The organism is Paraprevotella sp. (assembly GCF_986071375.1).
In genome coordinates this window covers 57672-113961 of sequence record NZ_CFQRNQ010000013.1, presented here as the reverse complement: position 1 = coordinate 113961, position 56290 = coordinate 57672, and the positions used below count along the sequence as shown (strand labels likewise).

Sequence of the window (56290 nt, the reverse complement as noted above, 5' to 3'; positions counted from 1 at the left end):
GTGGAACGGCGGCATACGGAAAAGGGTAACCGTTACAGGATCGTGCCGTTGGAGACTTCCGATTTCCAAGACCTGTATCTCTACAAAAAGAGTTAAATGAAGTCCCAAACACCAAAGAAAAGGAAAGAAGCCCTCCGGCATTTGACCTTGCCAACAGTACCAAAGAAATACCTCTTTGGAATTGCTTCATATAGCAAAAAAGATTACCTTTGCATCGTCACACCGACCCTTTAGCACGGAATACAACCATGGGAAAGAAGATATTCAATGAAGACCGTTACGTGAACCCTTACACCGACTTCGGGTTCAAGAAACTGTTCGGCACAGAAATGAACAAAGACTTGTTGCTCAGTTTCATCAACAGTTTACTGCATGGCAAAGAAAAAATAAAGTCCCTCACCTACCTCAACACCGAACATCTCGGAATCAGTGAGGCAGACCGGCGGGCCGTATTCGACGTGTACTGCGAAAACGAAAGGGAAGAAAAAATCTTAGTGGAAATGCAACGTGGAGAACAACAGTTCTTCAAGGACAGAAGCCTCTACTATTCCACGTTCCCCATACAGGAACAAGGAAAGAAAGGGAGTTGGGACTACCAACTCAAGGCCGTCTATGTCATTGGCATACTCAATTTCACCTTCGACCACAAGCATGACACATACTACCACCACGAGGTACAACTGACGGACAGGAAGACTCAGGAAGTGTTCTACGACAAGTTGACTTTCATCTATCTCGAAATGCCGAAATTCAACAAACAGGAAAATGAGCTAAGCAACATGTTCGACAAATGGCTCTTCGTGTTACGCAACCTGACGCGCCTCATGGAGAAGCCTGCGGCACTTCAAGAACGCGTCTTCACCAAACTGTTCAAAGCTGCCGAAATCGCCAAATTCACCAAAGAAGAATATGACCGCTACGAGGAAAGCCTGAAAGTGTATCGGGACTGGCAAAACACTATTGCCACAGCCGAGCACAAAGCCTTGGAACGAGGTCTGAGACGCGGATTGGAACAAGGACTGGAACAAGGACTAAAACAAGGTTTGGAACAAGGTTTGGAACAAGGATTTGAGCAAGGAGAACAGCACAAAGCCAAAGTGATAGCCCTCCAAATGAAATCCAACGGTATTCCCACAAATATCATTGTACAATGCACAGGATTGAATGCCAACGAAATAGAAAAGTTATAATTAGAGAATATCTACCGACAGACAAAGAAGCCGTCATGAATCTAATCAAGTTGAACACGCCCGATTATTTCGCAGAAAAGGAAGCGGATGATTTAAACAAATATTTGGACAAAGAAATAGAACGGTATTACGTCCTACTCGTCAATGGAACTGTCATCGGAAGTGGTGGAATAAATTTTGCAGAAAACAAAACGGTCGGGAAAATAAGTTGGGACATGATACATCCGAAATTTCAAGGCAAGTCATTAGGGACAAAGTTATTAAACCATAGACTTGAAATCCTGAAAACCATTCCCGGTATTCAAAGAATAACGGTGAGAACCTCACAAGCAGCTTATAAATTTTACGAAAAACAAGGATTTGTCCTACATGAAATCAAAAAGGACTATTGGGCCGATGGCTTTGACATGTACAGTATGGTATATGGAAAAAGCTTCTAAATATCAACCAATTAAACGGTTTCAATATTTGTTGTAAGAATGATGCCTGTCAAAGGCCGTAAAATACCAACTACTGAAAAGGTGATGGCTGCAACTGCAATAACGCTGTTTACGATTGCTAACCTAAAACTCCACCGTCACCCCTAACGTGGGCAACAGTGTCCCGCTTATTTGTTCTATACGCCGCATCACATAACGCTGCTCCTTCAAAGGCACTTCGGGATTCGACACAACGCCGGTACTCATAAACACATCCGGCTGACGTAGTTTGCTAACGGTCACATTCTGTAAGTCAAGATACAATCCCAGGCGCCAACGTTTGAAAAAGAATTCTTTGTCCACCCGCACATCCAGTTGGGCATAACCTGGTAGCCGCTCTGCATTGTAACGGCTGTAATCGTAGGCTGACTTCCCATTCGCATCCCAATACGTCACGTAGGACGAGGCTATCTCATCGTACGGCGTATAAGGAGAGCCGCCGATGCAACTCAACCGTAATCCTACGCTCCAACGGTGTGGGAAATCATACGTACCGCTCATGTTCAGAATCACTCGATTGTCCCAAGCCGAAGGGACATAAGCGGCATGACGGTCGGCACGGTATTCGCTACGGTACCAAGTAAAAGAACCGGTCAGGTTCAGACGGTCGGGCAAAGTCCAACGCATCAAGGCTTCCACTCCGTAGGCACGGCCTTGCGCCGTAGACACCAATGCCTCGTTGCCTACCACACCATAATCCGTACCCTTGCAAGTCAACGGAACCCCGTCGGCCAACGAAAGCGGCACACGGTGATAAGACTTATAGAACCCTTCTACCGATACAGCCCAACGGTCATTGGCTTTCCATTCGCCGCCCCAAGCTGCCTGCGCCACATTCATATAACGTAAATCCCGGTTGACCAACCGGTCTGTCGCGTCTTTATAGCCCAACGCCGTGTAAGGCGGCAATTGGTGATACCAACCTGCCGAAGCTGCCGTCGACCAATGGGGTGAGAAAACATAACGGAAAGAAGCGCGCGGAGATAGCTGTTCCCACGGACGGGACATGCGCGACGAATAATTATTGCCGTCTGCCCGCACCCCGACCGACGCACTCCATCGTTCTTCCGGAGCCGTATAAGCCGCAGAGAACGAGGCACCATAGGCGACAAGCCCCAAATGGGTACGGTAGACAGACCAGTCCCCGACCGACAAAAGACGGCGTTCACGGTCGGTATAATCCATGTAGTTCAATTCCGCACCCTCTTTCAACGTCCAGCCACCCGGCAACGTCATCATATTCTCTGCACGGAACGTGGTCTTTTGCTCTGTAGAACGCAATCGAAGCGTGAGATTCTCCTCAGTACCCTCGTCATTATTCCGGTATTTCAGATTCTTGTCGTTCAGGTAATTGTGGCTCAATACGTACGTCTGCACATGCCTTCCGGCATAATGTCGGTAAGAAGCCCCTACCGTAAAAGTCTCTTGCTCTATCTTGGGCAGATAGCTCAAAATATAATCCGAACCTTCGTCTTCTCCCGCCAAATCCGTATTCAGTTCCATCCGGTCTACTCCGGCCAATGCCATCACCGTCAGTTCGTCGTACGGCGTCAAACGGGTCTTTACCTTAAACTGCCCGTCGATATAGTTCGGAAGGAAAGGCAAACCTATCATTTTAAAAAGTAATTGCAAATAAGACTGGCGCAAGGAGAACAGGTAAGTCGTCTTTTCCCCGATATGGCCGCTCCCGCTCAAGGCGGCCTCGGAAGCTCCCAAAGTAGCCTTGAACGTCTGACGCTCCGAAGAGCCTTCGCGCAAACGGAAATCGAGCATGGAACTCAAGGCTCCTGCACGGTCGGCCGGAAACGAACCCGTATAAAACTTAATCTCACGCACCAAATCGGCATTGACGATGCTCACCGGGCCTCCCGTAGCTCCCTGCGTGGCAAAATGGTTGATGTTCGGAATCTCTATGCCGTCCATATAAAAACGGTTCTCCGACGGACCGCCGCCCCGCACTATCAAATCGTTACGGTATCCCACCGGAGAGAAGGCCACACCCGGATAACCGCGCACGATACGCGAAATGTCCCGGTTGGCTCCAGGGCTTTTCTCTATCTCGCGAAGCCCTATGACCTGCACGCTCACCGGAGCCTCAGCTGTCTTGCCATACGACTTAGGACGTACAGTCAAAGTATGCAACGACTTGACATCTTCCTCCAATTCAACGTTCACTTCGGGCGTGACAGCCGAAACGATATAATCCGGTGTATCCTGCGGCACATATCCGGCCGCCGTCACCCGGAATGAAAAAATACCGGGCGGCACGTGAGGTAATACGAACACACCGGCCGTATCAGTCACCGCACGCAAGGTGTCCATCGAAGTAGGAAACACAAAAGCCCCTACCACCGGTTGGCGGCTCGTCCGGTCTATCACTTTGCCCGTCACACGAAAAGAAGACTGTGCAACTGCCTGCACCACCAAGAGACTACATAAGAGCCATCCGCAGAAAAATTTCTTCATCCCAATTTGTTTTCATACAAAAAAAAATGCAAAACGCATTTCAACACTCAAATACGCTTTTGAACAATGATTCTGCTATCACATTGGCCAACCTCACAGGTACGGCATTACCTATCTGTCGCATCGCTTCCGTCCAAGAACCAGATATGGAATAATCATCAGGAAATGTCTGTATCCGTTTCGCTTCAAGCACGGTATAATAACGTACTTTCCCATCAGGATACTTTATCATATTCTCCCCTCCCGGTACCCCATGCCCTCCAGCCTTTATGGTTTTGGACGGCTGATCAATATCACTGCCGGTATGCCCGGCATATTCTTTTGCACCGGTTCTTAACAGATGTTCATCGTACGATTCACTTGCTTCAAGCGGAACAGGCAAGCCCTGCAAAGCATCACGTACAGTCTGCCAAGGAGCCTTTACCGGTGGAAACATTCCATATTGAGACAATAAACGTTCCTTTTGCAAGGCCTGTTGTCTTTGTTCCCCAAAAGGAGGGATGAGATTATGCCTCTCCCAATAACTTCCAGTTACATACTTATCCCAAAGTAATGCTTCCTGCGAATGCGTTCCTTCTGGAAAATTCCAAGCCACATTTAAATCATTCCGGATGCCGACAATAACCACACGTTCACGCCTTTGTGGGACACCGTAGTCTGCCGCATTTAGCAACCTAAATATTACATTATACTTTAATTCTTTATAAGAACCTTCTGTATGAATACGTTCAAGCAATGAAAGATTTCTCTCCCAGTCCAAGTTTTTCAACTCCACATGAGGATAAGTAAGTTGCAGGATGATGTAACTAAAATATCGAGCAAATGACTGCCTCAGCAAGCCCTTTACATTCTCAAAAATAAAAACTTTAGGCGTTAACTGTCGAATAGCGGAAATTGCATATGGAAACATGTCCCTATCATCCTTGTATCCCAAAGCCTTTCCACCCAAAGAAAAAGGTTGGCATGGAGGACCTCCCGCAATAACATCTATATTACTGAACTGAGAAAATTGAAAATCCCGTATATCTGTTTCAAAAACAATATCAGGTGAGTAATTCCATCTTAAAGTTTTACAAGCATCTCCATTCCACTCAACAAAAGCCTGATGACGAGCACCCGCCATTTCAATACCCTTTGCTAAACCTCCAGCACCTGAAAATATTTCCAAACTATTAATCATATTACTCTCCCGATAAATACTTACAGACTTTCCTTTCTACATCAACCAAAGGCAAAGCCTTACCTTGGCACTTATAAGCCCAACTCCGTCCTGGATGCAATACGTCCCAATCTGATTTGGACTGATTATATCGTCCTTTTCCGGGATCATGATTGCCAAACCCATCTATCGAGCTATTCCATACCGGAGTATAACAACGGATTAATGCCGCTTCAATAGTTCCTATCATATCACAAGCGGCATTTTCCAATATCATGAAACGACAATGGAAATCTTTCAAATCCAAATTATGCACCTGGTTGATACTATTTGCGTGCTCACATAACCTTCTGTAAAGTTCATGCGAACTTTGAGATTTCCCAACTATCCTTGCCTGCCTCCAACCTTGCGGCACGGCCTTACCTACATAAATCGGTTGCTTAAACTCCAACCTGTTTAAATCATAAAGTATCTTATAATAAGGATTCTTCCCTATATAATATAGAGCATACACCCCTGTACCTATGAAATTTTCCGGAGGTGGCAATTCATGAACAGGCGTACCATTGAAAAAACGTATGGTATCTTTTATTATTTCTTCAAAAGCATTCGATTTATACACATGCTTAGACCTGTCAAAAACATCATTCATTCTATACTTTTTAAGGAAGGTATATTATAAAATCTTCTTAGCTTATAATTATCGGCAAATATACTTATAGTTGCAAAATTACACTTTTTACTGGTAAAAATGAGAGCCAAAGACGGAAAAGTTGAGGATTTTATAAAAATCTGACGAATAAGCCTATTTTTTCACTACCTTTGTCCATCATACTTCGGATGGGATGCGAATGAAAAATACTTTCTACCTGTTACTGTTTTGGTTAGGACTTTCCCTGAAAGTTCCGGCACAAGCCATCTGGTCAATGGACTTTCCGTTCGCCGGAGAGCTGCCATCCAACGAAATGACGGAACTCTATCAGGACGAAGACGGCTTTGTCTGGATAGGCACAACGAACGGCTTGTCGCGCTACGACGGTTACCGCCTGCAAACGTTCCAAACAGACTACCGACATCCGGGCCGGCTTACCCACAACCACATCACCTGCATTGCGGAAGACAGTGCATACCTTTGGGTTGGAACGAGAAAAGGACTGAACCTCGTCGACAAACGGACTTACCGGATTACCACACCGGGAGAAGCCCCATTACAGACCGCCTACATCCGCTCTCTTTGTTCCGACGGGAAAAGTCGTATATGGATAGCCTTGAACGACCGGCTATTGGAGTCCCGTTTCCCATACCATGAATATACCTCCATCAACCTGCCTTCCCCAAACGGCAAACCGTCTTACATCAACTCTTTCTTTTATGAGAAAGGAAAAGAACGCCTGTGGATATGCACGTCGAATGGGATTTTCGTCTATACGGACAGTACACAACACCTGCGCCACCTGCCGCCGGTGGGACAGACCAACTCTCCTTTCACGCTTTTCCAAGACAGGGACGGGCGGTACTGGCTCACCACCTGGGGAGAAGGACTGTGGCAACTCCTGACCGATGAAACCTTGAGACATGTGGAATATATCCATCAGGACATACAGTCACCACGAGGGAAAGTGGCAGACAGCAAATTCTTCAGTACAAGCCAAGACGACACGTTCGGTTACATTTGGGCCTTGTCCTATAACAACCTGTACGCATTCCAGTATGACGACCGTACCGGCAAGTTGATCCCCGTGGCTTTACCCAAATACATAGACACGGGCAAAATGTACACCAAAATCCTGAAAGACCACGATGGCAACCTGTGGCTCAGTTCTTACGACCGGGGCACGTTGCTCACGTTTCATACGGAAACCATACGGAGCTACCCGTTGGACGACCTGCGCAAGACCTTGGACTGGATGCCCAATCTGCTCACTTTGAACCGCGACACCCAGGGGCGCTTCTGGTTCATCCAAGACCGCTTCGGTCTCTGCCTCCATGGGCCGCAACACGGAAAAACCGTTTTCGCTACCCCCGAAATCCAGAACCTGACGGTAGATGCCCGCGTCACGGCATCCAGTCCTGTCAGCGGCGGCTTATGGGTAGCAGCTCCCCACCGCAACCAAGTGTACCTGTTGACATACGAACAAGGAACATTTAAGGTAAACCGCCGCATCCGGTTGTCCGACGCTTCCGGTGATTATGTTCCCGCCAACCAGATGGAAGAAACATCGGACGGCAAACTTTGGTTGCGCAGCGGAGGGCGTATGCTTTGCCAACCTGCCGACGGCACGTCCTTGCTCTCCACGCCCGATAGCCTGCACTTTACCGCCTTTGCCCATAGAGACGCTGTGTCCGTCTGGGCCGCCACTTCCCGACGTCTATATATAATAACGGTGGAAGGGAAACGCATGGCATGTATTCCGCAAACACTTGCCTTCCAGAACCACGAGGACGAGGAGGCGCGCTTTCTCTGTCCCGATGACTCGGGCGGCTTTTGGGTAGCCACCAATCTGGGGCGCATCCTGTACGGCCAACCGGAGGATTCGGTTTTCCAAGATTTCAGCGACCGTTTCGACACGCAAGGCATGACAATATTGAATCTGTTGTGGCGAAACCACCACCTTTGGATCATCTCCCACAACCGTTTCATCCACTACGACACACGGAGCCACAACCTGCAACAATACACTTCCTCGGACGGCAATATGTCTTCCCCCATCTTCCGCGACCAAGCTGCATTCCTTTCGGCCAACGGTACACTCTACGCCGGAGGACGTGGCGGTTTCGTATCAGTCACTCCCCCATCTTCATCCGGCTCTAAAGCCCCTTCACGTACGGTGATGTTGACCGACTTCAAAAGCGGTACGCGCAGTATGCTGTTCAATCCCTCCGGGCGGTACGCGTCCGGACAGCCCGACCGGCACACGCTTACCTTGCAACCTGAAGCAGCCAACCTTTCCCTCTGTTTTTCCACATTAGATTATGCACGAAGCGGAAAAGTACGTTACGCTTATCGGTTGGAAGGCCTCGATACCGATTGGAACTACCTGCAAGAAGGAGAAAACACGGCTTATTACCAGAAACTGCCCAAGGGATACTACCGGTTGGTCGTAAAAGCCACAGACCGTAACGGGCAATGGCAGGCTCCCGCCACGCTGCTCAGCCTCACGCAACTTCCGGCTTGGTACGAAACCATTTGGGCTTACGCGGCCTACGTAACCGTTGCCCTGTTTCTCATCTACGTACTCCTGAGGCTGTACTTGCAACGATTGCGCAGCCGCAACCGATTACAACTCCAAGAAGCCCTGACACAAGCCAAACTGGATTATTTCACCAACATCTCCCACGACTTGCTTACGCCGCTCAGCGTGATATCCTGCGTAGGTGACTACTGGGAACGGAAGTATCCGACCGAAAAACGCCAGACCACGGTGTTGCGCCACAACATCTACCGGCTGAAACGCCTGCTGCAACAAGTCCTGGATTTCCGTAAGACCGAGAACGGCAACATGGTACTTCGCCCCGAAGAAGGCGACATCTTCGCTTTCGCCCGTCAACTGTGTACCCACCATTTCTGGCCTTTGGCTGAACAGAAAGGCGTACGGCTGAACCTCCGAATTCCGGAAGGCGAATGCCGGGGCACACTGGATTTTGACAAAACAGACAAGATACTCTACAACTTGCTTTCCAATGCCGTCAAATACACGCCAAGTGGAAAAAATGTCGATTTCATCGTGGAAATACGGCAAAACGGAACAGAAAAAGACGTGATATTCACCGTACAAGACGAGGGTGTCGGCATACCGGCCAAAGAACAACAAAGGATATTCGACCGCTTCTACACCGGAAGCAACGGGCGTAGCGGACAATCGAACGGCATAGGGTTGGCATTGGCACGGGAATTGACCACCTTGCACCATGGCAGATTAACACTGAAAAGCGAACCGGGAAAGGGAAGCTGTTTCACCGTGGCCCTTCCCCTGGACCTTCCGCCCACCGTCTCCGCAAAAGAAAACCTCGAAATACAGCTGACAGATGCTGAAGCACCCACACAAGACTTCACTTCACCAAAAGCTTTCTCCCCTATGCCGCAAGAGCCGTCTCCTGAAGCCGGAGAACCCGGAAACGACCGTCCCTCCATCCTCCTTGTGGACGACAACACGCAACTGTTGGAAATGATGGAGAAGATATTGGCCACGAAGTACCGGGTGCTCACGGCAGAAAACGGATTGGAGGCTCTGAAACAACTCAAGGCAAGCGCCGTAGACCTCATCGTATCGGATGTCATGATGCCGGGCATGGACGGATTCGCCTTGTGCAGGAAACTTAAATCACAACTCGAAACCAGCCACATTCCCGTTATCATGCTGACAGCCAAACAGAGCGCGGATGACCGGGTAGATTGTTATGAAGCCGGAGCGGACGGTTATTTGGCCAAACCTTTCGAGTTGAAAGTGCTAGCCGCCCGGATAGACAACCTGCTCCATACCTACCGGAACCGCCAACAGGCTTTCAGGATGGAAGACCACGTCTGTCTGGCCGAACTGGAATATTCTTCCAACGACACCCAGTTCCTTCAGGACATGGCAGACTGTATCCACACCCATTTGGCCGAAGAAGGATTCGATTTGGAACAACTGTCCGGCCATTTGAATGTGTCCAAATCCACCCTCCACCGCAAAGTGAAGGCCATGACCGGGCTTACACCTTTGGAATTTATCCGGAACATCAGGCTGAAGTATGCCTGCGAGATGCTTTCACGCCGCGACCGGAACATCAGTGAAATCGCTTATGCCACGGGCTTCTCTTCGCCCAAATATTTCACCAAGTGCTTTAAAGAAGAGTTCGGACTGACACCCCGCGAATACCAAGAGAAAGAAAAATAAAACCGTAACAGGCAAAAAACAGTCGGGAAGGGGGTAAAAAACTGCCAGAATAGGATTTTACCCCCTTTCTGGCAGTTTTTTACTCCTCTGTAACCTTCCTTTTCATATAGTTTTGCAAACAAATCAATCAAAACACATAAAAAAAATACAGATTCAAATGAAAACGAACTTACGTACACACCGGAGTAGCCGGCTGAAGTGGGTGGCCGCCCTCTTTTTCGCATTCGGAATCGGAAACGCCCTCCCGGTTTCTGCCAACTTCTCCCGTGCAGACGAGCTTGCCATTCCGAACGCTACACGTTCAAACCGGGAAGTAAACTTTAACAGGAATTGGAAATTCTTTTTAGGCGATACCGCTGCAGCCTCGCATCCGGACTTCGACGACAACCATTGGCGCACGTTGGACCTGCCCCATGACTGGAGCATCGAAGGCCGTCCTGAAGCAGACAATCCGGCCGGTAACGATGGAGGGTATTACCCCACTGGCATCGGTTGGTACCGCAAGACATTCAACTTTACTCCGGATAGCCGACATCCCGAAACCACCCTCTATTTCGAAGGGGTTTACATGAACGCGGAAGTATTCGTCAACGGACATAATCTCGGCATACGCCCCTACGGTTATTCATCTTTCTACCACGACATCACGCCTTACCTCAAAGCAGGCAAGAATGTCATTGCCGTGCGTGTGGACAACTCGGGACAGAAGAACTGCCGTTGGTACACCGGTTCCGGCATTTACCGCAACGTGAAACTTATCCGTACCCCTAAAGCACACTTTGAACCGTGGGGCATAGGTATCACCACCGAAAAAGTGGACCAAAAGACGCAGGTGGAAGTGGAAACCACGCTCGCCAACCGCAATAACGCCCTCCCGGCCACACTGCTTTGCACGGTCACAGACTTGGACGGCCACACCGTTCTCACACAAAAAGAAAGCGTCACCCTTGAAGCGAACCGGACAAGCAAAATCAAACTGCAATTTCCTTTTGAAAACGCCAAGCTCTGGAGTCCTGAAACACCGAACCTCTACCGGATGGTATGTTGCCTCGTACCGGCCAACGGAGAACCGGCCGACACGGTCACCACTACGTTCGGGGTACGCCACGTGGAATACAATGCCGAAAAAGGATTAGTTCTGAACGGTAAGGCCATAGAAATGAACGGCGGATGCCTCCATCATGACAACGGTCCGCTCGGTGCCGCCTCCTACCGCGATGCAGAATGGCGTAAGGCACGGCTGATGAAAGAGGCAGGATTCAACGCCGTGCGCACCTCGCACAACCCTCCATCAGAAGCCTTTCTCGATGCTTGCGACCACTTGGGACTGTTGGTCATCGACGAATCGTTCGACGGATGGCGGTCGGCCAAAACGCCTAAAGACTACTCCATCCTGTTCGACCAATGGTGGACGAAAGACATCGAATCCATGGTACTGCGCGACCGCAACCACCCGTCCATCTTCTGTTGGAGCATCGGGAACGAAATCATCGAGCGCAAAACGCCCGAAGCCGTCCTTACGGCATACGCCTTGGCAGGCCATGTACGCCGCCTCGACCCGAGCCGTCCGGTGACATCTGCCCTTGCGGCATGGGACAGCGACTGGGAAATCTACGACCCGTTGGCTGCCGCACATGACATCGTGGGTTACAACTACATGATGCACAAAGGACCGTCGGACCACGAACGCGTCCCTTCGCGCATCATGATGCAGACGGAATCTTACCCACGCGACGCATTCGCCAACTGGGCACGGGTCAACGACCATTCCTATATCATCGGAGATTTCGTGTGGACGGCTATCGACTACCTCGGCGAATCGGGTATCGGACGCTTCTATTACAAAGGAGAATCGGAGGGTGAGCATTACCACCGCAACCAGTTCCCGTGGCACGGTGCCTATTGCGGTGACATCGACCTTACCGGATGTCGTAAACCCATATCCTACTACCGCGAGATGCTCTTCTTCCCCGAACGCAACAAACTGTTCCTCTCCGTAAAGGAACCTTCCGGATACTACGGAGAAATCAAGGAAACCCAATGGTCCGTTTGGCCCACATGGGAGAATTGGAACTGGCCCGGACATGAGGGAAAGAATATCGACGTGGAGATTTACTCCCGTTACCCATCCGTACGTTTGTACTTGAACGACAAACTCATCGGTGAAAAGGCTACGACCCGGGAAGAAGAATTCAAAGCCATCTTCACCTTGCCTTACGCCCCGGGTATCCTTCGCGTCGCAGGCGTAGAAAACGGGCAGGAGAAAGAATCACGTACTTTGGAAACAGCCGGAAAACCGACACGCATCCGGTTGACGGCCGACCGCACGGAAATCTCGGCCGATGGCGAGTCTTTGGTTTATGTCGTGGCTGAAATCACGGACAAACAAGGACGGGTGGTGCCTAATGCCGACAACCTGTTGGCATTCGAGCTACAAGGTTCCGGCACACTGTTGGCTACATGCAGCGCCGATTTGAAAGACAGCACGGCTTACACCGTTCCGGAACGCAAGGCTTGGAAAGGCCGTGCCATGGCCGTCGTGAAGAGCGGACGGGAAAAAGGCCACCTCACCTTGACTGTTAAAGGCAAGGGAGTGAAAAAGGCTTCCGTCAGCCTCGACGTAAAATAGCCTAGAAAGAAACAAAACCATATTATTAACCTGAATTCATTTTTTGAGACCATGAAACGTCTGTCAAAACTCTCTAAATTCGTTTGCACTGTCCTGCTTCTGGCAGGACAGGCAAACTTGTTCACCGGTTGCAACGATGACATGCCGGCAGAAAGCTATTACACCTTCACGGGAGAAATGATGAGTGATTTTCTCATCGAACATGAGAACTTCTGTCTTTTCAAACGCATTGCGGAACGAGCCGGGAAAATGGACTTTTTAGGAAGCCGTGGCTCACGCACCTTCTTTCCCGCGACCAATGCGGGCGTGGAAGCTTTCCTGAAAGAGAAAGGATATGCATCTGTGGAAGACATTCCCGCTTCATTCTGCGATACGCTGTTGAGGGCGTGCATCATAGAAAGAATCATGTACACTTACGACTTGCCCGAAACGCAACAGGAAAACAACGAACTGGACTTACCACTCATCTTCGAAAGCAAGGGAGATACGTTGGATGCCAACCAAATGGCCTTGACCATCGTCAACCGCCGGGCCGCCATCATCAACGAATTGAAAAACGACTCCGTGGAAAACGGCGTGGTACATCCGGTTGACCGTGTCCTGGTACCCAGCACCAGTTTAGGTTCCACTCTGTTGGACGAACATCACGAGGATTTCCAGATTTATTACGAAGCCCTCCGGCGGACGGGACTGATAGATTCCTTATACCGTTACCGGGACGAAGAATACGAACAGGAAAAAGGGAAGTATGCCCCTTTTACCCAAAGCATGCGCATCGGAAATGAAGACTACGTGGCCAAACTTCCGGACCACCGGTACAGCGGCTTCACCCTTCTCATCGTGCCGGACAAAGACCTGTACGGGAAATACCCCGACCGCTTCAACGAAAGCATGACCATGGACGAAAAGATCGATGCCCTATACGAATTGGCTGCGGAGAAATACAGCGGGGCAGATGCGGAAGCCATCTTCGGCCTGAACCAGACCGTTCCGGGTTCTGACAAGACATATAAGGAACTGTACTGGAACAAAGGTTCATTGACCCACAAGTACAACCCTCTGAACATGTTCCTCTCCTACCACATCATCGACCGCCTGTTCAGCAGTACGGCCAAACTGGTAAACACCATCGGCATCCACACCGCATACGCCGACCCGACGGACTGGGTCAGCACGCTGCTCGACTTCTCCACCATCAAATTGGAAAAGGTGTACCGTCCGGTAGACCCGGCTGTCGAATATCCCTCCGAATTTTATGTCAATCATTGCCATGCTTCCCAATACAACAATTACGAACGGATCCGGGGTGCCCATCTGACCGTTCCGGAACAAGAGAACTACTCTTTGAACGTGGCTTACTATTACATCGACGACGTGGTAGCTTACGACCCTGTCATGCGCAACACCGTCATGAATACCCGGATGCGCATAGATTTTGAACTCTTATGGCCGGAACTGACGAACAACAACATGCGGTTGTGCGGCAATCCTCTTAAGGAGTACAACAGCGGTGACAACAGCGAAGACGGGACGGAAGGTGGAGGCTTCAACTATTACCTTCCTCCCGGCTACTTGAAAAACATGTCATTCAGCGAGAACACCATGTTCATCGTAAAACGGCCAATCATCTATTGGTCCAATTACCAAGGAGACGACATCGCCGTATTGGGCACGAGCTATGACGTGACGTTCAGACTGCCATGCGTACCGCCCGGAGAATACGAACTTCGTCTCGGATACTGCGCGTTGGGAAGCCGTGGCATCGGACAGGTTTATGTAGACGGAGTACCACAGGGGCTCCCGATAGACATGCGCGATAAAGCTGATGCACCTAATATTGGGGGACTTTACAACGGATGGAACGGTGTAAGAAGCGAAAAAGACGGTGCTGCAGGAATTTATACGGAAGAAGAACTGCAGGAAAATGCCCGGACAATGAAAAACAATGGTTATTATAGTGCACCCAAGGGAGTATACTACTACTTCGGGGGAAGCGGCACTACCACAACTCCGGCTTATGACCCGTCCAAATGCGTCATCTTTTACAATCAGAATGATTTGTTGCGGCGGAAAATCTGCCAAGTGCAGGTACAACCCAACCGGCACCATACGATACGCTTACGTTCCGTGCTGTCCAGTGCCACCAGCGGAGGCTTCTCTTTAGACTATATGGAACTCGTCCCCATAAGTATCTGCGGTCCAGGCGGTATCGGGGAAGACATCTATTAAACAAAATACCTTTAGCCAATACCACGCCTGATTAGCGTGGTATTGACATATAAAAAATAAAGGAACATATTTTCATCAAAAATGCGTCCCATCCCATTTCTTTTCGTAACTTTGTACAAATTAATCCTACATGAAAAGCCGCGATTTCATATTCCTCACGCTCCTGTGGTCCGGATTGTTCCTTTCGTTCTTTACCCTGCACGCACGGGATTACTCGGCCACGCCCCTTCCGTTTGCCTCTTCGCTTCCCTCAAGAGAAACCACTTCCCTTCATCAAGACCGCGAAGGCATGATATGGATTGGCACAACCCATGGTGTAGCACGTTATGACGGATACGAAACCATAGTGTTCAAATCTGATCCCTTACATCCCGACCTACTGACGGACAACTCCATTACGTTGATTACCGACACGGAACACCGCGTATTCATCGGTACACAAAACGGACTGAACCTGTTCGATAAACAAACATGGAAATGGATGCCTGTCCTGAATGGAGCGTTCTGTCATACGGAAATCAAATATGTGTACACTGACAAAAAACAGCAGTTATGGATTGCCACGGCACAAGCCTTGTACCGATGCGACGAACAATTGCATATCCTTCGACGATATGACCTGAAAGCCGCCGTCACCTCCATCTATGAAGACCACGCCCAACACTTATGGATATTGACCTGGGGCAAAGGTTTGTTCCGATGGGATGCTGAAAAAGACCATTTCACCGGCTATCCGGCCATAGGAAACGCCAACATACCTTTTGTCTTGTTTCAAGATCGCGACGAACATTATTGGTTAGGCACATGGGGCGACGGGCTTTTCCGTTTTTATCCCGAACGGAACGGCGCGGACATGTACGAACACCAGGACGTGGCAGACGACATTTTCTTCGATATAGAACAAGACGGGCACAACGGACAACTCTGGATGCTTTCCTATAATGCTTTGCACATATTCAACCGTCCCACAGACGGCATATTGCATTTCTCGTCCGCATCTGTCCCTTTCGACCGCAACCGGATGTTTTCCACTCTATTGAGAGACCGGGAAGGAGACCTTTGGTTAGGAGCATTCGACGCAGGCTACCATATATCTTTCTGCCCGGAAGAGCTATCGGGGCACAGTTTGCCTTTCATCAAGGAAACATTAGGATTTGATACCAACATCAACTGCATGTACGAAGATGAGGGCGGTGTACTATGGTTCAATCAAGAACGCAACGGCATCGGGCTGTACGCCCCGGATAGCGGGACCTACAACCTCCATCCCTATTCCCAAAAGAGGAATGTGGAAGTCAATCTCATCGCCCGTTCCCGGTTTCCCAACACGGTATGGATCGCCTCGGCTTTTGTCCCGACCGTGTTCCGGGCACAACGTCAGGGTATGGACATTCGCTTCACCGATACGCTGCTTTTAGCCCACGACGGGGCAGAAACCGGCCATGTCACCGGAATACTTGAAGACCCGGCAGGCCGTTTATGGGTCATGACAGAAAGGAAACTGTTCGTATTCAAACCGGACGGCCATCCTCTCGCCGCAGTCACAAACCTCCCCGGAAACGTCAATGCCCTTTGCGAAGACCAACAAGGCCGGCTATGGATAAGCGATGCTACCGGCAGGCTCTCTTGCATGCATACCTATCCCACAGGAATCCGCCCCACAACCCGCTATAAACTACCCTTGTCCCCGCACGACCGCATCCGGCACCTTTGCTGCGACAGCACCGGACACATCTGGATGGCTACGGAACTGGGCTGCCTCTACAGTTTCTATCCAAAGGCTTCCAAATGGTCGGACCATACCTTGTCCGGTTTGCCTGACATGTCACCGGTGCTCCATTTGGAAGCCATCGGTAAAGACTTATGGCTTGTCACGCCGAGTGCCGTCATCCGGTATGACCCAGAGAAGCGTACCCGGCATACTTACAACACACAAGACAAGCATATCCCCGTATATGCCTTCCGCAACAACGCATCGTGTACAGGACATAAAAAACTGTTATACGCCGGAGGCCATGGAGGATTCATCGCCATACGTACCGACAAACCGCAACCGGAAGTAAAGCCGGACAAGATATTTCTCACGGACTTACGTATCGAAGACAGAAGCATGCAGACCGACCCTTGCGAAGGATTTTCATGGAACGGCGGGCTGATTGTCTTGCCACCGGAAGCCTCCCGCATCGAATTCCGTTTTTCCTCCCTTACATATTCTTCTTCCGGAAACATCCGCATAGCATACCGGCTTGCCGACCTAGACCGGAACCCCATACAACTCAGATCCGGTGTACACACGGCTTTCTACGACCGCCTGCCTAAAGGAACCTATACATTAGAGGTTTGGGGCATGGACGAAAACGGGCACACTACAGGTCCAAGCACCATTTATACCGTTGTCAAACGCCCCCGATGGTTTGAAACCTGGACAGCTTATACAGCCTATGCCGTCATGTTTCTTGTCTTGTGCGTATGCGGTTTCCGTCTTTACGCCAAACACCTGCGCAAAAAGAACGCACAACTGTTACGCGAAGAAATCGCCCGGACAAAGTTGGAATACTTCACCAACGTTTCCCACGAACTGCTCACTCCGCTCACCGTCCTGTCCTGCCTGACCGATGAAATCGAACAAAACAGCCCCTCCGGTTCCCCTATAACCCGTGGCCTGCGCGACAATATCCTCCGCCTGAAAAAGCTCATCCGTCAAGTACTCGACTTCCGGAAAGCCGAACAGAAAAGCCTGTCCTTGCAGGCAAGCTACGGTGATGTGGCGGCTTTTATACGCCACATTGCACAAACGGACTTCACATTACTGGCCCGCAAAAAAGAGATTGACTTTAACCTGGACATCTTCCCTGAGGACATTTACGGTTTCTACGATGCGGACAAATTGGAAGAAATGGTATTCAATCTTCTTTCCAATGCCGTCAAGTACACACCATCCCGCCATAACGTCGGCATACGGCTACGTACTGCAAAGAAAGACGATGGCAAGCACTTACGGTTGGAAGTATGGGATGAAGGCATCGGCATCTCCGCCCAAGAACAAACCAAAGTATTCACCCGATTCTACCGCTCCCCTCAAGCCAACGGAACCGAATCGAATGGCATCGGGCTGTCCCTGACACGAGAATTAGTCTACCTGCACCACGGCACATTGGACTTGCAAAGCACACCAGGCAAAGGCAGCCGTTTTACCATCGATCTGCCGTTAGAAGAAACTGCCTACCAACCAGAAGAAATCTGCCAGCCACCGATAGTGAACCATCCGGATACCGATACAACACGACCGTCAACCGACGGACTCGCACATTCTCCGTCCGCAAGGCTGTGTCCGACCATACTTATCGTGGACGACAACGCTGAAATCACCGATTCCATCGGGCGTTTAATCGGACAACGCTACCACATCATAACAGCCCACGACGCAAGACTGGCATTCTCTCGGCTCCAAGACCAAAATATAGACCTGATGGTGTGTGACCTGAAGATGCCTGGCACAGACGGACTGACACTCTGCCGAGAGGTGAAGAACGACCTGTCCACTAGCCATATTCCCGTCATCATCCTCACGGCACAAGCCACGGACGACACCCATGCGGCCTGCTACGAAGCCGGAGCGGACGGTTACCTGACCAAACCTTTTGACATTCGCGTACTCACCACCCGCATCGACAACCTGCTCCTGCAATACCGCCAACGCAGCCGACAGTTCCTTCACGCACCGGATACAGACTGCGATGTCCTACCTTACCAGAACCGGGACAAGACCTTTCTGGAAAACATGGTGAAGACCGTAGAAAGCCATTTCACGGACAGCGACTTCAATCTGGACTGCCTCGCCGCAGAAGCCAAGCTGTCCAAATCAACCATGAACCGCAAACTCAAAGCCATGACCGGGCTTACCCCGATGGATTTCGTAAAGAATATCCGTCTCCGGTCGGCTTGCCGCCTGCTACGGCAAGCCGACATGACCGTGTCCGAAGTGGCCTATGCCGTAGGCTTCAACGACCCGAAGTATTTTGCAAAGTGCTTCAAGGAGGAATACGGCCAAACGCCCAGACAGTTCCAAGACAGGCCGGACATGGGAAATCGGGCATGACAAGTGCGTATCTCCCTTGAAAAATACGCTTTGCCGCGATTTTCCACCCTTTTGGCAATCTGTTACACCCTCATCCATCCGGTTTCCTTTAGCTTTGCATCCGGAAACATCTTATACATTGTCATAACATGAAACAGAACAGAAACAAAAGCCGGACAACCTCCGGCACTTTCCTGCCGGAACATACCCGTCCGGTTCATCAGAGATTCCCTTTTTCCTTGATCCGCCGCACCGCCCTTTGGTGTGCCGTCGGCCTATTGTCTCCCTTTTCCTCTTATGCCATGGAAGTGGAAAGACTACGTACGGAAGCCGTGAAAAACCCTGTAGGTATCGATGTGGAAAAACCTATGTTCAGTTGGATGATGGACGCAGACAATGAACGGGGCATCCGGCAAACCGCCTATGAAATCTCCGTATTCACCGATGCCGCCCACAGCGAACAGGTATGGACCTCCGGCCGAATCGAATCCGACCGCCAGATAGACGTGCCTTATGACGGCAACCCATTGTCTCCTTCCACCCGTTATTATTGGACTGTGACCGTATGGGACAACAAAGGACGTGAATCTACGTCGTCCGAAGAAGCATATTTTGAAACCGGACTGCTCGGCAGCGGATGGGACGGCGCACGCTGGATCAAGGCGACCGACACGCCACTGGCTACATCCGAAAACGCCATCACGCACTATTCCATAGAGGCGGATTTCGAAATCGACAACCTTTCCGCAGGAATCATCTTTGCCTCGAATGCCGAGCACAGCCATTACTATATGTGGCAAGTGAACCTCGAAGCCAGTTATCCCCGTTTCCGCCCACACATCTGGCGCGGCCCCGACCTCGCGGACGCGACCTGCCTGGCAGAGATAGACCTTCGCCCGTTCATCGACGTGCAACTGCATAAGTCCTACCATCTGCGCATCGAAGTGGACGGTGACGTGGCGCGTACGTACATCGACGACGTGTTGATTGACACCCGAACGAATCCCGACGGTGGAGATTACGGATACGGCACGGTGGGCATCCGCCAGGACCGCGCCCTAAACAATTACAATGATACGGAACGTGCTTATTTCGACAACTTTACCGTAACCGATTTAGAGGGAGAGAGTCCAAAAATATTGCTTCACGAAGACTTCTCGGACGAAAACAACCCTTTTACCACAGGACAAATCAAGGACGGACGCCTGTTCATCGAAGCCTCCTATTCCTGGTACAATCCCATGAACACTCCAACGGTATATGCACTCGATTTGGATTTCCTCATCGAGCGTGACAACGCAGGCATAATCTTTTCAGGCTACGACACGGACAATTTCCACCTGTGGGGCATCAATGTGCGCGACAAAGAAACACCGTTCTTGCGCCGCCACGTGAAAACAAACGGTGCGTTCAGCTCCAACGATGCCGATTTAGGCAAGTTTTTCACTAAGGCCGAACTCACCGGCTCGCTCCACCATCTGACCCTCAAGGTGAATGGCACGACTGTGGAGACCTATATCGACGGGACACTTGTGGACACCTATACCGACACGTCCGGCCGGTTGAAAAACGGCCTGATTGGCTTCCGCACCTACCACGACTTGACCATGGACGAGATGGCGTATTATGACAACATCAAAGTGACCACCTACGACGAAGAGGACGGCACGCAAGGTACCGTGACTTTCTCCGAAGATTTCGAAGGAGCCGGAATGGCATTCAGCGACGGTACCGTGATAACGAAGAAAGGCAGCAAAATGCTGTGCGTACACTCCACTTACGAAGAGACTTGTGCCATGCAGACCGGTACAGAAAAGGGCATCCCTCTTTTCCGCAAGGCTTTCACTGCAAAAAGCACGGTGAAATCGGCTAAAATCTACGCATCCGCTCTTGGGGTATTCGATTTGTTCATTAACGGAAAGCGCGTCGGACAAGACGGTACGACCATGTATGATGAACTGAAACCGGGCTGGACCGACTACCGGAAAGAAATCAACTACATGACCTACGATGTGACCCCTCTTATACAAGAAGGCGAAAACGCAGTCGGCGCACAAGTGAGTAACGGCTGGTGGGGCGGAGCCATCGCACATGGCATGTACGGTTCCCCCTCGCTCGGGTTCATCGCCAAACTAAGGCTTGAATACGAAGACGGCACGATAGAAAACATCGTAACCGGAACGGACTGGAGCTGTTCTTACTGCGGCCCCGTCATTTCAGGAGACATCTACAACGGCGAGACGTATGACGCACGCCGCGAAAGCGACTGGAGCATGCCGGAATATGATACCTCCGAATGGTTCGCCACAGCTGAAAACACAGAATTCAACGGAGAAATCACAGCCTTCCGCAGCCCCACGGTCAAGGTGCGCGACTTCTTGCGCCGCACGCCCCAGACCATCACCGTATATGAAGGCACGAAAGCCTCCGGCACCACTTACGGCACCATCAATGTGGTCCGTACATTGGAAGGCACGGAAACCCTCCGGCTGAAAGCCGGTGAAACCGCCCTTTTCGACCTCGGACAAAACATGACGGGATGGATACGGTTCACGACCAAAGGAGAACGCGGCACGAAGCTCCGCTTCAAGTTCGGGGAAATGCTGAACGACACGGGAGCAGCCGACCGCGCCAATGACGGACCGGGCGGAAGCCTCTACACCTACAATCTCCGCACGGCGGAAGCCACACTCCACTACACGCTGAAAGGAACGGAAGAGGGCGAGACATTCCAACCCTCCACCACTTTCTTCGGCTTCCGTTACTGCGAAGTAACAACCACCTCGGATGTGGAAATCAGCAAACTTACGGGAGAATTCGTCGGTTCCGACCTCGAAGAACTGGCTACTTTTGAAACCAGCCATCCGGACATAAACCAACTTTACAGCAACATCATCTGGAGCCAACGCGACAATTTCCTGAGCGTGCCCACCGACTGCCCGCAGCGCGACGAACGCCTCGGTTGGACGGGCGACACACAAGTGTTCGCACGCGCGGCTTCCTATAATACGGACACACGTGCCTTCTACCGTAAATGGTTGAATGACCTGCGCCAAAGCCAACGCGAAGACGGGGCATATCCGGAAATCGCACCGTTCTGCAACTTCTGGGGCTTCGGTAACTCAGGATGGGCCGATGCCGGAGTCATCGTACCTTGGACCGTCTATCTCATGACCGACGACCAAAGTGTACTGAGCGAAAGCTACGCTTCCATGAGCCTCTACATGGATTGGCTCTCCACACAAAGCGGAGGAGGCTTCAAGTACAACGGTGCCGGTACGGCCACAGGCGACTGGCTCTCTTACGAGACCACGGACGGACGCTACGTCAGCGTATGCTATTATGCCTACGTGGCCCAACTGATGAGCAAGATTTCAGGAGTGCTGAGCGAGGCACAGGCCGACCGTTTCTATTTGGATTCACTGAAATACAGCACTCTCTACGAAAACATCAAGGAAGAATTCCAACGCAGGTATCTCAATTCCGACGGCCTGCCCAACATATCCACGCAAGCCTCTTACCTGATGGCCTTGAAGTTCGGCCTGTTACCCGAAACCGCCATAGGGAAAGCCCGCGAAGTGCTGCGCAAAAAAATCACAGACAACGGTTACAAACTGAGCACCGGATTCCTCGGCACGAGCATCCTAAACCAGACACTCAGCGCGGAAGGCATGGATGACTTGGCCTACGACCTGCTGCTGCAACGCGAGAACCCATCGTGGCTGTACAGCGTAGACCAAGGAGCCACGACTATTTGGGAACGTTGGGACTCCTACACCAAGGAAGGCGGGTTCAACAAGCACCCGTGGATCATGAACTCCTTCAACCATTACTCCTACGGTGTGGTGTCGGAATGGATGTTCCGTTACGTGGGCGGCATCGAGGCAGACGAAACACAACCCGGATTCAAACACATCATCCTGCAACCCACTCCGGACTTCAGGACGGCATTCCCCACCGGACAAAAACGCATCACGCAGGCCAAGGCATCTCATCTGTCCGGATACGGGCGTATCAGCAGTGAATGGCAATACAAAGAGGACGGACGCATCAACTATACGGCCACCGTACCGGCCAACACTACAGCCACACTCTATCTGCCCCTAATGGAAAAGACAGACAACATCACTGAAAGTGGAAAAGACCTGAAAGAAGCAGAAGGCGTGGACTTCAAAGGCATAGTAGACGGAAAGGCCGTGATAGAACTGCAATCGGGCACCTACCAGTTCGACATGGAAAAGGGAAGCCCCGACCGTGTGGAAGAAAGTATGTCCCCAAACTTACGCATACATCCCACCCCCTTCTGTGACAGGCTCCATCTTTCTTGCAGCGAAGACATCCGCTACGCCAGTGTCACGGCTTGCAACGGGCAGATCCTGTATCGCCAGCACCGTGGTGGGAACATCGACACGTCTGCTTGGGCACCCGGCATCTACGTGGTGAGGGTGGACACGCCGGAACACAGCTACACCGAAAAGGCTATCAAGAAATAAAATGACAACCGAAAAGAAAAGCACTTCCTTATAACGCTCTGTATACCAACATAATGAAACAAGCAAATCGTTTGGCTTAGATTGATTTTCCATTCTGCGCCAAACGATTTTTCAATCTCCTGAGATTGATTTCCCGTTTGGCGCAGAATGATTTTCGGACGAGGCTTTCCTTTACAATGCTTTCCATTCCCCCATAAAAAAACGGCCATTCGCTTGCCTAAATCAGCAAAAATCTTTTTCTTTGCACTGCAATCCAATATACTTCAATCAATTAAAGACAAAACATTACACCTGATTTCAATCCTGCTGGCCGGGTGCAGCACATTCCCGGCCCTCGCACAAAATTTCAGCTCAAGCAGCAACCTGAAGCCCCAACCCACGGCAGACCGCGTCGTACCCTTCCGGCTTTCGGACAAGGGCATCACCCATAAATACGTGGAATGGGGGGCAGACATTGCATGGCTTGATGAAAACAACCTGCGACGCAGTGCCGCCTTCATGGGCAAGGACAACCTTGACGTGGTACGCACATCCTTCCAACCGGACCTGCCCATCGTGGACGGAAAAATGCAACAGGGGACAATCGACACACTGCAAATGCGCGTCAACATGTTCAAATGGGTCAAACCCGATGTCAAACTCATGATTAATTGTGACGCGCCTTTCATGAGCACTTATTACACGGACGAGAACGGAGCCAACGCCGCCCATTGGGCAGAAATCATAGACCTTTCCACCCAATATTACCAAGATGCCGGTTACGAGGTCGTCTCTGTCGCCCCGTTCAACGAACCGGATTACCTGTACAACAACCAAGGTTCACCCAATGAGGCAAAACGAAAAGCCGAGTTCGCCGCGATCATCACGGAGTTAAAGCAAAAAGAACGTTTCAATAATATACGCATGTGTGGCGGAAACACGCTGAATACAGATGGAGCTTTGTCATGGTACAATTACTTGAAAGACCAATTGGATGAGGGAAACACACACCAACTGGCCGGAAGTTTCGACAACTTCGCCCAATTCTTCACCACGGTGAGAGAAGACGGCAAACATGCCACCGATGACGAAATGCACAACGTCATGGAAGCCATGGTAGGCTTGGAATACGGCATGCAAACCGGAATATGGTGGGGATGGGCAGAATACACACGTGGCGAGTTCTGCAAGGCGAGCCATGGTGAACGGTTGGCCTACGCGGAGCATCGTCCCAACTGGACGGCAGCGTCGGTCTACCGTGCACCGGACGGCAAGGTACAGGCGTTCGGCGGGACATCCGAACGGCAAGCCGTCACCACCTCCTACCGCTTCCTTTCTAAAGAGCGCGACGTGTTCTTCGACGGACACGGGCCGCAACGGGAATACGTCATGGAACTTCCGGGCGGAGCACCGGGAAGTTACCAAGACGGGCAGACCAATGCCGAAACCGTGGTGAACATCACGTGGGGCGATGACGTGCAACCCGTGGTGGACGGCACCTACGCATTAATCAACAAAAGCAACCTAAAACTGTTGGACAACGACAACGGCTCCCTCACCTCATCCACTTATTCCACAGGCAAAAAGTCGTTGCAATGGCATGTAAATCCGGTAGACGCTCGCATCGGAGGTGCGTTCAGCTACCACCAGATTCTTTCGGGCACTTCAAACCAGACGCTCGACGTACTGAACTGGTCGATGGACGACGGCACGGAAATCATACTTTACCAAAACAACAAGGGCACTAACCAACAATGGTACTTGGAATATGCAGGCGACGGATGGTTCCGCATCCGCAACCGCAACAGTTCGCTGTGCCTCAAGACATCAGGCAACAAAATCGTACAGGCCGAACCAGACGAAGAAAGCGCAGCGCAACTCTGGCGCTTCATCCCGACCGGCATCCGTCCGCGCATCCGCGACATCGATGCTCCCACCGGCCTGAAAGCCGAAATCCGCGCATCCTCCGTGCTCCTGACATGGGAAAAGGCAGACGCCACAGCCCCGACCTACACCGTGCTGCGTTCGGAAACTCCGGAGGAGGGTTATGAAATCATCGCACGCTACGTGGAGGACACGGCTTTTGTGGACAACAAAGCCGAAGAGGGAAAGACATATTATTACACCGTCAAGACTGTGGATGCTTCGATGAATAGTTCCCCGGCATCCTTGACCGCAAGCGCAAGCGTAGCCCCGACGGATGCCCTCTTCGCACGCTATGAATTTGAAGAAAACCTCCACGACACGACCCTTAACATCCGCCACGGGGTCATGCCGGAAGATGGTGTGTACACCGAAGGAAAATCCGGCCAATACGCTTTGGCTCTGGACGGTTCTGGCCAGTACGTGCAACTGCCGACCAACGTGGCCGACCATGAGGAAACCACCATTTCAACGTGGGTGTACTGGCAAGGCGGCAACAGTTGGCAGCGCGTGTTTGACTTCGGAAACGGGGAAGACGAATATATGTTCCTCACCGTGCGTTCGGATGACGGCCGGATACGGTTTGCCGTCAAAAACGGTGGAGACGAACATCAATTAGACGGCGAACGAATCACGCCATACCGCAAGGAATGGATACATCTGGCCGTCACGATAGGAAAAGATGAAGTTTGCCTCTATTTGAACGGAGCACTTATGGCTTCTTCAAAAGACATGACCTTGCGCCCTTCCGACTTCCACCCGTTGCTGAACTACATCGGGCGCAGCCAGTCTGCAGCCGACCCGTTGTTCAACGGCAGTATCGACGACTTCCGTATATACGATTATGCTTTAAGTGCTGAAGACATCAAGAAGCTCGCAGACGGCACCACCCGTATCTGCGGCACGCCGAAAGACGAGCCAGGCACGTTCGACGTAGGTCCGTTGCCTGCCGACCGCCGCCTCGACGTGCGTTACTTGTTGGACAACGGTCCGGAAAGAGTGGACTTCCACATTTACGACCTGCAAGGCAACATGCAACTTACCCAAAGAGGCACGAACGGAGCCACTACTTCATTCGATGTCAGCGGACTTCCTGACGGCATGTATATCCTGAAAGCCCGGTGCGGACAGGCGAACGACAGCAGGAAATTTACGGTACGGCATCCTTAACGTGGATGCGCACGACCACACCCTAAACCGTCCCGGAAAACAGTTCCCTTGTTTTCCGGGACGGTTCCGTTTATGGAGCGGGAACTATTCGTGGAATACAATCAATGCAAAAAAATACAAAAGTTTGCAAAAACGGGGGGGGTAAACGGGATTATCGTATATTTGATACCGTTTCCGGAAGGAAATAGAGAATATTGATATTATTAACTTAATTTCTGTCCAAAATGAAAAACAGATTACTTGCCTTAATGGCACTTTGCGGTGCGACTTCGTCAACACTTCCCTTGTGGGCCGCATGGGATGATCCCGTACTACAATTCACAGAACCGAACTTAGCTACCGATGGTACCGGAGGCGGGGTGTTCTACATCTACCACGTAGCCACACAAAAGTTCATGGCCGCCGGACAACCACACGGCACACGTCTTGTAGTAGCAGACGATGGACAAGAAGTAACCCTAAGTTATGGGCAAGACTATGAATTGAGCCGCCGTGCGGAGAGTGACCCTGAATACTCGGAAGCCTACGGTTGGCGCTTAAGTATGATGAAAGCTCCCTCCAACGGAGGTTTCCATGAGTTGTTCAACGATGCAGCCGCTAGCATTTGGGTAGACCACAACAAACAGGGACATATCTTATGGAAGATTGTGGCACAGGACAAGGCCAACAAGGTCTACCGCATAAAGATGATAGATGAAGACAAGCTTTATGGCACGGAAGCAAACGACGGCTTGTACGCCAATGCCTACATGGGAATAGACGAAGGAAAGCTTGAAGTGTCCCCGTCCATCGACACATCCACTTCCGGACATGAAACTGCCAGCTTGGATTGGAAGTTCGTGGATTCCGAGGTATATACGGTCTATAAAGCCAAGAAAGAATTGCAAACTCAACTGAATGCCGCTGACGAGGCCGGATTCAGCGATTATGCAAAGTATGCCGAGATTTATAATAAGGCTAACGCCACGGCTGAAGAAGTCGAAGAAGCAGCCAAAGCCTTAAAGCAAGACATCGTAAACTGGAAAAGTTCGGAAGCCACACCGGACAAACCCGTAGAATTCACTAACGCCATCGCTAATAATTCGTTTGCTGACGGGAACAACGGTTGGAATGTAGTGGGAAGCATCGGACATCAAAGCGGAACGATCTACGAGACAGCCGACAACAAATACAAAATGGATCACTTCTCCGAAAAATGGGTGACTTCTGCCAACAACGGCAACCTTTCGGGCAATCCGATGGATATCTCCCAAACTTTGGAAAACATGCCTGTGGGAAAATACCGCCTCACGGCCAACACCATCGGATACTGGCAAGGCGACTGGCAAAATACCGTGCCCCATGGGGTCTACGTCTTTGCCGAGAACAACGGGACGGAATACCGCGCCGAAGCACACACCATCGAATTCGGTGGAATCCGCGGTACTGAAGGTGTCGTAGAAGAAGCACCTTCACCGCGTAACGTAACTTTGGAATTCTTCGCCTTGGAAGGCTCTATCAAAATAGGCTTCAAGACCGTCAACACAAACTGCAACTGGGTGGGCGTAGACAATTTCAAGCTCGAATATCTGGGTCTGGTCGAAGGCGGCATGGCAGAAGAACTGAACAAGGTCATCACCAAAGCCGAAGAACTAAAAGCAAAATATGACACCAACCAAGAAAAATACTCAATAGCCGGAGAGGAAAAGTTCACCAAGATGCTCCAAGCCGCTAAAGATGCGGCCTCCAACCCGGAAGTCGATGACAAGACCTTGGGCATGTTACTCACTACGGTACAAACCGGCATGGACACGCTGACTGCTGATGTGAACGCCTACAAGACCTTGAACCAAAAAATTTTGGATTTGTCAAATGCATGGGACAACGGAGTATATGTAGATTTAGACCTCCCCGATTACGAGCAATTCCTCATAGATTTGGAAACGGCACGGGATGGCAGGACATTCAATCCCGCCGAAGTAGACAGCATACAACCGCGCGCCGACCGGATTTGGATGTCGGGAATAAAGAACGCCTTACTAAATGGAGATACCGACAATGTGACTGGGATAATGAATAATCCCGGTTTTACAGGCAGCAAGGACGGGTGGAAATACGACTTCGTGTCTGGTGACAACAAGTTCAACTATGGCTATAACATGGGTGAAGTTTATCAAACGGTTTGTGACGTATACCAGGAGTTGGAGGGCTTGCCCAATGGCACGTATGAAGTCACTTTGCAAGGGTTCTACCGCCCGACATGGAATGGCACCTGCGCATCCGCATGGGGCCTGGAAGGCGATACCACGAATGACATTTTGGCTTATGCTTTCGGCAACAACACAAAAGCCAAGCTATGCCACCCGTTTGAATGCGTACAAGACACCAATACCGTGAACAATTGCGAGCAGTTGACAGCCGGTGGAGCGGAACTTGAAGGAAAATGGACTCCCAATGGCATGGCCAGTGCTGCAGCCATCATGGAAGCCAACCCCGATGCTTATAAGCTCTCTTTCAAATGTTATGTGGAAGATGACGGGAAACTCCGTGTGGGAATAACCATTCCACAGGCCGGATTAGCCGGATATTGGGCTTTGTTTGACAACTTCCAAATCAAATACGCCGGAGCTGATGACATGAGCGGTGCCGTTTCTACCATCAACGCCCTGATTGCAGAAGCCACTGATTTGCTTAACAACGAAGAAGCCCTGACCACAGAAGAAGCCAAACAAACACTGGGCGCAGCCATCGAAGCTGCCAACAATGCCATAGCTGAAGGCTTGACCCTCGAAACCTACAAAGCACAAAACGAAGCTTTGAACGCTGCCATCAAGGGCGGACATGATGCCATGTCGGCAGCTTCCGCGTTCGAGACATTGGTAACAGAGCATATCAACAACTTCGACACGGGCGTATACGACCCATACTTGTCCAAAGCAGAATACGGTAAATTCCAAGACCTATTGTTGGATGAAATGGAACCGGCACTGGCACAAAGCCTGAAATCCATAAAATGGATTGAAGATGCCACCGTGAAAATCGACAAGGCTTACGCCACGATGGTAAGCACGGACATCGACTTCACCGGAGCTAGCATCAACGCGCCAGCCGATGTCACCGCAATGATACAAAGCCCGAGTTTCTCCGTTCCCGACCCGAACGACCCCTCCAAGGAACTCTCCTCCATCAAGGGATGGGTGACCACGGAAGGCAACAACGCCAACGCGACCGGTGCACAGAACTATGAGTTCTACGTGGGCAAGGGCGATGCAGACATCCACCAAGTACTGTATGCCTTACCCAAGGGATACTACCGTTTGGTTTATAACGGCTTTTACAGAGCCGGAGGAGCAGTGGAAGCCGCCGTTGCACACCGCGACAGCACGGATGCCCGGAATGCGAAAGTCTATGTAGAGGCCGGTGATGGTAAATGGAGCAAAGAACTGGCTTCCATTTTCGACCACGTAAACGAATACAAGTATGATGGCGGTGATTTCGCATTGGCTGACAGCCTCTTCCCTGAATCAGACAAACTTTACCACTTTGTGGTGAACAATGTGAACGGGACGAAAGCTGCATTCGACGAAGGATTGTACGAAGGTAACTTCTCATTCTACGTATCGGAGAACGGGCAACCTGTCACCATCGGAGTCAGCAAAAAAGAAGTAATTCCTAACGACTGGGCTATCTTTGACAATTTCCGCCTCTATTATTACGGTGACGGAGATGCTAACAAACCGGGAGACTTCACTTCTGCCATAGAAGATGCTGTTACCGACGGCAAGGCAAACGTAGTAAGCACAGCATGGTATACCATCAACGGCGTACGTGTAGATGAGCCGAAACAACGCGGTATCTATATTCGTCAGGATTTGATGAGCGACGGCACCAAGAAGTCAGTGAAAGTGATAGTCAAGTAACTTCTTGTTTAAGTTAATACAATGTTTTGTGATGAGCCGGTTCGAACCATGTGAATCGAACCGGCTCACTTTATCTCCTCTTAAACAATACCTAATAAATGCAACATCAAAGGCGTAAAAAGAGCCGTCAACAACCCGTTCAGAATCAATCCTAAGCTGGCATACGCCCCATAAATACGCCCGTATTCCATGGCACGCGATGTCCCGACGGCGTGCGAAGCCGTGCCCATGCTCAGGCTTTGGGCGATAGGGCTTTTCACCCTCCCTACCTGAAGAATCTTAAACCCGCATACCGCTCCGAACAGTCCGACCAACACGACAATGGCAGCCGTCAGGGAAGGAATACCGTTTAACGATTCCGTCACGGCCATCGCAATAGGAGTCGTGACCGACTTGGGCGCAAGGGAAATAATCACATCATCGGAGGCTCCCATCCATTTGGCGGTCAATACCACCGAAACAATGCCGACAAAACAGCCGACCAACTGGGAAACCAACACCGGCATCAGTTGCCGCCGGATGCTCTTGAGTTGCAGATACAAAGGCACACCCAAAGCCACAATGGCCGGTTTGAGCCAGAAGTCGATGATGGAAGCACTCCCGGCATACGTCTCGTACGAAATACCCGTAACTTTCAGGAAGCCTATCAAGGCCAATATGGCCAACAATATGGGATTCAACACCACCCAGCCTGTACGCGCCTGCAAACGTTTGGCCAGAAAATACACGCCGAACGTCAGCGCGATAAGGAAAAAATCACTTTCTAAATACTCCATGTCTTCTTACCCATTGATGCACGTGCCCCGTGACGACTAGAACCAATACCGTACTGACCACCGTGGCCGTAAAAATCGGCCAGAACTCAGCGGCAATCACATCGAAATAAAGCATCAGGGCCACTCCCGGCGGAACGAAAAAGAACCCCATGTTGCTTACTAAGAAATCTGAGATACCCTTGACCCAACGCAGCTTTACCCATCCCATCTGCAAGAAGGCGGTCAGGAGAAGCATACCGATAATGCTGCCCGGCAATTTTACCCCCGTGGCCCACACCACGAAGTCGCCCAAAGCCAGACAGCCGAACAAAATCGTACATTGTTTTACCATGTCTACAATCTTTATAACCTTAAAACGCCAAAAAACTATATTCTTACTTACAAAAAGCCCTCGTGCGCCGCTCCCTCTCGAAACGACACACGAGGAATATTCTCAAAAGAGGCAAATATTACTCCTTAACGATTGATAATCAATTTTTCCGTAACTGTACCGCGAGTCGTTTTCTTCACCAAGATATAAATGCCACTCTTCTGTACGTACCCCTTTACATCTGCAATTTCTTCCGCAGACAAATCGCAAACTTTCACACCATCCAAAGCATAAAGCGTAGCCCCCAGAACCTCTCCGTCTGCCACAACCGAAGAAACGGAAGAGCCGTCATGCCATTTCGTAAACTTCAGAATGGAATTCAATTCAAAGTTGCCTTCTCTGTCTGCAATATAACGTTTCATGCTGAGCGGACGGCCTTGCTCGTCGTACTCCCACTCCATCTTTTCTTTCGAAGAATACTCTACGCCTTCGTTTCCGATTTCTTCCCTTGAATTTTCAACCTCATCTCCCATTTCATTGAATACATGTGTCTCTTTCATAATAAAAAGGTCGCCGTAAGAGTTATCCCGGTCTTCCAACACATAGCTACCGTTGTCATCCGTATAGGTCAGCGTAACCACATCATCCAATATGTCTCCCGCTTTCATGGTCTGTGTCAGCGTTTTCTTGTCCTCGCTCACACTTCCGGTCAACACCAAGTCAAATGTCTCTCCGTCCTCAGTAACGGTTCCGGTAGCATTACAAATCCACGTACCACTCCCGAAATTTTCTGTCAAATCAATAGCATAAGCATTAAACGGAACCGCAGCATAAACCTCTTTTATATCGGTCACGTTCATCTCTGTCTTATAAAGGACTTCTCCGCCACCTCCATATTCTTCATACAAATTCCTCCATGAAGAAGGAACCTCACCGTTCCAGGTATAGATGTCCTCCATACGGAATTCACGGACATCCTCCACAGCCCGTGTCACACGCCCCGCCTGGTCCAACTCGATGATGTCATAATTTTCGTTCTCCAATTTCGTACGTACCCCTCCTTCCATCGTAGTACGTTGACGATATTCAAACGGGGTTTTCTCATGCGTTATGGCCGATTCCCGGTAATGATACTGGTCCAATAACACCGGATATCCCTTAGAATAGTCATAAGAGGATTTCTGAACATAAAAAGAGTCAACCTCTCCACTCATGGTATATACAGAAGAGGAAGAAACAATCTGCCCCTTTGCGTCATACTCATACCAATAATACGGCTCCTCAGAAACCTCTCCGTTATACACAGTATATTCCTCTGCCGACGCAGGCTGCACTCTTTCCACAGCCAAAACCGGACGAGCCTTCAGGATATTCTCTGTTCCCACTTTCATTTGCGCAGCTTTTCCTTTCTTCCGAATCAACTGTGCATTTACAGTCACAACGCCACACAATATGGCCATGCTAAAAAAAAGTAATCTTCCTTTCATACGCTTATTATTTAAATAATTGGTTGCAAAAATATCCCATAACCTCAAAATAAACAATAAACTTAGGATAAAAAAGTTTAATGCTTTGCTTTCTATTCATCCAATTGCCGTATATAACCTAACGCAATTATATTTCGTTGCACTTTTGACACATCACCATATTTTTCTCTGTTCCGCAGCGGAAAATATTAGATTTTGTTGAACATCAGACCGATTTTTCCGTAACTTTGGCTCATCAACTATTAGCATTGATATCATCATGAGAAGAAGACTACTATCACTTTATGCCGTCCTTTGTATGGCACTGGTCGTAATGGCTGAGGGCAAAGCCAAGTATGTATTTTATTTTATCGGTGACGGAATGGGAGTCAACCAAGTAAACGGAACGGAGACCTATATGGCTGCCGTGGAAGGGCGTATCGGAACATCACCGCTCTGCTTTGCACAATTTCCATACGTGGGGCTTGTCACGACGTATTCCGGTACGAACGGGGTAACCGATTCTGCCGCCGGAGGAACGGCCCTTGCTACCGGAAACAAAACGAAAAACGGAGCATTGGGCATCAAGTCCGACTTGACCACCCGCATCAATAGCATAGCCGCTTTGGCCAAATCAGAGGGGAAGGCCGTGGGCGTCACTACAAGCGTATCCGTGGATCATGCCACTCCCGCATCTTTCTATGCCCACGTAAAAGACCGGAACATGTATCATCAAATCGGCAAAGACCTCATAGCAGCCGGGTTCGATTTCTATGCCGGTTCCGATTTCCTGCAACCGGAAAACAATGAACTGAGCGGAAATAAGGACTTGTACACACAATGCCGGGAGGCCGGTTATACCATCGCACGCGGATATGCCGACTACCGTAAAAAGGCAAAAAAAGCCGATAAAATGCTCCTGTTGCAAACCGAAACGGCCAGCAAGGCAGACCGTACCAGTATCCCCTACGCCATAGACCGCCAAAAGAATGACCTTACCTTACAGGATATTACTCGGGCAGCCATCCATTTCCTCAGCCAAAAGGATACGGACGGTTTCTTCTTGATGGTGGAAGGCGGAAAAATCGACTGGGCTTGCCACAGCAACGATGCGGCAACAGCTTTTAAAGAGGTTATAGACATGGACAATGCCATCAAAGTGGCATACGAGTTCTATGAACAGCATCCTGACGAAACGCTGATTATCATCACAGCCGACCACGAGACCGGAGGGATTGTTTTAGGAACAGGTAAGTACGAACTGCGTACCGACCTGCTGAAATACCAAAAACAAAGTGCGGGAGCCTTCAGTAAAATGATAGCCGCACAACACCAGAAAGAGGGCAAAAAGTTCACGTGGGATTTCGTACGCAAGCAGTTACAGGATAACTTCGGATTTTGGTCTCAAATACCATTGGATGAACGGGAAACGGAGCAACTCAAAAAAGCATACGAGAATTTCTGTGAAGGAGTGGCCAAAGACACGAAGACTTTGTATGAAAGCGAAAACATCATTGCCTCTACAGCACGGCAACTCATGGCTCGGAAAGCTATGGTAGGATGGCAAAGCGGAGGACATTCCAACGGCTATGTTCCGGTGTTTGCCATAGGAGCCGGTGCCGAAGAATTCACCGGACGTATCGACAACACGGAAATCCCTAAAAAGATAGCTGAAATAGCGGGCTACAAGGAATAAGGAAGACAAAACACACAACCTATAATAGAAAGAGAAGTAGAGGAAGGAGTTCCCCGTACTTCTCTTTTTTCTTTTTCAAATGTCATATATACCTGATTTTATTTGCATTAACAGGAATGACATAGCATTGCAACCAACATTTAAAACGAACGTTACAGTGTCTTAAAAAGACTTTAGTTCCTTTGCAGTGTATTTAGAAAACGACTCAAATACATATAGCAAATAGAAAAAAATGGAAACTAAAGTTTTAACGAATTTGAGCAAGAGTATGGCAATCCTGGCTATCAGCAGCCTGACGACCCATGCCATACAGGCTCAAAGCTTGGTGAGAGGTCAAGTGACGGACACAAAGGGTGAACCGTTAATGGGCGCCACTATCAAGGTAAAGAACAGCCAAGAAGGAGCCATCACGGACTTGGACGGGAAGTTTTCGTTCGAAAGCAAACGGACGCTGACAGCCAAGGACCGCCTGGAGGTGAAATATGTAGGTTTCAAGACACAAGAAATCGAATATTCCAATAAAGCCCTCCAAGTTCATTTGGAGGAAGATGCGGAAGAAATCAATGAGGTAGTGGTAACCGCATTGGGCATCAAGCGCGACGAGAAAGGCTTGGGATACGCCACAACGAAAGTGGAAGGCAGCCAAATCACCGGTACAATGCCGGCTAACTGGTCGTCGGCTCTGACAGGAAAAGTGGCCGGATTGAGCATCATCTCTTCCGGAGGACCTCTAAGTACTAGCCGGATATCCGTCCGAGGAGATGTTTCACTGAATGCGAATGGCAATAATGCTTTGGTAGTCGTAGACGGTGTTCCCCTGAGCAGCCCGATGACCAACCCGGGAATGGCCTACGGAGCCGGCGATGCAGCCGAACTCTCGGTTGACTACGGCAATGGTTTCTCAGACTTGAATCCGGAAGACATCGAAAGTATCCAGGTATTGAAAGGAGCCAGTGCCACAGCCTTGTACGGTTCGCGCGCAGCAAACGGTGTAATCATGGTAACGACCAAATCGGGAGCCGGTGCCAAGAAAGGGCTTGGCGTTTCTTATAGTGCCCACGTCAGTATGGATAACGTCATGCGCTGGCCCGACTATCAATATGAATTCGGACAAGGACAAGCCAAAAACATCGGTGCGGAAGGTACGGCATACGCCGGACAACATTACTATTCATACGGTGCCGGTCCGGACGGGACTCCCAGTACCGGTGGAACCAGCAGCGCATTCGGTCCGCGTTTCGAAGGACAGATGTTCTATCAATACTCTCCGGAGAACCAAGGCCGTGCCGATGCTGCGACTCCTTGGGTGGCTTACAAAGACAACCGGAAAGACCTGTTTCAAACAGGTTATACACTGACCAACTCCGTAGCGTTGACCGGAAAATCAGACCGGGGCAACCTGAGAGCCTCTATCACACATACCAAAAACGAATGGATATTGCCCAATACCGGCTTTCAACGCGTATCGGCCATGGTATCGGCAGCCCAACAAATCTCACGTGCTTTACGTGTCAACTTCAAAACGAGCTATACTTATCGTAAAATCAACAACACTCCCGCATTGGGATACAACAGTAATTCCATTGCCTACTTCCTCATCTTCCAGAATCCGAACGTGAACCTGGACTGGTTGCGCCCCATGTGGAAAAAAGGGCAGGAAGGACTTGAACAGTTGCAGCCTTACAGCAGCTACATCGGTAATCCCTTTGTCACGCTGTATGAAGCAGAGAACCCTTCGGAAAAGCATAACGTCGTCTCTACCGTATCGGCCAACCTGAAGCTAAGCAGCAAGTTCGACTTCATGATACGTTCCGGCATACAACTCTCGGCCGACCAACGCGAACAGCATCGCCCCATCAGCGACGTGGTATTCCGCAACGGGTTCTTTAAAAAAGAAAACGTTTTCGACTACGAATTGAATAGCGACGCCTTGTTGACCTATCATGATTCATACGACGGAGGATTCCACCTCAATGCTTCCGTAGGAGGCAACATGATGCAACAACGTTATGACTTACTGTCGGCTTCCGTCAACGGACTTATTACCCCCGGTGTGTACAAGCTGTCTAACGGAATCTCTAACCCGAACGTCGTGAATACCATCCGACGGAAAGCTTTGAACAGCCTTTATTTCACCGCCAACCTATCCTGGCAGTCCAAACTGTTCCTCGATGTGACAGGACGCAACGACTGGTCGTCTACCCTTCCCCGTAACCACCGTTCTTTCTTCTATCCTTCGGTCAGCGCCAGTGCCGTCATGAATGAATTATTCGCCCTGCCCGACCCCGTCAGTTTCTTTAAGCTCAGGGCTTCTTTTGCCCAAGTCGGTAACGACACCGACCCTTATAAGACCTCCGCTTACTACGACAACAGCAATTTTCCGGGGGCGGCCGAAGTGGCTTCCACTTTATACAATCAAGACTTTAAACCTGAAATCTCGACGAACTACGAGGCCGGCTTCGACTTCCGTATGTTCGACAATCGAATAGGTGTAGACTTCTCGTTTTACTATAATCGCACTAAAAACCAAATTTTGGATGCTCCTCTCGACCCGACCACAGGATACAGCCGCGGCACAATCAATTCCGGCTGCGTCCGTAACAGGGGATATGAATTGGAAATCACGGCCACGCCGGTCCTGACACGCGACTTCCGATGGAACACGACGCTCACATGGTCGAAGAATGACAATAAAATACTTTCACTGGCTGAAGGAGCAGACGAAAACCAGGTCATCAGCACTGTGGGAACCGCATCCATCATCGGACGTGTAGGAGGTACCACAGGAGATTTATGGGGCTACAAACTGGTACGCGACCCCGAGGGCAACGTGATTATCGGAGACAACGGCTTACCCGAACAAGCCGACGAAATCGAATATGTAGGTACAGCCTATGCCGACTGGAAAGCCGGATGGTATAATGAGTTCTCTTATAAAGGCTTTAAATTAGGAATCCTGCTTGACGGACAAGTAGGCGGTACAATCTACAGCATGTCATTCCACAAAATGATGGAACAAGGCAAACTCACACAATCCCTGAACGGACGCCTTCCGGGCACGGAGTATTATATGGATGCCAACGACCCGCGCATTGCAGCCGCCGGCTACACGCCCCAAAGCGGAATGTACATGATAGCACCGGGCGTGGTACGGAATGACGACGGAACGTTCTCGCCCAACACGAAAGTGGTAACTATCGAAAGTTTTTATAAGGAGTATTATCGGAGAGCCAATGTAGAAACCAACTCGTTCGATGCCTCTTTCTTGAAAATCAGAGAAATCCGATTGGAATACGAACTCCCTAAGAAAGTCTTGGAAAAATCTCCATTCTCAAAAGCCTCGATAGCCGTATACGGACGCAATCTGTGGTGTTTCACTGACTATCCTCTCTTCGACCCGGAATCCGTAGCCTTGGATGGCAGTTCCATGGTATCCGGTATAGAAACAGGCTCGCTGCCTACTACAAGAACTTTCGGCTTCAACCTCAATCTTACTTTCTAAAGAACAAAAACAATGAAAAGAACGAATCTTTTAAGAAATATCACACTCGGAATGGTATTAAGCGGCTTTGCCTGCTCGTCATGTACCGACTTCGATGAACTGAATACAGACCCCACACGTATGGAAAAGGTGAATCCCGGCACTCTGCTCGACCCGATTCTTTACGACATGGGCACTTATAACTGGAACCGCTATTACGACTACACATTTCCTTTGATGCAATGTCTCGTAAGCAATAACGGCACAAGCGGGGTCGGATGGTGGAACATGACAGACTCCCGGGGCGACGGAACATGGAACACCTACTACAAATGGATCAACAATGCCAAAGAAATCCAACGGCTCAATGCCCAACTGGCTTCCCCAGAACCGAACTACGAGGCTGTATCCCTCACCTTGCAAAGCTGGATGTACGGCATATTGGCCGATGCTTTCGGTGACATTCCCATGTCGGAAGCCTGTTCGGCCGACCAAGGTATTCTTGCTCCCCGGTTCGACCGGCAAGAACAAGCCTACCGGCAAATCCTCGACAATCTGAAAACGGCCAACAGTTTGTTCGACACAGAAAGCGGACTCGTGTACAACACTTCCGGAGACATGCTTTACAGCACTACCGACGGAGAAGGCATCAAGAAATGGCAGAAATTCTGTAATTCGCTCCGCATGCGTACCTTGACCCGGCTCTTGGATGCAGAAGGTTTTAACGCACAAGCCGAATTACAAGAAATGTACAATAATCCGGCTACGTATCCCGTATTCGAATCTAATGACGATGCTGCCATGTTGGGCATCTCGGGGGTATTCCCTGAAGAGGCACCCATGGCACGCCCTCAAGATTTCACTTCATACGTCAACTTATCTGAATTCTTCATCGACCTGCTCAACTCTTGGAATGACCCGCGCCTGCCGGTATTTGCCACCCAAGTGGAACAGGAAGACGGTACCAAAGCCTACGTGGGACTTCCCAGTGGTTATCTGACTCTACCGGCCATAACAGCTTCCCTCCCCAACCAAAGCATGGCAAAGGCTCCTATGGAGCTTACCTTGATGTCGTACGCAGAAGTGGAATTCATCAAGGCAGAATTGTTCCAAAAAGGAATCCTCCCCGGAGGTGCCACAGAAGCTGAAACCGCTTACAAGAAAGGTGTACAGGCTTCTGTGGAACAGTGGAACGCCACACTCCCCGCCGATTATTTCGACAATCCCCAAGCCCGATACGACGGTTCCTTGGAGCGTATCATGAATCAAAAGTTCGTGGCCTTGTATTTCTGCGACTATCAACAATGGTTCGAATACAACCGCACGGGGTATCCGGTTCTTCCCGTAGGAGAAGGCATACAAATCAGCCACAACCAAATGCCTCGAAGGTTTAAATATCCGGCCGCCGTGCAACGTACCAATATGGCAAACTACCAGGAAGCCAAAAAAAACATGGGCGGCGATGAGTTTTCCATCAAGTTGATTTGGCAGAAGTAAAACAAAACATAGAAGAATATGAAAAGAATTATTGTAGCAATGGCTGTTTGCTGCTGCGCAGGAACAGTCCCCGTAGAAGCCCATCCGGAGAACCATACGGAAACAACCGTCTCCACGTCCCATCCGGAAAAAAGAAACACCGAGAGTAAAGAAGCGTCAGGCACGGAGTTTGTATTCGACATATATGGCGACATTCCCGTAGCAAAAGTAGTTTTCGAATCCGACCACTTCCTCGGAGAGGGCATCGCTAAAAAGTGGGACACTTTTGTCCATAACTATACTCACGAATACGACATGTCCGTCGGTTTCTCAGACACATCGGTAGAAATAGTCAAACCAGCGGTATATAAAGCCGTCAACAAGGTGAATAAATATTATAAGAAAGCCGTCAACAAACATCAGGTCAGCCGTGATACCGCCATCACCAACATGGCTCATATCCTGGACTGCGCCAACGTAATCTGCTTCGAACAAGACACCCAAACCTTAGAGCAAGCTTTGCGCTCGGCCGACCGACCGGAAGCCATCATCGCCCTGTTCGATAAAGTAAAACTCAGAAAACATTAAAAAGCCATGAAACGTAACTATAAACATATCCTATTCCCGTTTGTTTTATGTGGACTGATGGCTGCCCAGACCTCGGCAGCCCCGGGAATCGTCAAAGGCCGTATCACCGACACCCAAGGAAAACCTGTAGCTCAAGTAGTCGTGACGGACGGACGTAATTTCACTACGACCGATGCCATGGGACATTACCGTATGGAAAGCGATGCAGAACGCCAGCCGTTAGTTTACATCTCAACCCCATCTGCCTACAAGTTACCGGAAACCGACGGAATTGCTGACAAGTTCTACCAATTCCAAAAAGCCGATTCACAAGAAAACATCTGTAATTTCATGCTCGAACCACGGGAAACCCCTACCCGCCGGTTTGTGTACATTGCCATTTCCGACCCTCAAGTGAAAACCGACGCTCATCTCGACCGTTTCCGGCAAGAAACCGTTCCCGACCTGAAACGCACAGTGGATTCTTTCAAAGGGAAAGAAGTGGTAGGCATGGCCGTGGGAGATTTGGTCTGGGATGCCATGAACCTGATGGAACCATACAAAGAAAGTGTTTCCCACTTGGGGCTGACAATGTTCCAAGTCATCGGAAATCACGATTTCAACCTTAAGTATGCCGATATGGAACGCACGGAAGTTCCGGAATCGGGTTATGGAGAAGCCGATTACCACAAAGCATTCGGTCCGACCGATTACTCTTTCAACATCGGCCAGGTACATGTCGTAACCATGAAAGACATAGACTACCAAGGCGGAAAGAAATACAAAGAAGCTTTTACTCCGGCCCAACTGGCATGGTTGAAAAAGGATTTGAGCTACGTGCCCAAAGGCCGTCTCGTGTTCCTCAACCTGCACGCACCTACTTCCAATACAACGGCAGAGGGCAGTGGAAACACAAGTAATACATCAGAGTTGTTGGACATTCTCAAAGATTACCAGGTACATATATTTGCCGGCCATACCCACTTCTACGAAAACGCACAACCTGCGGCTAACATCTACGAGCACAACATAGGAGCCGCCTGCGGAGCGTGGTGGGCCGGACACGTGAACCGTTGCGGGGCTCCCAACGGATACCTTATAGTAGAGGTAGACGACAAAAACGTGAAATGGCACTACAAAGCTACCGGGAAACCCTCAGACTATCAATTCCGCATCTACAAACCTGGAGAATTCAAAAGCCAACCGAAACAAGTCGTGGCCAATATCTGGGACTGGGATCCGGACTGGAAAGTAGAATGGTTCGAAGACGGAAAACCGAAAGGCCCGATGCAGCCATTCGAAGATGAAGACCAGGACTTCATCACAATGAAAAACGGAAAAGCCGAAGGCTACCACACCCACCATCTTTTCCGTGCCCAACCTTCTACGTCGGCCCGAACCGTCACGGTCAAAGCGACTAACCGTTTTCATGAAAACTACACACAACAAATCGAACTATAAGCCTGATAAAAATGAACATCTATCAAAAAAACATTGCTGCAGCCTGTCTTTGCCTCGCCGCACTAAGCATCCAGGCACAGACACAAGTCATCGCCCATCGAGGTTATTGGAAAGCCGAAGGTTCGGCACAAAACTCATTGGCCTCTCTAAGAAAAGCGGCCGAAGCGAAAGTCTACGGGGCAGAATTCGACGTACAAATGACTGCCGACGGCATCGTGGTTGTCAATCATGACAATACCATCGGTTCGACAGCCATATCCCGGGCTACTTACGAGCAAATCAAAGAGAGCAAACTCAAAAACGGGGAGACGTTACCCACTTTGCAAGCTTATTTAGAGGAAGGACGCAAGCTGAAAGACCTGCAGCTTATTCTTGAAATCAAGAAGAACAAAAACAAAGAACATGAAGACCAAGCCGTGAAAACCATCGTAAAAATGGTAAAAGACATGGGAATGGAAAAACAAACGGAATACATCTCTTTCAGCCTGAACGTATGCGAACAGTTAGTCAAAGCCACCAACGGAGCCTCCGAGATATTCTACATCAACGGAGACCTCTCGCCCCAGGAAGCCAAGGCCAAAGGTTTCACCGGCATAGACTATAACTTCAAGGTGTTCGACCAACATCCCGAATGGGTAGAAGAAGCACATCGCTGCGGTCTGAAAGTAAATGCCTGGACGACGAACAAAGAAGAAGACCTGAAAAGAATGCGCGACCTGGGAGTAGATTTTGTCACGACCGACCACCCCGTAGAGGCCATACGACTCATGAAAGAAAAATCATAACGGACGAATCATTCCTCAAAACTCACATAAGGCTGCAGGCGTTCCAGGTCGGAAGGGGTAAACTCCTCGTACAACGACAACGCTTGCAGTTTTTTTATCGGCCCGTATTTACGGCGATGCTCCACTATCACCCGGCTCTGATAGAAATTCAAATAGGGATGACGGCGCAAGACTTCTACCGACATCCGGTTGACCTGCAACGGACGATGTACGGCCGGAGATACCGTAAACCATCTTCCGATGTTTTCAGGCAACTCCCCCATCTCCTTCAGTTGAGCCACAGACACAAAACCGCCCAAACGGTTGCGGTAGTCCACAATCCGCCTCGCATAATAAGAGCCGATACCGGGAATCTTCTTCAATGTAGCCGTATCGGCCGTGTTCAGTTCCACCCGTATGCCTTCCGGGAATTTCTCTTGCCGTGGAGGGAGTTCCACGGTGTCTGTTCCCGGCAGACCGTGAGGGTACAAGTCCGACATCAACTTATACTTATCAGCGATACGGATATAAGGCAACAGCCTTTCGTAGTCTCCTTTTGTCAGTCCGTAAAGTTTGGAAAAATCTTCCGGACGGTGGTAACGTCCGCCACGTGCCCGGTATTTATAAATATTGCGCACTTGCCATGGCGACAAGCCCAAACGGAGCAAAGCGGTGGAATCAGCCGTATTGGGGTCGAAAAAGAATGTAGCCGGTTTCGCCTTAACAGGTTGTCCATAGGTTGGCCCGCTACGTACGACTACCACGGTATCCGGTTTCAATCCGGCAAAAAAGCGTTCATAAACCAACGAGTCTCCGCTGTCTTCTTTCGCCGGTGTCCGACGGTCGAACCACAAGAAAAAAGAAGTGGATAACACAATCCCCATCAATACGCCCGCCAACAGCAAGACCGCCCTTCTGTCCGCTTTCGAAAAATAGAAGAGATTACGCCACGTCCGCCTCATTTTCCGGTCATTTGAACAATTCGTTTACAAAAATGGAAGCAATGGCCACTGGGGCCACAAATTTCAACAGAAAGATATAGAAGCCGAAAAACGGTATCCGGAGCTTCCCCCAATCCGTCACTTCCTCCCGCACGATCCTACGGTCAAGATACCAACCGGTAAAGATAGAAATGAACATCCCGCCCAAAGGCAGCATCAGCTTGGCTGTGACAAAATCGAAAAGATCAAAAATAGTCATTCCTCCCAAACGGATTCCGTTCAACAGCCCGAAAGACAAAGCGCAAAATACCCCCAACGTCATACAAACCAAGGTCACCACGGTGGCAGCTTTCTTACGGGAAAGTTTAAAACGCTCGTGCAGATAGGCTGTAGCCACTTCATGCAAAGAAATGGTGGAAGTCAGCGCTGCCAACACCAACAATACGTAAAACATGAGCGAGAAGATATAGCCCACCCACGGTACACTCTTGAAAGCCAACTGGAACACATTGGGCAAAGTGACAAACACCAATCCCGGACCGGCATCGGGCGACAGCCCCGGAACAGAATAGACTGCCGGAAAAATGATGAAACCGGCCAACACGGCCACAAACGTGTCTATCAACGCCACGCTTCCGGCTGTCTTTACCAGATTGGCATCACGCGTAAAATAGGAAGCATACGTACAAAGACATCCCATGCCGACACTCATGGAAAAGAAAGCCTGCCCCATGGCATCGAGCACCACCTTGCCGTCTACCTTACTGAAATCGGGACGCAACAGGAAAGCCAACCCCTCGGACGAACCGGGCATGGAGAAGGAACAAACCACCAAGACACAAATAATCAACAGCAGCAACGGCATCATGACTTTGGAGAACTTCTCTATGCCGTCTTTTACACCTCGGACGATGACGACATGTGTCAACAGGATAAAAGCCGCCATATAGAGTACAGGTTTCCAAGGACTGCCGACAAAGTCATTGAAGAAAAGCGTATAGTCCTTGCTCCCGGAAAGTCGCCCCGTAGCCGATGCCACCATATACTCCAATGTCCATCCGGCCACTACGCCATAATATCCCAAGATAAGAAAAGCTGCCACGACCCCCATCATACCGACCCATTTCCAATGTGTGCCCGGTGCCAACACTTCGTATGCCCCTCCCGTATTGGCCCGTGAACGGCGACCGATAAGAAACTCGGAAACCATCACCGGTATGCCCAGAAACATCACACACAGGATATAAACCAAAATAAAGGCAGCCCCGCCGTTCTCGCCCACTTCGCAAGGAAAACGCCAGATGTTCCCCAACCCGACAGCCGACCCGGCCGAAGCCAATATAATCCCGATCTTACTTCCAAAATTCACTCTTTCATTTGCCGACATAAGCCCGTTCTTAAAAATTAGACCTGTAATGCCGACAAAAGTACGAAAAAAGAATTATTTTTGCAGATAAATTGTTATTTATATGACGCACGAACTAACAAAATGGATAAGAAGACATCCGATTAGCGTTATCCTCATTCTCGTAATCTGGTGTCTCTCGCTGTTTACCCCACCCAAGACCGAACTGGCCAACGTACGCTTTATTGACAAGTGGGCGCACTTGTTGATGTATGGTTCGTTGGCATTTGTCTTATGGATGGAAGACTGGCGTGTGCGGAAGGCTTCCCCCTCCATGCCACGTGCCCTTGCCCTCTATATAGGACCGGTAGCCATGAGCGGACTCATCGAATTGGCACAAGCCTACTGCACCACCGACCGGAGCGGCGACTGGCTCGACTTGGCCGCCAATGCCATAGGAGCATTGGCCGGCATTGTCCTCAGCGGCATGCTCACCCGGAAAATGCGCAAGAAAGCATAGCTCGCCGCACGCTACGCCTTCGCACCCCTATCCTTCCCGCCAAAGTTTATACGGATAAGTACGAAGGTGGGAATTGTAGTAACGGCGATCGCCTGTGACTTCCCGTCCGATGAAACCGGGCTTTTCAAAAGCTTCTTGTTCGTCGGAAAGTTCCACCTCGGCCATAATCAGCCCTTCGTTGTCGCCATAGAACTCATCGACCTCGAACACGTGCCGCCCCGACCGCACAAGGTAACGCGTCTTGTCAATTACACCCGGTTCGCACAACTTCATCAAGTCTTCCGCGTCCTGCAAGGGTACTTCCGTCTCGAATTCATAACGCGAGATGCCCGCTTCATTCGAACGGCCTTTTATCGTGAGATACCCCTTGTCGTCGCGAATACGGACACGCACCGTAGCCTTCCCCACCGTAGAAATATAGCCCTGCCGGATACGGCTGCTACTGTATGCCTGCGACTTGAAGTCGCCCGTGACCAGAAACTTACGTTCTATTTCAAAACTCATTTCCCATGATGGCGAAAGCAATGATACCCAAGACAATCAGCACCGCCAAGGCACCGATCAAAGCTCCCATTGCGCGTTTCTGCTTCTTCTCTTCACGGGCGGCACGAGCGGCACGTCTCATTTGTTTTTTCACACTCATAGTCGTATCGTTTTAAAGGTAAAACTCATTCTCCTCCGGCAAACTCCATCAGATAGGACTTGATGAAGCCATCCAATTTCCCATCCATCACCCCGTTCACGTCCGATGTCTGGTAATTCGTACGGTGGTCTTTCACACGACGGTCATCAAACACGTAACTGCGTATCTGGCTCCCCCACTCGATTTTCTTCTTTCCGGCCTCGATTTCAGCTTGTTTGGCCTTACGTTTCTGCAAGGCACGGTCGTAGAGTTGCGACTTCAAAAGGCGCATGGCATTCTCACGGTTCTCCAACTGCTTGCGGCTTTCCGTGTTTTCGATGAGGATTTCTTCTTCCTCGCCCGTATCGGGATCTTTATATTGGTAGCGCAAGCGCACGCCGGTCTCCACCTTGTTGACGTTCTGTCCGCCGGCACCTCCGGAACGGAACAAGTCCCATGACACACGGGAAGGATCCACATACACTTCGATGGAATCGTCCACCAAAGGTGTCACGAACACCGACGCAAACGAAGTCATGCGCTTGCCCTGCGCATTGTAAGGCGACACACGCACCAAACGATGCACGCCATTCTCCGATTTCAGGTAGCCGTAGGCAAACTCGCCCTCGATTTGCATGGTCACCGTCTTGATACCGGCCTCATCGCCGTCCTGATAATTGCTGACGGTGCATTTATAACCATGGGATTCAGCCCAACGCATGTACATGCGCATCAGCATCGATGCCCAATCCTGGCTTTCCGTACCTCCGGCACCGGAATTGATTTTCAGCACCGCATCCATCGGGTCTTCCTCCTGCCGCAACATATTGCGCAGCTCAAGGTCTTCAAGGGCATCCACCGTACGACTGTACAATCCGTCCACCTCTTCTTCGGTAACCATCTCTTCCTTGTAGAAATCAAAAGCAAGTTCCAACTCATCGCACAGCGTCTTGACCTCCTTATAACCGTCAATCCACTTCTGCAAGCCCTTTACTTTTTTCATCTGTTCTTCCGCAGCCTTGGCATCGTCCCAAAACCCCGGTGCCTGTGTGCGGAGCTGCTCTTCCTCCACTTGGATTTTCTTGTTTTCAATATCCAGATAGCGGTAAAGCGCCTCAGTACGCGTCTTAATATCTTTCAGTTGCTCAATGGTTATCATAAACTCAAAACTTTATCACAAAGATAGATATAAAAAACCAAAAATCTTATCTATTCCACCCAAAAATAAAAAAGGACAAGCATAGACAAAGGTGTGCAGCCCCCCAAGTCTGCCATTTTGTCAGTTTTCATCGTCCAAGAATCGCTTATTTGAGGGCATCCGCGTCCTTACCCGTCTATAAACGAATCTCAAAGCATGCCTTTTTATCAAACCGTCGGTCGTTCGTCCATCCGGCTTGACAAAAGAAACCGTATTTCCGTCAACCTGCGGCAATGTCGCCACCGGGATGATTCCATTTCGTCCCTCTGCACGACTATCTGTTTCGGATTTTTGTAATCGAAAAACAGGCTAATAAAGAAAAAACACCCCAAAACAAGAGGTCTTTATACCCTTTTAAGCCCCCTTATTCTGCGTTGTACTGAGAACATGCGAAAAACATGCTGAGAACAAAAAATCGCTTTCAGCCAAACGATTTTTTGTTCTCAGCACAATGATTTGCATATATACCGTATATTTGCATTTTCAGTCCTGAAAAGCCGTATTTTTATGCAAGATTTCTTTCCATAACGATACTTATTATCCTTTTTTAGTCTGTGAATGTTCTCAAAACTCTGCCATAATGGCAGAGTTTTACACTCAGACAGAAGGAGTCACCGGTGGCGGACAAGGAACTTCCGGCGGCGTATCCTCCACGTACATGGCTTCTATCTCGGCCGCGTAGTTACGGTTCACCACCGGACGCTTCACCTTCAACGTATTGGTCAGCTCTCCTTTTTCCATGCTGAACGGCTCGGGCAGCAACGTGATGCGCTTCACCTGTTCATAATGGGCAAACTCTTGCTGCAAGGTATTGATACGGAAGAGCAACATCTTGTTGATGTCGGCATTCCGGCACAAATCCGCCGTATCGGCATACCGGATATGATGGCGTTCGGCAAACTCCTTCAACAAGTTGTATTCGGGAACGATAAGCGCCGATACGAATTTACGTTGGTCGGCAATCACTACTATCTGGTCGATGTAACGGTCCACCACCAGTTTCGACTCTATCATCTGCGGGGCAATGTACTTCCCGTTAGAGGTCTTGAACAAGTCTTTAATCCGGTCGGTGAGGAACAACTCACCGTTCTTGAGATAACCGGCATCGCCGGTATGGAACCATCCGTCCTCGTCGATGGCCGCACGGGTCGCCTCATCCTTCCGGTAATATCCTTTGGTTATGGACGTTCCGCGCAGCAGTATCTCATTGTCGTCACCGAACTTCAGCTGCAATCCTCCGATAATACGCCCCACGGACCCTATCGTCTTGGTTTGCCCCTTCCGGTCGCAAGAGACCGTGGCCGTGGACTCCGTCAACCCGTAACCGGCCACCATGTTGATGCCGGCCGAATGGACGAATTCTTCCACAACCGGTGGAATGGCAGCCCCGGCAGTAGGGAAAAAGTTGGCGTTCTCAAAACCCAAGGTCCGTTTTAAAAGAGCGATTACGGTTTTCTCGAAAAACGTATACCGCAGCCTCAGTGAAACGGGAGGAATCAGACCGCGCATCTTATAATGCACGTTATATGCCTTGCCCACCTGAAGTGCTTCATGCAACAACTTACGCTGTACGGGATTGCTCCGCCTTATCTTCTCCTGCACGCCGGCATATACTTTCTCCCAAAAACGGGGTACGGCACACATGCACGTCGGATGCACTTCCTGCAACGACTGCAACACGTCGGCAGGCCGCAGATTGACGGCCAACTGCGCACCTTCGGACAGGCAAAGGTAAGACCATGCCCGTTCAAACACATGGGTGAAAGGAAGGAAGTTCAACACGACATCCTTTTCCCCAAGCGTCAGGACCGCGTCGTTGGCGATAATCGCATCGTGATACATCCGGTGGCTCAGCATCACCCCCTTGCTGGCCCCCGTGGTGCCCGAAGTATAAAGTATATTGGCCAAGTCGTCCATCCGAAGTTCGGCCGCACGCCGCTTCAACTCCTCATTCTCTTCATGTCCGGCACCGGCTTGCAAGAAATCCTCAAAATAGACCGACACCGTGTCCTGAGGATTCTTTACCACGGAAGAGTCGAAAATAATCAGTTTCTGGAGCGTCGGACAATGGGGCATGCTACGGAAAGCAATGTCATATTGGTACTGTTCGCCGACAAACACATAACGAACCCCGGCATCGTTCACCATGTAAACCACCTGGCTCTCCGAACTGGTAGCGTAAAACGGTATCGTGACGGCCCGCACGCCGTAAGCCCCGAAATCCACGTACAAGCATTCGGGCATGTTCTGCGAAAAAACAGCCAGATTCTCCTGCACATCCACCCCCAAGGCCAACAGGGATGCAGATACTTTCCGTACGACTTCCGAAAACCGGTTCCAGGAAACCGGCACCCACACATTCTTTTCATAATCGCGATAGCTCATGGCCGTTCTGTCGCCATAACGTTTGGCCTGTTCATGGACGAGCACTGAGAAAAGACTTGTATTCAGCATAATCTTGACTTTTTAATATCTACAAAGTTATGGTTTTAAATGAAACGATGTACAAGAAAACCTCAAAATATTTAATTTTTCTCCAAAATACCTTAACTTTGCCTCAAAGAAACACAATTATGGACATTGAAGCATTGACACAGGAAGCCATCGGCCTGCTCGAACGGATGGTAAGCCTTCCCTCCGTAAGCAGGGAAGAAAAGGAAGTGGCCGACTTATTGGAAAATTTCATGAAAGAACGGGGCAAAACGCCTTGCCGTACAGGACATAATCTTTGGTGCATCTCGCCGTTTTACCGGACCGGGCGCCCCACCCTCTTGTTGAACGCACATATCGACACCGTGAAACCGGCTGCAAGTTGGACGCGAGACCCGTTCCGCCCTACAAGGGAAGGCGAACGTATTTACGGATTAGGCACGAACGACGACGGAGCTAGCGTGGTCGCTTTGTGGCAGGCTTTTTGCACATTATCCGGTAAAGAACAACCCTACAACCTCATCTTCTTAGCCTCGTGCGAGGAAGAAGTCTCGGGAAAGAACGGTATAGAATCCGTGCTCCCCCTGTTGCCGCACATCGACTTGGCCTTGGTGGGCGAACCCACCGGCATGCAACCGGCCATCGCCGAAAAAGGGCTGATGGTATTGGATGTCACGGCCCACGGCAAGTCGGGACACGCGGCACGTAACGAAGGGGAAAACGCCATTTACAAAGCCATGAAAGACATGGAGTGGTTCAGGACGTACCGGTTCCCGAAGACTTCACCGCTCTTGGGAGACGTGAAAATGAGCGTGACGGTCGTCCATGCCGGCACGCAACACAACGTCGTGCCAGACCAGTGCGCTTTCACCGTAGACGTACGCAGCAATGAGAACTACTCCAACGAAGAAATCTACCGGACAGCCTGCGCCCATACGGACAGTGAAGTGAAAGCCCGCTCTTTCCGCCTGAATTCTTCGCGCATAGACGAGAACCATCCCATTGTGGCCAAAGCCAAAGTTTTGGGACGCACACCTTTCGGATCGCCTACGCTCTCCGACCAGGCGCTGATGCACTTCCCGTCTTTGAAAATGGGGCCGGGCGAATCCTCACGTTCCCACACGGCGGACGAATACATCACCGTAACGGAAATCCGGGAAGCCATAGCCTTATACATCGAGCTGTTGGACGGCCTACAGATATAAAGAAAGATTTGCGGATCCGGCTGAAAGCCTCTCAACGCCCTATCCAGACTTCGGGGTTCAGTTTCTGAGTCTCTTTCCGCAGTTGGAAGTGCAGCACGCAATTACCCGTACCGTCGTCCTCCACCGTACCTAAGATATCACGCGCCTTGACCTTCTGTCCCTTGCTTACCCGCACGGAAGACAAGTTGCAGTAGACGGAAATATAACTGCCATGGCGCACCAATACGTTCTTGGTATCTCCAAACTGGAAGACGGCCGAGACTTCGCCATCGAAAATGGAACGTGCCATAGCTCCGGGACGCCCTACGTAATTGGTTCCCTTATTATCCAAACGAACGTTCTTCAAGCCCGGCACATTATAGGTTCCGAAATGGCTACCCACCATGTAACTTCCCGTAATGGGAACCGGCAGCCTCCCTTTATTCCGGACGAAATTGCCATTCAGGGCTTGTTCCTGAGGCGTAATCCATTTATACTCCGGAGGGATGGAAGAAGATTTTTTCCCTTCTTTCTTTCCCGAAGCGGCTTGATTACGGCCCTGCTTCCGCTGCTTCTCCGCTTTCCGGCGTGCCTCGGCTTCGGCTTTCTTACGGGCAGCCTCGGCTCTCTTGCGCGCCTGCTCCACCTCGTAGGCTATCATCTGGTCTATCTTCTTGTCCAAAGCGGAAAGCTGCTGTTGCTGTTGTTCTACCTCTTTTTTCAGGTGCTTCTGCCTCTGCCGCAATCCGGCTACGTTCTTTTGCTCTTCGTCATGCTGCTTTTGCAACAAAGCCTTTTGCTGCTCGCATTCGGCAATCAAACGGTTTTTCTCGGCTTTCACACCCAATAATTCGTTCTTCTGTGCCAACAAATCGTCCTGCTTACGTACAATTTGCTCAGCCAACGTACGCTGATAATTGGCATATTCCCGGGCATAACGCGAACGACGGTACATCTGAGTCACAGAACGGGTGGAAAGCACGAAAAGCAAAGGACTCCCCACCGACTTGCAAGCCCGTGCATAACGCAAGGCTCTGGCATAATCGGCCTTCTTTGTTTCCAATTCGGCTGCCGTACGCTCCACCTTCCGTTCCAGTGCATTTACCTGGTCGCTGACCTTTTTCAACTGCACCTCCATCGTGTCGATATAACGTTGTCGTGCCTCCAACCGGTTGGCTATCATGCTGATGTCACGCAGCTTGGTGGCTACGGTTTTCTCCGTCGTTTTCAGTTCTTTCCGGGAACGGGTCAAGCCCTTCTGTATTTCTTTCTTCTGAGTTTGCAGTGCCTTTATCTTACGATTGGTCTGCGCCTCCAACGTTCCTCCGCCGGACACGAGCATCCATACCGTAAAAAACATGACCAACCTACATTTCATTTTATCAGTTGTTTTAAAATAAGGTCGGGACTGACCCTCTTGTATTTTCCGCCCGGTTCCGGAGTCAACTCGATGCTTTTCGCATTCCATTTCAAATTGCTCAGCGAAAAGACAGCCGTCAGGTCTTTCCCCGCTCCCGTGACGGATAATTGCATCTTGTCGGGAAAACTTTTTTGCTCCACACTCGCAAAATGCTGATACGTCCAGTTCAGACGGGGCACGGAACCTTGACCTGTAACGGCAATGGACGTATTGCGAATCAACCCGGTCAGCAAGTCGACCACGAACTGGCATTGCAACAACGAACCGCTATTCGAGGTCAGAATCGTACTTTCCTGATTCTTCGAGATGGTAAAGTCCCGCTCTTGCCAACGGCCTTCCTGTCCCGGCACAAACACATCGTTCCAAAACAAAGCCTGCAACGTATAGAAATCCACACCGGCCTGCTGCAAATAAGGCACGTCCGCGTAATCCACCTTTACGTATTCCCTTCCCATCCGGTTGACCATCATCATGTATTGGGGCGTAAATTCCAGACGTCCTACTTCCATAAAGCCCATGGCCACAAGCGAAAGTTGGATCACCTCATCCCGTTTCAAGTTACAGCTTCCGCCCACCGACAAAGATTTCCCGCCCAAATTCAAGTCAAGGTTCATTTTCGAAGTGACAGTCCCCTCCTTCAAACCGGACAACGCCATCTTGTCTACCCACTCCACGGCACCACCATCATCATGCGGCTCCGTCTGCGTTATGTTTTTAGTGGAACGGCAAGCCGACAGACACAATACAAAAACGGCAACCAGGACACCCCATACGAAATTCATTCTCTTCATTCTTCAATATACTTTTTCATTTGGATCTTCTTTTTCAAAAGCCGGGAAACATCACCCCCTTTTTCCTGTGCCATCTTCCAATACTTCAAGGCACCCTCCATGTCGCCGCATTGTGCATAAATATCCCCGGCATGCTCCAAGACTCCTCCGGACACTTCTTCGTCTTTCCCGATGTCCCCTACAAGGACACGGTCCATATAAAGCTTGGCCTCAGCATACTTCCCCTTGATAAAAAGAATCCAGGCATAAGTGTCGATATAGGTCTTGTTTCCGGGTTCCGCCACAATCGTGCGGTGGCTCATTTCTTCTGCCTTGTCCAAATCCTTTTTTTCCAACGAGAGATAATAAGCGTAATTATTCAGGCAACCGACATTCTCCGGGTTGTACACCAGACAAGAGTCGTATGCGATGAAAGCCGAGTCTTTCAGTCCGTTGCTGTAGTACAAGTCGCCCATGATGGAATACATATCGGCCACTATGCCGTGGTCCGTATCCGGCTTGATCTGCCGCACGCCTTTGCGGAACACATCCAAAGCCTTGTCTTGACGTTCAAGCTGATAATAAGAAAAACCCAAATAGAAATAATAGGGTAATTGTTCCGGGTAATGCATGATGGCACGCGTACAAATGTCCGCCACCTTCGGATAGTCATTGGCATGGACAGCCAGTTGCACCAACTGGTACAAAGCCACCTGATTGTCCGGCTCAAGCTTCAGGATGCGTTCCAAAGCCGGTTCGAGCTGGCCATTTATATGTTTCATTTGTAGATAGGAGGCATAAAGCGTCAGCATATCCACCGTCTCAGGGACAGCATCGAAGATGCGGTCGAAAACGGCTAACACCAAAGTGCTGTCGGCATGCGCATTCTCTTGGTCTACGATATAGTTACGCATGAGCATGACCCTGGCCCGTTCGTCAGTCTCTTTTCCATATAAGATTGCATCCAACTGGGTCTGATAAAGCGAATCTTGGCCCGTCTGCTTATAATAATCGAGCATGGACATGCGCAAAGCCTGGTTCCCGGGCTCTTTCTTCCGGACTTCCTCATAAACGGCAAGAGCCTTGTCCGGCTGTTGCAGCAACAGATATTGATCGCCGATTAATACACGATAAGCCAAATCGTTAGGATTCTCGCGCGCCAGACTTTCCAATTCGGCAAAGGCCTTACCGTCCTCTTTCAATTCACGATACAGCCGGAACTTCTCCATGCTGATGGACAGGTTCTTGCCTTCAAGCGTCTCTATGCGGTCGAGCGCACTAATCGCCTCGCGGTATTGCTCACGGTTCATGTACATATTAACCAACTGCGCCAATACATTCGAACGGGTCGGATTGCACCGCACCATATCTTCGAGTACAGGCACGGCCTGCACATCATTCCGGTTACGCAAATAAAAAGACGCAAGGGCTTCCTTATAATATATATTATCCGGTTCCAAAGCCACCGCACGGGACAGATGCGACGCGCACCGGGCAGAGTCATCCATCCCCAGATAATACAATCCGAGATTGTATAACGCTTCGGCCGCATCGGGATTGATGTCCAAACAATGTTTATACAACTCGAAAGAATCATCGTAACGCCCGGCCAACTTGCTCTTCACGGCCTCGGCATAATAATAATCAAACCTGCGTTGTGCCTCGACCGATATACCTTGCGTCTTCCCTCCCGTCGCACAAGACGTGAAACAGGCAGACAACATGGCCCAAACTCCGCATATCAAAACTGTAACCTTCTTCACTGACTTTATTTTTCTCCCGAATGGCCGAAACCACCCACACCTCTTTCCGTATCATCCAAACTCTCCACAGGCTTCCATCCGGCCTGCTCATAACTTGCCACAACCATTTGCGCAATCCGCTCTCCGTCCCGTATCTCGAACGGCTCGGATGACAAATTGACCAGAATGATACAAATCTCCCCCCGGTAGTCCGCATCAATCGTCCCCGGCGAGTTCAACACGGTTATTCCTTTTTTCAAGGCCAGTCCGCTCCTCGGGCGGATTTGTGCCTCCGTCCCGTGCGGCAAAGCGATATAGAGTCCCGTCGGCACCAGGCAACGCTCCAGAGGTTTCAACACGATGGGGCTGTCCAGATTGGCACGAAGATCCATTCCTGCCGAGTCCGAAGTGGCATATTGAGGTAGCGGATGATGCGATTTATTAATAACACGTACTTCCATTATATATAGAAATGATTGTTTTTGAGGTACAAAAATAACCAATTCCCGGAACACAGCCATTGATTTTTTGAGAAAAAGAGAGAATGTCAACCTTTTTAATTACTTTTGTGAAGAATCTACAAGAATGAATATGAATTGGCAGCAACTGATATCCAACAAACGGTTGGGATTGGAAAAATACCACCAAGTCCGGAAAGACGACCGCACGGAATTCCAACGCGATTATGACCGTCTTATATTCTCCGCACCGTTCAGACGTTTGCAGAACAAAACGCAAGTGTTTCCGCTCCCGGGAAGTGTGTTCGTCCACAACCGGCTGACCCACAGCCTGGAGGTGTCCAGTGTAGGACGTTCATTGGGCAACGACATCTCACGGGCACTCTTACAGAAGCATCCGGAACTACACGGAAGCCATCTGACCGAAGCCGGTGCCATCGTGTCGGCCGCCTGCCTGGCACATGACTTGGGAAATCCGCCCTTCGGACATTCGGGCGAAAGAGCCATAGGGACGTTCTTCAGCGAAGGCAAAGGCAACTGGCTGAGAACCTACTGCGACCCCACGAACGGGGACCGGCTCAACGAACGGGAATGGAACGACCTGATTCATTTCGAAGGAAACGCCAACGCATTCAGGTTGCTGACCCACCACTTCAAAGGCCGGCGCGACGGAGGGTTTGTCATGACTTACACCACCTTGGCTTCCATCGTCAAATACCCCTTTTCGTCCAACCTGGCCGGCAGACATGCCAAATTCGGGTTCTTTCAAAGCGAAATCCCCGTCTACCAACGGATAGCCGAAGAACTGGGCATCCCTCGCCAGACCAGCGCAGAAGGCAGCCTGCGATATGTGCGCCATCCCTTCGTATATTTGGTAGAAGCGGCCGATGACATTTGTTATGAGATTATGGACATCGAGGATGCGCATAAACTGAAAATCCTCAGTACGGACGAGACCCAAAGCTTATTGTTGGGCTTCTTTGAGGAAGAACGCCAGAAAAGTATCCGGAAAAACCTGCAATACGTCAGTGACATCAACGAACAAATCGTCTACCTGCGTTCCTGTGTCATCGGTTGCTTGGAAAGTGAATG

At 50.1% G+C, this 56290-nt stretch carries 34 protein-coding genes (1 of these 34 running past the window's edge); 18 read left to right on the top strand and 16 right to left on the bottom strand.

Going from position 1 to position 56290, the window contains the following annotated elements:
* The first annotated feature begins 248 nt into the window (after positions 1 to 248).
* Together AC5RDV_RS08715 and AC5RDV_RS08710 are read left to right on the top strand one after the other, a co-directional pair.
* The gene (locus AC5RDV_RS08715; protein ID WP_130893898.1) at positions 249 to 1190 is read left to right on the top strand and encodes an Rpn family recombination-promoting nuclease/putative transposase; all 942 of its coding nucleotides are present in this window, start codon (positions 249 to 251) and stop codon (positions 1188 to 1190) included.
* 35 nt (positions 1191 to 1225) lie between these two features.
* Positions 1226 to 1630, top strand: a complete 405-nt coding sequence (locus AC5RDV_RS08710) for a GNAT family N-acetyltransferase (RefSeq protein ID WP_130894382.1) — start codon at positions 1226 to 1228, stop codon at positions 1628 to 1630.
* 123 nt (positions 1631 to 1753) lie between these two features.
* On the opposite strand, the gene AC5RDV_RS08705 is transcribed toward AC5RDV_RS08710, so the two are convergent.
* The 3 genes from AC5RDV_RS08705 to AC5RDV_RS08695 are packed head-to-tail and all read right to left on the bottom strand — an operon-like array spanning position 1754 to position 5946.
* Complete coding sequence (locus AC5RDV_RS08705; RefSeq protein ID WP_282748427.1) at positions 1754 to 4135, bottom strand: TonB-dependent receptor; 2382 nt, start codon at positions 4133 to 4135, stop codon at positions 1754 to 1756.
* A gap of 40 nt (positions 4136 to 4175) precedes the next feature.
* On the bottom strand, positions 4176 to 5315 hold the full coding sequence (locus AC5RDV_RS08700) for a DNA cytosine methyltransferase (protein ID WP_130893896.1): 1140 nt from the start codon (positions 5313 to 5315) through the stop codon (positions 4176 to 4178).
* A 1-nt stretch (position 5316) separates the two neighbouring features.
* Positions 5317 to 5946 carry an Eco29kI family restriction endonuclease gene (locus tag AC5RDV_RS08695; RefSeq protein WP_282748426.1) on the bottom strand — a complete coding sequence of 210 codons (630 nt, stop codon included), beginning with the start codon at positions 5944 to 5946 and terminating at the stop codon, positions 5317 to 5319.
* A 199-nt stretch (positions 5947 to 6145) separates the two neighbouring features.
* Between AC5RDV_RS08695 and AC5RDV_RS08690 the strand changes: the two genes are divergently transcribed.
* The 7 genes from AC5RDV_RS08690 (at position 6146) to AC5RDV_RS08660 (ending at position 30571) form a co-directional block, all read left to right on the top strand.
* Complete coding sequence (locus AC5RDV_RS08690; RefSeq protein ID WP_282748425.1) at positions 6146 to 10171, top strand: hybrid sensor histidine kinase/response regulator transcription factor; 4026 nt, start codon at positions 6146 to 6148, stop codon at positions 10169 to 10171.
* A gap of 157 nt (positions 10172 to 10328) precedes the next feature.
* Positions 10329 to 12800 (top strand): glycoside hydrolase family 2 TIM barrel-domain containing protein, encoded by a 2472-nt coding sequence (locus AC5RDV_RS08685; protein WP_282748424.1) that lies wholly within the window; start codon positions 10329 to 10331, stop codon positions 12798 to 12800.
* A gap of 51 nt (positions 12801 to 12851) precedes the next feature.
* A complete protein-coding gene (locus AC5RDV_RS08680) occupies positions 12852 to 15029 on the top strand; it encodes a fasciclin domain-containing protein (RefSeq protein ID WP_282748423.1) in 2178 nt (725 codons plus the stop codon).
* 130 nt (positions 15030 to 15159) lie between these two features.
* Positions 15160 to 19128 (top strand): hybrid sensor histidine kinase/response regulator transcription factor, encoded by a 3969-nt coding sequence (locus AC5RDV_RS08675; RefSeq protein ID WP_282748422.1) that lies wholly within the window; start codon positions 15160 to 15162, stop codon positions 19126 to 19128.
* 128 nt (positions 19129 to 19256) lie between these two features.
* Positions 19257 to 23600: a family 78 glycoside hydrolase catalytic domain gene (locus AC5RDV_RS08670; RefSeq protein WP_282748421.1), complete on the top strand. Its 4344-nt coding sequence runs from the start codon at positions 19257 to 19259 to the stop codon at positions 23598 to 23600.
* Positions 23601 to 23813: 213 nt separating this feature from the next.
* Positions 23814 to 26672 (top strand): LamG-like jellyroll fold domain-containing protein, encoded by a 2859-nt coding sequence (locus AC5RDV_RS08665; protein ID WP_282748420.1) that lies wholly within the window; start codon positions 23814 to 23816, stop codon positions 26670 to 26672.
* 224 nt (positions 26673 to 26896) lie between these two features.
* Positions 26897 to 30571, top strand: a complete 3675-nt coding sequence (locus AC5RDV_RS08660) for a hypothetical protein (RefSeq protein ID WP_282748419.1) — start codon at positions 26897 to 26899, stop codon at positions 30569 to 30571.
* A gap of 80 nt (positions 30572 to 30651) precedes the next feature.
* Here the strand turns inward: AC5RDV_RS08660 and AC5RDV_RS08655 are convergent, their stop codons facing one another.
* The 3 genes from AC5RDV_RS08655 to AC5RDV_RS08645 form a co-directional block, all read right to left on the bottom strand.
* Entirely contained in the window at positions 30652 to 31347 is a 696-nt protein-coding gene (locus tag AC5RDV_RS08655; RefSeq protein ID WP_021980152.1) for an LrgB family protein, read from the bottom strand.
* Positions 31328 to 31678 (bottom strand): CidA/LrgA family protein, encoded by a 351-nt coding sequence (locus AC5RDV_RS08650; protein WP_008616919.1) that lies wholly within the window; start codon positions 31676 to 31678, stop codon positions 31328 to 31330. The genes AC5RDV_RS08655 and AC5RDV_RS08650 overlap by 20 nt, the downstream gene beginning before the upstream one ends.
* A gap of 125 nt (positions 31679 to 31803) precedes the next feature.
* Positions 31804 to 33144 carry a hypothetical protein gene (locus AC5RDV_RS08645; RefSeq protein ID WP_282748418.1) on the bottom strand — a complete coding sequence of 447 codons (1341 nt, stop codon included), beginning with the start codon at positions 33142 to 33144 and terminating at the stop codon, positions 31804 to 31806.
* 298 nt (positions 33145 to 33442) lie between these two features.
* On the opposite strand from AC5RDV_RS08645, the gene AC5RDV_RS08640 reads away from it, so the two are divergent.
* The 6 genes from AC5RDV_RS08640 (at position 33443) to AC5RDV_RS08615 (ending at position 42589) form a co-directional block, all read left to right on the top strand.
* Positions 33443 to 34819, top strand: coding sequence for an alkaline phosphatase (locus tag AC5RDV_RS08640; RefSeq protein WP_282748429.1), 1377 nt, complete (start codon positions 33443 to 33445; stop codon positions 34817 to 34819).
* Between the two features lie 232 nt (positions 34820 to 35051).
* Positions 35052 to 38321, top strand: coding sequence for a SusC/RagA family TonB-linked outer membrane protein (locus AC5RDV_RS08635; protein WP_008629037.1), 3270 nt, complete (start codon positions 35052 to 35054; stop codon positions 38319 to 38321).
* Positions 38322 to 38333: 12 nt separating this feature from the next.
* Positions 38334 to 39797, top strand: a complete 1464-nt coding sequence (locus AC5RDV_RS08630; protein WP_021980150.1) for a SusD/RagB family nutrient-binding outer membrane lipoprotein — start codon at positions 38334 to 38336, stop codon at positions 39795 to 39797.
* 18 nt (positions 39798 to 39815) lie between these two features.
* Entirely contained in the window at positions 39816 to 40364 is a 549-nt protein-coding gene (locus AC5RDV_RS08625; RefSeq protein ID WP_282748417.1) for a hypothetical protein, read from the top strand.
* 6 nt (positions 40365 to 40370) lie between these two features.
* Positions 40371 to 41804 carry a calcineurin-like phosphoesterase family protein gene (locus AC5RDV_RS08620; RefSeq protein ID WP_282748416.1) on the top strand — a complete coding sequence of 478 codons (1434 nt, stop codon included), beginning with the start codon at positions 40371 to 40373 and terminating at the stop codon, positions 41802 to 41804.
* Between the two features lie 11 nt (positions 41805 to 41815).
* Complete coding sequence (locus AC5RDV_RS08615; protein ID WP_276786762.1) at positions 41816 to 42589, top strand: glycerophosphodiester phosphodiesterase; 774 nt, start codon at positions 41816 to 41818, stop codon at positions 42587 to 42589.
* An 8-nt stretch (positions 42590 to 42597) separates the two neighbouring features.
* Here the strand turns inward: AC5RDV_RS08615 and AC5RDV_RS08610 are convergent, their stop codons facing one another.
* The gene (locus AC5RDV_RS08610) at positions 42598 to 43530 is read right to left on the bottom strand and encodes a ComEA family DNA-binding protein (protein WP_276786763.1); all 933 of its coding nucleotides are present in this window, start codon (positions 43528 to 43530) and stop codon (positions 42598 to 42600) included.
* Between the two features lie 7 nt (positions 43531 to 43537).
* On the bottom strand, positions 43538 to 44896 hold the full coding sequence (locus AC5RDV_RS08605) for a sodium-dependent transporter (RefSeq protein ID WP_021980147.1): 1359 nt from the start codon (positions 44894 to 44896) through the stop codon (positions 43538 to 43540).
* Between the two features lie 82 nt (positions 44897 to 44978).
* Here AC5RDV_RS08605 and AC5RDV_RS08600 point away from each other — a divergent pair, with 82 nt between their 5' ends.
* Positions 44979 to 45374, top strand: a complete 396-nt coding sequence (locus AC5RDV_RS08600; protein WP_282748415.1) for a VanZ family protein — start codon at positions 44979 to 44981, stop codon at positions 45372 to 45374.
* A 27-nt stretch (positions 45375 to 45401) separates the two neighbouring features.
* On the opposite strand, the gene AC5RDV_RS08595 is transcribed toward AC5RDV_RS08600, so the two are convergent.
* The 4 genes from AC5RDV_RS08595 to AC5RDV_RS08580 all read right to left on the bottom strand — a co-directional run bounded on the left by AC5RDV_RS08595 (position 45402) and on the right by AC5RDV_RS08580 (position 49648).
* Positions 45402 to 45878, bottom strand: a complete 477-nt coding sequence (locus tag AC5RDV_RS08595) for a CYTH domain-containing protein (protein ID WP_276786765.1) — start codon at positions 45876 to 45878, stop codon at positions 45402 to 45404.
* Positions 45868 to 46017: a hypothetical protein gene (locus tag AC5RDV_RS08590; protein ID WP_008616959.1), complete on the bottom strand. Its 150-nt coding sequence runs from the start codon at positions 46015 to 46017 to the stop codon at positions 45868 to 45870. Before AC5RDV_RS08590 ends, AC5RDV_RS08595 begins: the two co-directional genes overlap by 11 nt.
* Positions 46018 to 46042: 25 nt before the next feature.
* Complete coding sequence (gene prfB / locus AC5RDV_RS08585; protein ID WP_276786766.1) at positions 46043 to 47155, bottom strand: peptide chain release factor 2; 1113 nt, start codon at positions 47153 to 47155, stop codon at positions 46043 to 46045.
* A 636-nt stretch (positions 47156 to 47791) separates the two neighbouring features.
* Positions 47792 to 49648 (bottom strand): AMP-dependent synthetase/ligase, encoded by a 1857-nt coding sequence (locus AC5RDV_RS08580; RefSeq protein WP_008629022.1) that lies wholly within the window; start codon positions 49646 to 49648, stop codon positions 47792 to 47794.
* Between the two features lie 119 nt (positions 49649 to 49767).
* On the opposite strand from AC5RDV_RS08580, the gene AC5RDV_RS08575 reads away from it, so the two are divergent.
* Complete coding sequence (locus AC5RDV_RS08575) at positions 49768 to 50829, top strand: M20 family metallo-hydrolase (protein WP_172634408.1); 1062 nt, start codon at positions 49768 to 49770, stop codon at positions 50827 to 50829.
* Positions 50830 to 50860: 31 nt separating this feature from the next.
* Here AC5RDV_RS08575 and AC5RDV_RS08570 read toward each other — a convergent pair whose 3' ends face one another.
* From AC5RDV_RS08570 to dut, 4 genes are read right to left on the bottom strand one after another with little or no spacing between them, the layout of a single operon-like run.
* Positions 50861 to 52186: a murein hydrolase activator EnvC family protein gene (locus tag AC5RDV_RS08570; protein WP_008629017.1), complete on the bottom strand. Its 1326-nt coding sequence runs from the start codon at positions 52184 to 52186 to the stop codon at positions 50861 to 50863.
* The gene (gene lolB1, locus AC5RDV_RS08565; RefSeq protein WP_008629016.1) at positions 52183 to 53019 is read right to left on the bottom strand and encodes a lipoprotein insertase outer membrane protein LolB1; all 837 of its coding nucleotides are present in this window, start codon (positions 53017 to 53019) and stop codon (positions 52183 to 52185) included. The genes AC5RDV_RS08570 and lolB1 overlap by 4 nt, the downstream gene beginning before the upstream one ends.
* Positions 53016 to 54761 carry a tetratricopeptide repeat protein gene (locus AC5RDV_RS08560; RefSeq protein WP_282748414.1) on the bottom strand — a complete coding sequence of 582 codons (1746 nt, stop codon included), beginning with the start codon at positions 54759 to 54761 and terminating at the stop codon, positions 53016 to 53018. The genes lolB1 and AC5RDV_RS08560 overlap by 4 nt, the downstream gene beginning before the upstream one ends.
* A gap of 5 nt (positions 54762 to 54766) precedes the next feature.
* Complete coding sequence (gene dut, locus AC5RDV_RS08555; RefSeq protein ID WP_282748413.1) at positions 54767 to 55201, bottom strand: dUTP diphosphatase; 435 nt, start codon at positions 55199 to 55201, stop codon at positions 54767 to 54769.
* A 130-nt stretch (positions 55202 to 55331) separates the two neighbouring features.
* Between dut and dgt the strand changes: the two genes are divergently transcribed.
* Positions 55332 to 56290: the 5' portion of a dGTP triphosphohydrolase gene (dgt, locus tag AC5RDV_RS08550; RefSeq protein ID WP_282748428.1), read on the top strand. 397 nt of this gene lie beyond the right edge of the window; 959 of the gene's 1356 nt are visible here — the first part of the coding sequence; the start codon lies at positions 55332 to 55334; the stop codon falls past the right edge of the window.

Excerpts from the sequence above, each read along its gene's own strand:
- AC5RDV_RS08715 (WP_130893898.1), top strand. The coding sequence starts at position 249 with ATGGGAAAGAAGATATTCAATGAAGACCGTTACGTGAACCCTTACACC.
- AC5RDV_RS08710 (WP_130894382.1), top strand. The coding sequence starts at position 1,226 with ATGAATCTAATCAAGTTGAACACGCCCGATTATTTCGCAGAAAAGGAA.
- AC5RDV_RS08705 (WP_282748427.1), bottom strand. The coding sequence starts at position 4,135 with ATGAAGAAATTTTTCTGCGGATGGCTCTTATGTAGTCTCTTGGTGGTG.
- AC5RDV_RS08700 (WP_130893896.1), bottom strand. The coding sequence starts at position 5,315 with ATGATTAATAGTTTGGAAATATTTTCAGGTGCTGGAGGTTTAGCAAAG.
- AC5RDV_RS08695 (WP_282748426.1), bottom strand. The coding sequence starts at position 5,946 with ATGAATGATGTTTTTGACAGGTCTAAGCATGTGTATAAATCGAATGCT.
- AC5RDV_RS08690 (WP_282748425.1), top strand. The coding sequence starts at position 6,146 with ATGAAAAATACTTTCTACCTGTTACTGTTTTGGTTAGGACTTTCCCTG.
- AC5RDV_RS08685 (WP_282748424.1), top strand. The coding sequence starts at position 10,329 with ATGAAAACGAACTTACGTACACACCGGAGTAGCCGGCTGAAGTGGGTG.
- AC5RDV_RS08680 (WP_282748423.1), top strand. The coding sequence starts at position 12,852 with ATGAAACGTCTGTCAAAACTCTCTAAATTCGTTTGCACTGTCCTGCTT.
- AC5RDV_RS08675 (WP_282748422.1), top strand. The coding sequence starts at position 15,160 with ATGAAAAGCCGCGATTTCATATTCCTCACGCTCCTGTGGTCCGGATTG.
- AC5RDV_RS08670 (WP_282748421.1), top strand. The coding sequence starts at position 19,257 with ATGAAACAGAACAGAAACAAAAGCCGGACAACCTCCGGCACTTTCCTG.
- AC5RDV_RS08660 (WP_282748419.1), top strand. The coding sequence starts at position 26,897 with ATGAAAAACAGATTACTTGCCTTAATGGCACTTTGCGGTGCGACTTCG.
- AC5RDV_RS08655 (WP_021980152.1), bottom strand. The coding sequence starts at position 31,347 with ATGGAGTATTTAGAAAGTGATTTTTTCCTTATCGCGCTGACGTTCGGC.
- AC5RDV_RS08650 (WP_008616919.1), bottom strand. The coding sequence starts at position 31,678 with ATGGTAAAACAATGTACGATTTTGTTCGGCTGTCTGGCTTTGGGCGAC.
- AC5RDV_RS08645 (WP_282748418.1), bottom strand. The coding sequence starts at position 33,144 with ATGAAAGGAAGATTACTTTTTTTTAGCATGGCCATATTGTGTGGCGTT.
- AC5RDV_RS08640 (WP_282748429.1), top strand. The coding sequence starts at position 33,443 with ATGGCACTGGTCGTAATGGCTGAGGGCAAAGCCAAGTATGTATTTTAT.
- AC5RDV_RS08635 (WP_008629037.1), top strand. The coding sequence starts at position 35,052 with ATGGAAACTAAAGTTTTAACGAATTTGAGCAAGAGTATGGCAATCCTG.
- AC5RDV_RS08630 (WP_021980150.1), top strand. The coding sequence starts at position 38,334 with ATGAAAAGAACGAATCTTTTAAGAAATATCACACTCGGAATGGTATTA.
- AC5RDV_RS08625 (WP_282748417.1), top strand. The coding sequence starts at position 39,816 with ATGAAAAGAATTATTGTAGCAATGGCTGTTTGCTGCTGCGCAGGAACA.
- AC5RDV_RS08620 (WP_282748416.1), top strand. The coding sequence starts at position 40,371 with ATGAAACGTAACTATAAACATATCCTATTCCCGTTTGTTTTATGTGGA.
- AC5RDV_RS08615 (WP_276786762.1), top strand. The coding sequence starts at position 41,816 with ATGAACATCTATCAAAAAAACATTGCTGCAGCCTGTCTTTGCCTCGCC.
- AC5RDV_RS08610 (WP_276786763.1), bottom strand. The coding sequence starts at position 43,530 with ATGAGGCGGACGTGGCGTAATCTCTTCTATTTTTCGAAAGCGGACAGA.
- AC5RDV_RS08605 (WP_021980147.1), bottom strand. The coding sequence starts at position 44,896 with ATGTCGGCAAATGAAAGAGTGAATTTTGGAAGTAAGATCGGGATTATA.
- AC5RDV_RS08600 (WP_282748415.1), top strand. The coding sequence starts at position 44,979 with ATGACGCACGAACTAACAAAATGGATAAGAAGACATCCGATTAGCGTT.
- AC5RDV_RS08595 (WP_276786765.1), bottom strand. The coding sequence starts at position 45,878 with ATGAGTTTTGAAATAGAACGTAAGTTTCTGGTCACGGGCGACTTCAAG.
- AC5RDV_RS08590 (WP_008616959.1), bottom strand. The coding sequence starts at position 46,017 with ATGAGTGTGAAAAAACAAATGAGACGTGCCGCTCGTGCCGCCCGTGAA.
- prfB (WP_276786766.1), bottom strand. The coding sequence starts at position 47,155 with ATGATAACCATTGAGCAACTGAAAGATATTAAGACGCGTACTGAGGCG.
- AC5RDV_RS08580 (WP_008629022.1), bottom strand. The coding sequence starts at position 49,648 with ATGCTGAATACAAGTCTTTTCTCAGTGCTCGTCCATGAACAGGCCAAA.
- AC5RDV_RS08575 (WP_172634408.1), top strand. The coding sequence starts at position 49,768 with ATGGACATTGAAGCATTGACACAGGAAGCCATCGGCCTGCTCGAACGG.
- AC5RDV_RS08570 (WP_008629017.1), bottom strand. The coding sequence starts at position 52,186 with ATGAAATGTAGGTTGGTCATGTTTTTTACGGTATGGATGCTCGTGTCC.
- lolB1 (WP_008629016.1), bottom strand. The coding sequence starts at position 53,019 with ATGAAGAGAATGAATTTCGTATGGGGTGTCCTGGTTGCCGTTTTTGTA.
- dut (WP_282748413.1), bottom strand. The coding sequence starts at position 55,201 with ATGGAAGTACGTGTTATTAATAAATCGCATCATCCGCTACCTCAATAT.